The sequence below is a fragment of the Pseudoalteromonas sp. JC28 genome (genome assembly GCF_013319255.1).
Taxonomy (GTDB): domain Bacteria; phylum Pseudomonadota; class Gammaproteobacteria; order Enterobacterales; family Alteromonadaceae; genus Pseudoalteromonas.
Genome location: NZ_QOKX01000003.1, coordinates 346,029 through 403,699, shown reverse-complemented (window position 1 = coordinate 403,699; position 57,671 = coordinate 346,029). Strand labels below are relative to the sequence as shown.

54 protein-coding genes and 1 pseudogene (1 of these 55 only partly in view) are annotated in these 57,671 nt (G+C 43.6%); 37 read left to right on the top strand and 18 right to left on the bottom strand.

The window, feature by feature from the left end; all coding sequences use genetic code 11:
- The first annotated feature begins 204 nt into the window (after positions 1-204).
- From DS891_RS09495 to DS891_RS09485, 3 genes are all read left to right on the top strand, one after another.
- Positions 205-2,262: a winged helix-turn-helix domain-containing protein gene (locus tag DS891_RS09495; protein ID WP_254605785.1), complete on the top strand. Its 2,058-nt coding sequence runs from the start codon at positions 205-207 to the stop codon at positions 2,260-2,262.
- A gap of 68 nt (positions 2,263-2,330) precedes the next feature.
- Positions 2,331-2,804: a peroxiredoxin gene (locus DS891_RS09490; protein WP_174169646.1), complete on the top strand. Its 474-nt coding sequence runs from the start codon at positions 2,331-2,333 to the stop codon at positions 2,802-2,804.
- Positions 2,805-3,084: 280 nt separating this feature from the next.
- Positions 3,085-3,831 (top strand): phytanoyl-CoA dioxygenase family protein, encoded by a 747-nt coding sequence (locus DS891_RS09485; RefSeq protein WP_174169645.1) that lies wholly within the window; start codon positions 3,085-3,087, stop codon positions 3,829-3,831.
- Positions 3,832-3,890: 59 nt separating this feature from the next.
- Here the strand turns inward: DS891_RS09485 and DS891_RS09480 are convergent, their stop codons facing one another.
- The 4 genes from DS891_RS09480 to DS891_RS09465 all read right to left on the bottom strand — a co-directional run bounded on the left by DS891_RS09480 (position 3,891) and on the right by DS891_RS09465 (position 8,957).
- Positions 3,891-4,298, bottom strand: coding sequence for a hypothetical protein (locus tag DS891_RS09480; RefSeq protein ID WP_174169644.1), 408 nt, complete (start codon positions 4,296-4,298; stop codon positions 3,891-3,893).
- A 12-nt stretch (positions 4,299-4,310) separates the two neighbouring features.
- On the bottom strand, positions 4,311-4,727 hold the full coding sequence (locus tag DS891_RS09475) for a hypothetical protein (RefSeq protein WP_010603900.1): 417 nt from the start codon (positions 4,725-4,727) through the stop codon (positions 4,311-4,313).
- 880 nt (positions 4,728-5,607) lie between these two features.
- The gene (locus DS891_RS09470; RefSeq protein ID WP_217448622.1) at positions 5,608-6,048 is read right to left on the bottom strand and encodes a GNAT family N-acetyltransferase; all 441 of its coding nucleotides are present in this window, start codon (positions 6,046-6,048) and stop codon (positions 5,608-5,610) included.
- A gap of 164 nt (positions 6,049-6,212) precedes the next feature.
- Complete coding sequence (locus DS891_RS09465; protein WP_174169642.1) at positions 6,213-8,957, bottom strand: methyl-accepting chemotaxis protein; 2,745 nt, start codon at positions 8,955-8,957, stop codon at positions 6,213-6,215.
- Between the two features lie 197 nt (positions 8,958-9,154).
- Here DS891_RS09465 and DS891_RS09460 point away from each other — a divergent pair, with 197 nt between their 5' ends.
- Positions 9,155-9,880 (top strand): YebC/PmpR family DNA-binding transcriptional regulator, encoded by a 726-nt coding sequence (locus tag DS891_RS09460; protein ID WP_010375669.1) that lies wholly within the window; start codon positions 9,155-9,157, stop codon positions 9,878-9,880.
- A 70-nt stretch (positions 9,881-9,950) separates the two neighbouring features.
- Here the strand turns inward: DS891_RS09460 and DS891_RS09455 are convergent, their stop codons facing one another.
- Positions 9,951-10,769: a hypothetical protein gene (locus DS891_RS09455; RefSeq protein WP_217448612.1), complete on the bottom strand. Its 819-nt coding sequence runs from the start codon at positions 10,767-10,769 to the stop codon at positions 9,951-9,953.
- 171 nt (positions 10,770-10,940) lie between these two features.
- Between DS891_RS09455 and DS891_RS09450 the strand changes: the two genes are divergently transcribed.
- The 10 genes from DS891_RS09450 (at position 10,941) to DS891_RS09405 (ending at position 15,241) form a co-directional block, all read left to right on the top strand.
- A complete protein-coding gene (locus DS891_RS09450; RefSeq protein ID WP_102058280.1) occupies positions 10,941-11,867 on the top strand; it encodes a hypothetical protein in 927 nt (308 codons plus the stop codon).
- Between the two features lie 131 nt (positions 11,868-11,998).
- Positions 11,999-12,460: a GNAT family N-acetyltransferase gene (locus DS891_RS09445; RefSeq protein WP_010603894.1), complete on the top strand. Its 462-nt coding sequence runs from the start codon at positions 11,999-12,001 to the stop codon at positions 12,458-12,460.
- Entirely contained in the window at positions 12,450-12,821 is a 372-nt protein-coding gene (locus DS891_RS09440; protein WP_010603893.1) for an SH3 domain-containing protein, read from the top strand. The genes DS891_RS09445 and DS891_RS09440 overlap by 11 nt, the downstream gene beginning before the upstream one ends.
- A gap of 573 nt (positions 12,822-13,394) precedes the next feature.
- A complete protein-coding gene (locus DS891_RS09435) occupies positions 13,395-13,616 on the top strand; it encodes a calmodulin (protein ID WP_010375679.1) in 222 nt (73 codons plus the stop codon).
- Between the two features lie 59 nt (positions 13,617-13,675).
- On the top strand, positions 13,676-13,897 hold the full coding sequence (locus tag DS891_RS09430) for an EF-hand domain-containing protein (RefSeq protein ID WP_010603892.1): 222 nt from the start codon (positions 13,676-13,678) through the stop codon (positions 13,895-13,897).
- 73 nt (positions 13,898-13,970) lie between these two features.
- Positions 13,971-14,192: an EF-hand domain-containing protein gene (locus DS891_RS09425; RefSeq protein ID WP_010603891.1), complete on the top strand. Its 222-nt coding sequence runs from the start codon at positions 13,971-13,973 to the stop codon at positions 14,190-14,192.
- Between the two features lie 68 nt (positions 14,193-14,260).
- Positions 14,261-14,482, top strand: a complete 222-nt coding sequence (locus tag DS891_RS09420; protein WP_010603890.1) for a calmodulin — start codon at positions 14,261-14,263, stop codon at positions 14,480-14,482.
- 50 nt (positions 14,483-14,532) lie between these two features.
- Positions 14,533-14,754 (top strand): EF-hand domain-containing protein, encoded by a 222-nt coding sequence (locus DS891_RS09415; RefSeq protein ID WP_010375683.1) that lies wholly within the window; start codon positions 14,533-14,535, stop codon positions 14,752-14,754.
- 49 nt (positions 14,755-14,803) lie between these two features.
- A complete protein-coding gene (locus DS891_RS09410; RefSeq protein ID WP_010375684.1) occupies positions 14,804-15,025 on the top strand; it encodes a crotonobetainyl-CoA--carnitine CoA-transferase in 222 nt (73 codons plus the stop codon).
- Positions 15,026-15,034: 9 nt separating this feature from the next.
- Positions 15,035-15,241, top strand: coding sequence for an EF-hand domain-containing protein (locus DS891_RS09405; protein WP_010375685.1), 207 nt, complete (start codon positions 15,035-15,037; stop codon positions 15,239-15,241).
- A gap of 102 nt (positions 15,242-15,343) precedes the next feature.
- Here the strand turns inward: DS891_RS09405 and DS891_RS09400 are convergent, their stop codons facing one another.
- Both DS891_RS09400 and DS891_RS09395 read right to left on the bottom strand, forming a co-directional pair.
- Positions 15,344-15,859, bottom strand: coding sequence for a hypothetical protein (locus DS891_RS09400; RefSeq protein WP_174169640.1), 516 nt, complete (start codon positions 15,857-15,859; stop codon positions 15,344-15,346).
- Between the two features lie 87 nt (positions 15,860-15,946).
- Positions 15,947-16,390 (bottom strand): GNAT family N-acetyltransferase, encoded by a 444-nt coding sequence (locus DS891_RS09395; RefSeq protein ID WP_174169639.1) that lies wholly within the window; start codon positions 16,388-16,390, stop codon positions 15,947-15,949.
- A gap of 166 nt (positions 16,391-16,556) precedes the next feature.
- Here DS891_RS09395 and DS891_RS09390 point away from each other — a divergent pair, with 166 nt between their 5' ends.
- The 5 genes from DS891_RS09390 to DS891_RS09370 all read left to right on the top strand — a co-directional run bounded on the left by DS891_RS09390 (position 16,557) and on the right by DS891_RS09370 (position 21,280).
- Entirely contained in the window at positions 16,557-17,588 is a 1,032-nt protein-coding gene (locus DS891_RS09390) for a nitronate monooxygenase family protein (protein ID WP_174169638.1), read from the top strand.
- A 157-nt stretch (positions 17,589-17,745) separates the two neighbouring features.
- Positions 17,746-18,708: a phosphatidylinositol transfer protein gene (locus tag DS891_RS09385; RefSeq protein ID WP_010603886.1), complete on the top strand. Its 963-nt coding sequence runs from the start codon at positions 17,746-17,748 to the stop codon at positions 18,706-18,708.
- A 242-nt stretch (positions 18,709-18,950) separates the two neighbouring features.
- Positions 18,951-19,868 carry a triacylglycerol lipase gene (locus DS891_RS09380; RefSeq protein ID WP_174169637.1) on the top strand — a complete coding sequence of 306 codons (918 nt, stop codon included), beginning with the start codon at positions 18,951-18,953 and terminating at the stop codon, positions 19,866-19,868.
- Entirely contained in the window at positions 19,865-20,713 is an 849-nt protein-coding gene (locus DS891_RS09375; RefSeq protein WP_174169636.1) for a lipase secretion chaperone, read from the top strand. The genes DS891_RS09380 and DS891_RS09375 overlap by 4 nt, the downstream gene beginning before the upstream one ends.
- Before the next feature lie 111 nt (positions 20,714-20,824).
- Positions 20,825-21,280 carry a hypothetical protein gene (locus DS891_RS09370; RefSeq protein WP_174169635.1) on the top strand — a complete coding sequence of 152 codons (456 nt, stop codon included), beginning with the start codon at positions 20,825-20,827 and terminating at the stop codon, positions 21,278-21,280.
- 78 nt (positions 21,281-21,358) lie between these two features.
- On the opposite strand, the gene DS891_RS09365 is transcribed toward DS891_RS09370, so the two are convergent.
- Positions 21,359-22,291: a LysR family transcriptional regulator gene (locus DS891_RS09365; protein ID WP_174169634.1), complete on the bottom strand. Its 933-nt coding sequence runs from the start codon at positions 22,289-22,291 to the stop codon at positions 21,359-21,361.
- A 111-nt stretch (positions 22,292-22,402) separates the two neighbouring features.
- Here DS891_RS09365 and DS891_RS09360 point away from each other — a divergent pair, with 111 nt between their 5' ends.
- Positions 22,403-23,515, top strand: coding sequence for a VarG family subclass B1-like metallo-beta-lactamase (locus tag DS891_RS09360; protein WP_174169633.1), 1,113 nt, complete (start codon positions 22,403-22,405; stop codon positions 23,513-23,515).
- A 291-nt stretch (positions 23,516-23,806) separates the two neighbouring features.
- Here the strand turns inward: DS891_RS09360 and katG are convergent, their stop codons facing one another.
- The 3 genes from katG to DS891_RS09345 form a co-directional block, all read right to left on the bottom strand.
- On the bottom strand, positions 23,807-26,029 hold the full coding sequence (gene katG / locus DS891_RS09355; protein ID WP_174169632.1) for a catalase/peroxidase HPI: 2,223 nt from the start codon (positions 26,027-26,029) through the stop codon (positions 23,807-23,809).
- Between the two features lie 330 nt (positions 26,030-26,359).
- Positions 26,360-27,133, bottom strand: coding sequence for a class I SAM-dependent methyltransferase (locus DS891_RS09350; protein ID WP_174169631.1), 774 nt, complete (start codon positions 27,131-27,133; stop codon positions 26,360-26,362).
- 102 nt (positions 27,134-27,235) lie between these two features.
- Positions 27,236-29,254 (bottom strand): S9 family peptidase, encoded by a 2,019-nt coding sequence (locus tag DS891_RS09345; RefSeq protein ID WP_174169630.1) that lies wholly within the window; start codon positions 29,252-29,254, stop codon positions 27,236-27,238.
- Positions 29,255-29,420: 166 nt separating this feature from the next.
- Between DS891_RS09345 and DS891_RS09340 the strand changes: the two genes are divergently transcribed.
- The gene (locus DS891_RS09340) at positions 29,421-29,834 is read left to right on the top strand and encodes a VOC family protein (RefSeq protein WP_174169629.1); all 414 of its coding nucleotides are present in this window, start codon (positions 29,421-29,423) and stop codon (positions 29,832-29,834) included.
- Between the two features lie 119 nt (positions 29,835-29,953).
- Here the strand turns inward: DS891_RS09340 and DS891_RS09335 are convergent, their stop codons facing one another.
- The 4 genes from DS891_RS09335 to DS891_RS09320 all read right to left on the bottom strand — a co-directional run bounded on the left by DS891_RS09335 (position 29,954) and on the right by DS891_RS09320 (position 33,894).
- Positions 29,954-30,484, bottom strand: a complete 531-nt coding sequence (locus DS891_RS09335) for a GNAT family N-acetyltransferase (RefSeq protein ID WP_174169628.1) — start codon at positions 30,482-30,484, stop codon at positions 29,954-29,956.
- Between the two features lie 62 nt (positions 30,485-30,546).
- Positions 30,547-31,275: a 5-oxoprolinase subunit PxpA gene (locus tag DS891_RS09330; RefSeq protein WP_174169627.1), complete on the bottom strand. Its 729-nt coding sequence runs from the start codon at positions 31,273-31,275 to the stop codon at positions 30,547-30,549.
- A gap of 9 nt (positions 31,276-31,284) precedes the next feature.
- Complete coding sequence (locus tag DS891_RS09325) at positions 31,285-32,085, bottom strand: DUF1445 domain-containing protein (RefSeq protein ID WP_174169626.1); 801 nt, start codon at positions 32,083-32,085, stop codon at positions 31,285-31,287.
- Between the two features lie 12 nt (positions 32,086-32,097).
- Positions 32,098-33,894 (bottom strand): glycoside hydrolase family 3 protein, encoded by a 1,797-nt coding sequence (locus DS891_RS09320; protein ID WP_174169625.1) that lies wholly within the window; start codon positions 33,892-33,894, stop codon positions 32,098-32,100.
- 168 nt (positions 33,895-34,062) lie between these two features.
- Between DS891_RS09320 and DS891_RS09315 the strand changes: the two genes are divergently transcribed.
- The 13 genes and pseudogenes from DS891_RS09315 to DS891_RS09255 all read left to right on the top strand — a co-directional run bounded on the left by DS891_RS09315 (position 34,063) and on the right by DS891_RS09255 (position 54,125).
- Positions 34,063-34,407, top strand: a complete 345-nt coding sequence (locus tag DS891_RS09315; protein ID WP_010603872.1) for a VOC family protein — start codon at positions 34,063-34,065, stop codon at positions 34,405-34,407.
- A gap of 348 nt (positions 34,408-34,755) precedes the next feature.
- Positions 34,756-36,981, top strand: a complete 2,226-nt coding sequence (locus DS891_RS09310; protein WP_254605783.1) for an EAL domain-containing protein — start codon at positions 34,756-34,758, stop codon at positions 36,979-36,981.
- 190 nt (positions 36,982-37,171) lie between these two features.
- Positions 37,172-38,086 (top strand): alpha/beta hydrolase, encoded by a 915-nt coding sequence (locus DS891_RS09305; RefSeq protein WP_010603870.1) that lies wholly within the window; start codon positions 37,172-37,174, stop codon positions 38,084-38,086.
- Positions 38,087-38,138: 52 nt separating this feature from the next.
- On the top strand, positions 38,139-39,074 hold the full coding sequence (locus tag DS891_RS09300; RefSeq protein ID WP_174169624.1) for an alpha/beta hydrolase: 936 nt from the start codon (positions 38,139-38,141) through the stop codon (positions 39,072-39,074).
- 19 nt (positions 39,075-39,093) lie between these two features.
- The gene (locus DS891_RS09295) at positions 39,094-39,990 is read left to right on the top strand and encodes an AraC family transcriptional regulator (protein ID WP_174169623.1); all 897 of its coding nucleotides are present in this window, start codon (positions 39,094-39,096) and stop codon (positions 39,988-39,990) included.
- A 99-nt stretch (positions 39,991-40,089) separates the two neighbouring features.
- Positions 40,090-42,612 (top strand): annotated as a pseudogene (locus tag DS891_RS09290) (TonB-dependent receptor).
- A gap of 86 nt (positions 42,613-42,698) precedes the next feature.
- On the top strand, positions 42,699-44,984 hold the full coding sequence (locus tag DS891_RS09285; RefSeq protein ID WP_174169622.1) for a beta-N-acetylhexosaminidase: 2,286 nt from the start codon (positions 42,699-42,701) through the stop codon (positions 44,982-44,984).
- A 142-nt stretch (positions 44,985-45,126) separates the two neighbouring features.
- On the top strand, positions 45,127-47,871 hold the full coding sequence (locus DS891_RS09280) for a family 20 glycosylhydrolase (RefSeq protein WP_174169621.1): 2,745 nt from the start codon (positions 45,127-45,129) through the stop codon (positions 47,869-47,871).
- 87 nt (positions 47,872-47,958) lie between these two features.
- The gene (locus DS891_RS09275) at positions 47,959-48,534 is read left to right on the top strand and encodes an RNA polymerase sigma factor (protein WP_174169620.1); all 576 of its coding nucleotides are present in this window, start codon (positions 47,959-47,961) and stop codon (positions 48,532-48,534) included.
- 23 nt (positions 48,535-48,557) lie between these two features.
- Complete coding sequence (locus tag DS891_RS09270) at positions 48,558-49,601, top strand: FecR domain-containing protein (RefSeq protein ID WP_174169619.1); 1,044 nt, start codon at positions 48,558-48,560, stop codon at positions 49,599-49,601.
- A 74-nt stretch (positions 49,602-49,675) separates the two neighbouring features.
- Entirely contained in the window at positions 49,676-52,348 is a 2,673-nt protein-coding gene (locus tag DS891_RS09265) for a TonB-dependent receptor (RefSeq protein ID WP_174169618.1), read from the top strand.
- A 109-nt stretch (positions 52,349-52,457) separates the two neighbouring features.
- Positions 52,458-52,973, top strand: a complete 516-nt coding sequence (locus DS891_RS09260) for a hypothetical protein (RefSeq protein ID WP_088532828.1) — start codon at positions 52,458-52,460, stop codon at positions 52,971-52,973.
- Positions 52,974-53,543: 570 nt separating this feature from the next.
- Entirely contained in the window at positions 53,544-54,125 is a 582-nt protein-coding gene (locus DS891_RS09255) for an NAD(P)H-dependent oxidoreductase (protein WP_174169617.1), read from the top strand.
- A gap of 631 nt (positions 54,126-54,756) precedes the next feature.
- On the opposite strand, the gene DS891_RS09250 is transcribed toward DS891_RS09255, so the two are convergent.
- Genes DS891_RS09250 through DS891_RS09240 form a run of 3 tightly spaced genes read right to left on the bottom strand, consistent with a single transcriptional unit; the run spans position 54,757 to position 56,276 of the window.
- Positions 54,757-55,119 (bottom strand): cupin domain-containing protein, encoded by a 363-nt coding sequence (locus tag DS891_RS09250; protein ID WP_174169616.1) that lies wholly within the window; start codon positions 55,117-55,119, stop codon positions 54,757-54,759.
- Positions 55,120-55,127: 8 nt separating this feature from the next.
- Complete coding sequence (locus tag DS891_RS09245; protein WP_174169615.1) at positions 55,128-55,670, bottom strand: peroxiredoxin-like family protein; 543 nt, start codon at positions 55,668-55,670, stop codon at positions 55,128-55,130.
- A 9-nt stretch (positions 55,671-55,679) separates the two neighbouring features.
- A complete protein-coding gene (locus tag DS891_RS09240; RefSeq protein ID WP_017217774.1) occupies positions 55,680-56,276 on the bottom strand; it encodes an NAD(P)H-dependent oxidoreductase in 597 nt (198 codons plus the stop codon).
- Between the two features lie 143 nt (positions 56,277-56,419).
- On the opposite strand from DS891_RS09240, the gene DS891_RS09235 reads away from it, so the two are divergent.
- The 3 genes from DS891_RS09235 to DS891_RS09225 form a co-directional block, all read left to right on the top strand.
- Positions 56,420-56,776 (top strand): helix-turn-helix domain-containing protein, encoded by a 357-nt coding sequence (locus DS891_RS09235; RefSeq protein WP_017217773.1) that lies wholly within the window; start codon positions 56,420-56,422, stop codon positions 56,774-56,776.
- A gap of 192 nt (positions 56,777-56,968) precedes the next feature.
- The gene (locus DS891_RS24815) at positions 56,969-57,286 is read left to right on the top strand and encodes a type II toxin-antitoxin system MqsR family toxin (protein WP_174169614.1); all 318 of its coding nucleotides are present in this window, start codon (positions 56,969-56,971) and stop codon (positions 57,284-57,286) included.
- 18 nt (positions 57,287-57,304) lie between these two features.
- Positions 57,305-57,671, top strand: partial view of a type II toxin-antitoxin system MqsA family antitoxin gene (locus DS891_RS09225; protein ID WP_174169613.1) — the 5' portion only. 167 nt of this gene lie beyond the right edge of the window; the window shows 367 of its 534 coding nt (coding positions 1-367); its start codon is at positions 57,305-57,307; the stop codon falls past the right edge of the window.

Here is a 57,671-nt window from a genome sequence, read left to right as displayed (position 1 = left end):
TGTTCACGCAATAAATTCGACATCTATTCTTTGACGTTTTTATCTCTATTTAATATCTATTGAAAAATAAGTATTAAATTCAATTGTTTATATTGTTTTTTGAGGGTGGGAGTGAATTTCTATCATGATGTTTATCGCGTTAATTTTGTCTTTTGGTCGCTAATTTAGGTATGATTTACATCGTGTTTACTCATGGTTGGAAAAATGCAGCACAGCGCGACTTATCAGTTACTACATGTCAATATTGATCCGGTTGGGCATATACTATCCAGTAAAGGACAGGTATGTTGCGTGCAACCAAAATTTATTGAAGTGCTGACGGTACTAGCGCGTGCTTATCCGAACGTTGTTGCGAGAGAAGAAATAATAAAAGAGGTTTGGGGAGGGAATCTATTTGTTGGAGAGAAAGCACTTACCAATGCCATTTGGCATCTTCGCAAAACTTTCAAAGCACTGAGTAGCGCCAGCGAAGATGGGCGTGACAAGGAAGATTACGAAATAATAGAAACGATAAGAAAGTCTGGATATAGATTAAAGATTGAACCCATTTTTATAGAAGCCTGCGATACACCCACTAAGCAAAGCTCGACTTTATCGACGCAAGCAGTTGGTGTTGTGGCAATATTATTGATTGTATTTATTGCCTTTCTTTATTTTCAAGTTTTCCAGCCTAAGCAACAACTTGAAGAAGTAACAGACTTCCCAGGTCGTGAGTTATTTCCTAGCACCTCTCCGGATGAACGATACTTGGCATTTGCATGGCGTAAGTTTGGGAGCCATGCAGGGTTATATTTAAAGAACTTACTGAAACCAGAAGCCCCTCTCAAGGCGCTAACTGATGGTCCTGAAAATGCATCCGTGTCAGTATGGAGCCGAGATAATCAAACTTTATTTTATATAGAGAAACATGCAGGGAAATGTACCATCAAGTCGTTACATGTAGTGACGGGTAAAAAGTCAAAAATAGCAAGCTGTGTTGCAGACATAACAACCGTTTTAACTTATTCCGCAGAGAAAAACCTCCTTGGATTTATCGCCAAGCAGCCAGCTGGTAACCCAAAAGTAACCTTATTGAATTTAAATGATAAAACAGCAACTGAGTTGGGCTGTGAGTTAGATTGTCAGGGGAGTGAGCTTGAGAGCATAGCTCTTTCACCCGACGCCAAGCAAATAGTGATTAGTCGAAACCTACCCAATGGGCTTGAGAATTTATATTTAAAAAGTCTAGAGACTGGGAAGGAAGTTACTCTACTAAGCGGGCATGACGATTTACGGGGAATAAGCTGGCATCCAACTGATGATTATTTAGTTGTATCATCAATTGAACATGGTGCTCGTACGGCATATAAACTGGCGCTCGATGGTAAAGTGTTAGGGACGCTACCATTTGATGGCCTAAGTTACCCAAGCTTTAGTCGTTCTGGATATTTGTATTTTCATGATTGGAATATTAATACCTCCATTATGAAGCTTGACCTTAATGCGCAAGTTGCCAGTTCACCCTTTCCACTACTACAGTCACAAACTAGTTTTCGTTATCCCAGTTACTCATCGGTATCGGAGCGTTTACTTTTCGTGTCCAATCAATCAGGATTTGATGAAATCTGGGTTTCTAATTTGGAAGGTGATCAACGAAAACAGCTGACTGCGCTTGGGCTACAGGCAATGCATCCTGCTTGGTCCCCGGATGGTACTAAAGCGATTTTCACGACAAAGTCACATAAAGGAAGTCAACTTCAACTTTTGGACATGGTTACTCAACAAGTGACACGGTTAGAAACAGGGCTTAAATATCACGGTAAACCCAGTTGGTCTCAAGATGGCAGCTCAATTTATATTTCTGATGGTAATAATGTATTTCGCGTTTTTGTTGATTCAAAAAGCGAACCAGTGAAGTTAACGGCGGGCACCACCGTAGTTGAACATAATGGGGTGTTGTATGTATATAAAAGCGAACCGCAAGAAATGTGGCGTATGGAGATTACAACTGGAGACAAAACGCTTTTATTTAAAAATGCACATTTGGCCTCAAGTGCAAGTTGGTCTGTTTCTGATTCAGGGCTCTATTATTTGTATGTTCAGCGTGGTGATTTTCGTATTAGCTATTTTGACTTTGCCAATAATGCGCACAAAGATATTATCCGAGTTCCAGAGCGCAGCTTTAGCCGAAGTCGCGGTCTTACATACATAGCAGAAAAACAATGGCTGCTATTTACCGGTTATGAAATCCCGCAAGTGGATATAAAACGAATCCAAATGTAGCACTAATAGTGACTTTTGGTTAAGTAACAAAATATAGGCATTTAGCCCTAATTTTAAGGACGTAAACAATGATTGAAGTTGGAAAAAAATTACCACATGCAGAGCTGAGCGAGCTCACCTCTGACGGTATGATTTATCATGAAGTAACGACACTTTTTTCAGGTAAGAAAGTTGTACTTTTCGCAGTTCCTGGTGCCTTTACACCAACTTGCTCAGCATCTCATTTACCTGGTTTTGTCGTGAATGCAGATAAGTTTGTTGAAAAAGGTGTTGATATTATCGCATGTATATCAGTAAACGATGCCTTCGTAATGAAAGCTTGGGGTGATGCACAAAATGCAGAAGCAATTATGATGCTTGGAGACGGCGATGCAAGCTTTACCAAGGCGTTGGGGCTCGAAATGGATACCGTAGCATTTGGCGGTGTGCGTTCGCAGCGTTACGCTATGATTATTGAAGATGGTGTTGTGACAAAGCTCAATGTAGAACAACCTAAGCAATTTGAAGTAAGTAAGGCTGAAGTCATTTTAGACGCGCTGTGATTGCAAAATTTAAAAGCTAGAGTCAAACAGCGAAGCAATCAGCCTGCAATCCGTAAATGATGCTTTAAAACTAAATGTTCTAAGGTTGAAGCCAATTGTTTCATGACTCTTGCAGCAATATTACCTTGTTTATATCACCAGATAAACCCCATGATATATGATGTTGGTAATCCAAACCTCAGGTTAAGCACACTCCATAAATGGAAGAGTACGATATGAGGCAACATGAAATTGGTTTAGTTATCGGAGAGTTTTCTGCAATGTCAGAGGTCGATAAGTGATGGGAAAGTCGGTTCATAATTTTGATGAGTGTGGTTACGTTCTAAAACCCAAGTTTATATCCTCCACTGAGCTTAATAAGATAAAGCAGGTTGTTTTAGCATTCCATCGAGCCTGGCAGAATGATAATAGTGACTTTTATCAAAATAAGGCAGTCAATTCTGCTTATCTTACCGCACCAAAGTATCTAGACGAACAGCAAAGGCTTGTCCTTTTTAAATTTATTGCCTCTGCTTCACTCTTTAAGCTCGCGTCAACGATATTCACGCGTGAGTTTGGGTTTATGAATACTCAACTATTCTTTAATCCCGTGAATGCAAGCCAACTAAATTATTGGCATCGAGATCCTCAATATCATTTAACCATTGAGGAGCAAAAACAAGCATTGTTGTTGGGGCCTGAAGTTGTTCATTTTCGGTTAGCATTGGAAGATGAACCAGGAATAGAGCTGATCCCGGGTACTCATAAACGTTGGGACTTACCTCAAGAGCTAAATGTCAGGTTAGAACAGGCAGGGTATCGAAACCATAACAATCTACCTAACAGTGAGGTTATAGCGCTAAAGGCCGGAGATCTTCTTGTATTTTCAGCCAATATGATACATCGAGGTGTGTATGGAAAAAATCGTTTAGCATTGGATGTGTTGCTATGTGAGAAGCGCCCAGAACTAATGACTTTTATGAGAAATGATTGCCTGCCAAATAGTATGCAGCTTGCTGAAGTAGATTACCCCAATTTATTTTCTTAGTTTGGTAAATAAAAATGAAGCTTTATATGAATGCAAAGCTTCATTTTTATCCATTGACACTATCTAGAACGATTTCCAGTTCCATACAAAGCTTGTGCGCATTCGTTAGTGTCTTTCCAAGTTCCATCTTTGTATAAAACTCGGGTTACGCAAGCTCTAGCATCTCTGAAACTACTCGAGTCTCTACCGTTATCTTTAAACTGACAGTATTGTGTTGTACCACAATCCCAAACGCCTGTAGCGGACGCACTGTAGTTCCATCTAACCTGCTCAATCGGTTTTGTCGATTGAAAACGGAAGCTTACAGTAGGCTTTGGTGACATAACATCATGAGTTACACACATATCTTGCCACTCTTGTGGGGTACTCGTAGGGCTAATTACACATTGTACACTTTCTGAGCTTGAGGCGTGGCCTGAAAAGACAGAAGTCGTGAGAAATAACAAGGCTGATATTGAAAATTTCATACGCATAACCCCTTAGAATGGATTGCTTGACTGCTTTGAGTAATGCCCATTAGCGCAATGGTTTGTATTTTCCCACGTCCCATCTTTATAAAGTACTTTTGTTACACAGGCCGAAGCATTGTAGAACAAATCGTTATTTTGTCTGCCATTATCGCGGAAGCTACAGTATGTACTGCTACCACAGTTCCAGCTCCCTGTAGCGGATGCACTATATGACCAAACCACATCTGCAACATCTTTGTCTGCAATGAATCTAAATGCAACGGAGGGACGGTCTGTGTTAGCCATCGCTGAACAGAAGTCGGGTTCAAAAAACTGTTGTGTACTAGTTCCACCGATCAGGCACTCAACGTGTGCTGCTTCAGCTTGCTGTGAGTAGGTAGTTGTAGCGAGTAAAAGTAGTGTGCTTGAAATTATCGTTTTTTTCATTTTTATATTCCTTATAATTCAAATTATTATTGGTTTGTGATGAGCTCTAGAACCTAGAACCTAAGTTATAAATCGCAGTTGCGCATTCGTTCATACTTTTCCATGTGCCATCTTTGTAAAGTACTCTGGTGACACACGCTGTTGCATCTCTCAAAGGTGAGCTGTCGAGCCCATCATCATAAAAAACACACTCAGTGCTTGGACCACAGTCCCATCTACCAGATAATGGTGTGCTGAAACGCCACGTCACATGCTCTACAGGTTTGGATGGTTCAAATTGAAAGCTTACGTAGGGTCTCGAGGATGTTACTCTTTGGCTCCCACAAAAATCGGGTTTCATTTCCTGAGGGGTACTCGTAGGGCTTACAGCGCACAGCACTTGATCTGCTAGTGCATTAGTCGAACAAATTGCTAATCCGAATAGAGCGGAAGTAAGTAATAACTGTTTTATCATTTTTTCTCTCCTTGTTTTTGTTTTGTTACATTTATTTTATTTTGTGTGCGATTGTCAATTTAACTTTAATTACATAAATTTGATTGGGTTGGTTTTTGTACTGAAAAGCGGGACTTTAGATTGAAAAATAGCCAGTTTAAAGATGGAGATAAATTTTATTGTGCTTCTTATTTAAATAGTAAATGATTGTAAATGGTCAAAGTTTTTTAACGATCAAGAGATGGCCTTAATGAAAGTGATTAGCTCGGGTTACTAATACTTGCCAAGCAAACAGCTTTAGTGCGTTTACTTTCAACTGCTCGTTTACTGTATGTAATGTGATTGTATCGATTTCTCTGATTTAAATATCAGTATGCTAGGTGTTTTCTAAGTGCTCTGGCTAGACAAAGATAAATTATGGGCCCGTTGCGTAGGCCCATATTTGAATTAAGCTGACGTTAGAAGTCGCATTCGTAGGATTGGGTAAGGCTTTCCCATATCGTCAGTTGGTGAGCGCTCATACACTTCAAAACCTTTTGCTTCATAAAAGCCGACGGCTTCTGGGTTTTGCTCATTGACATCAACAAACTGCACATTTTGTGTTTCAAGCGCAAAGTGAAGCAGCTCAGTTCCGACACCTTGTCTTCTGCTCTTATCGAGTACAAATAACATTTCGATTTTTCGGTCATGTACACCGATAAAACCGACAATATTCGCGTCGCTATTTTTTACACAGTGCAGTGTAACGTTTGGAAACGCCTGTTCAATAATAATAGGTTTAAAATAAGCGATATCCGCCTCAGTGATAAAATCATGAGTGGCTCGCACAGAGTCTTCCCAAACAGCCAATAGTTCTTGGTGATCGCTTGGTGTAACTGGACTTATCATCATTTTTCCTTTTGTTTAATAAAACAGTCCAAATGGGTAAAGCGATAAACAAAAGGAAGATTGGCCAGCGGGACGAGCATAACATACCCGATGCATTAAGGGTACAACGGGTATATTCAGATAAATTACTTGTATGTGGTTGTATAGATAGTGCGCGCCCTTAACTATTCATCTAGTTGAAAAAATGCAACTTGATCGGTAAGTAGTTTGGCTTGATTTTCCATATTTCTACCTGAACGAGATGTTGTTTCAACCAGAGTAACGTTCTGCTGAGTAATATTATCCATTTGCGCGATGGTGGTGGAAACCGCAGCTATCCCTTCAGCTTGCTCTTTCCCAGCGTTATCTATGTCAGCCACCATTTTGCTCACCTCGGCAATTGATTGCATTAGCTCATCGAAAGTCGTGCCAGACTCGTATACAAGTTTGCTGCCTTGCGCCACAGCATCAACGCTATTTTTGATCAATGCTTTGATTTCACGTGCCGCTGATGCACTACGTTGAGCAAGGTTTCTTACCTCTCCGGCAACCACGGCAAATCCGCGTCCAGCCTCACCAGCCCGGGCTGCTTCAACGGAAGCATTGAGTGCTAAGAGGTTGGTTTGGAAAGCGATTTCGTCAATGACACTGATAATGTCAGAGATTTTCGTGCTGTAAGATTCGATTTTACCTACTGCGGAAATGGCATCATCAATCGATGCTTTACCTGAGTGTGCTTTTTCTCTAACAATAGTCGCTTTCTCTGCGGCATTACTTGCGCTACTCGCATTCTTTTTAACCGTAGCGGTAAGCTCTTCCATAGTGGCGGCGGTTTCTTCTAAGCTAGCCGCTTGATTTTCAATGCGGCTATTGAGTTCTTCGTTGTTATTCGCGATTTGTTTAGCCACATCAAACACTTGCTCTGCACCATTGTTTATGGTGTTAACTAAGTCGCTTAATTTATCGAATAAGCCGTTCATCGCTTGTTGCAGCACCGAGAACTCGCCACCTAAGTGGTGGGTGATCCTATGTCTTAAATCACCTTGTTCCATTGCCAAGATAGCATTTTTAATATGTTCAACCGCTTGTTTTTGTTCTGTGATATCCGTTGCATATTTAACGACTTTAAAGGGACGGCCTTGTTGATCGAGGATAGGGTTATAAGACGCTTGGATCCATACCTCTCGACCTTGTTTTGCCAATCTTAAGTATTGTCCTGAGTCGAACTCACCTCGGTTGAGCTTTTGCCAAAATTGCTGGTATTCAGAGCTAGTGGCCTGTTCGTGTGTAGCAAAAATACGGTGATGTTTACCTTTGATTTCGTCAAGTGAGTACCCCATCGTATCTAGGAATGACTCATTGGCCCATAAAATAGTACCATCCATTGCAAACTCAATGACGGCTTGTGACTTACGAATGGCTTGAAGCTGACCATCAAAATCAGCAGCAGTGGCCTTTTGCTCGGTAATGTCCGTTGCGAACTTAACGACTTTTATCGGCTTGCCTTGCTCGTCTAAAATTGGGTTGTAGGTGGCACTAATCCAGATTGCTTTGCCACCTTTGCCGAAACGGTGAAACTCTCCGGCTTCAAATTGGCCCTGTTTTAAACGCTGCCAGAATGCTTTGTATTCACTGCTTTGCGCGTAAAAGCTGTCGACGAACATGCTGTGATGCTTGCCAATGATTTCTTCTTTCTTGTAGCCCATAACAGACAGGAAATTTTCATTTGCTTTTAAAATATTACCTTGCAAATCAAACTCGATAACAGCTTGCGAGCGATTGATGGCTTTGAGTTGTCCGGCAAAGTCGAAAGACGCCAGTTTTGCTTGAGTAATATCGGAGGCATATTTGACGATTTTGTCCAACTGGCCATTTTCGTCATAGATGGGGGTATACGTTGCTTGGATCCACAGAATGTTTCCTGATTTGGTTAGGCGTTTAAACTCACCTGATTGATGTTTACCTTGTCGTAAAGCGTGCCAAAAGTCTTGATATTCGCTGCTCTCAGCTTCTTCTTGTGCCACAAAGAGTCGATGGTGTTGACCTTGTATTTCACTTAATGTGTAACCAACCGCATTTAAAAATAGCCTGTTTGCAGTCTTTACGTTGCCGTAAGGGTCAAACTCAATAACGGCTTGAGTTTGTTTGATGGCATCAACTTGCCCTTGAAAGTCAGCGGCTTTTGATTTTTGTGCGGTGATATCTGAGGCATATTTTACGACTTTGATAGGTCTATTGTGTTCATCAAAAATTGGATTATAAGTGGCTTGGATCCATATCGTTTTACCTGATTTTGTTTGCCTTGCGAATTCACCTTCAAAAAATTCGCCATTATTTAAGCGTTGCCAAAATGCTTGATATTCCTCACTGGCTGCGTAGTCATCCTTAACAAACAGACTGTGATGCTTGTCTTGTATTTCTTCTAAGCTGTATCCCATAACGGACAAAAAGTTGTCATTCGCGCTCAGCACTTTACCGTGCATGTCGAACTCAATAATCGCAAAGGACGCTGATAAAGCTTGTAAATTTGCACTCATGTTGGCAATGTTGGTGAGGTAATGACCGATGTCAGTCGCAATAACTAAAATTCTGCCTTCTTGAGTACGTGATAGCTCCAGTAACAACTTCTTTGGTTTGTTGTCATTCGCTGTATTGAAAGAGAGCTCAACCTTTGCATGTGCTTGGTGCTCAAGTTTAGCTAGTCCACGCTTAAGTACGGCGGCATCTTCTGAGGTGTGACATATAAAAGCGAGTGACTTCAGCTCGTGGGTAACTGGGTATTCGAGTAAACGGTTAAAGGCTGGACTAACCTGAAAAATATCTGTTTGATAATCCACTTCTAAGTAAGGGGTTGTTGCCTTAAAGTGTTGAAATAGCGCTGTATCTTGTCCATCTTGCTTTTTTGCTTTTCCCAAGCCAAACGTAATCATATATAAGCCACCCGTAGCGGTAAATTTTAACAATATTAACTATAGTAAAGTTGCTTAGGTCCGCCACAAAATAGCCGCAAAACAAGCATATAATCGTGCGACTTAAAGCAAATTACCATCACGGATAATAAGGGTATAGCCGTAACTCAAATGTCTTGGTAAAATCTTCGCCAATTTTTATAAAAACGAGCATTAAGATGGGCAGAGCATTTGAAGTCCGCAAAAACGCCATGGCAAAAACGGCGGCGGCAAAAACAAAAGTAAACTCAAAATACGGAAAAGAGATTTACGTTGTTGCTAAAAATGGCGGCGCAGATCCTGAAACGAACTTGTCACTACGTCGTTTAATCGACAAGGCAAAGAAAGATCAAGTTCCTGCACACGTTATTGATAAAGCAATCGAAAAAGCGGCAGGCGGTGCAGGTGAAGATTACACGCCAGCGCGTTACGAGGGTTACGGTCCAGGCAACAGCATGATCATCGTTGACTGTTTAACAGACAACATGAACCGTACTATCAAAGATGTTCGCTTACCGTTTACCAAAACTGGTTCAAACTTAGGTAACCCAGGTTGTGTGGCGCATATGTTTGACCACTTTGCAATCTTAGGATTTGCAGGTGATGACGACGAGTCAGTTTTGGAAGCGCTAATGATGGCTGATGTTGATGTTACTGACGTAGAAGTTGAAGACGGCCAAGTTTCTGTTTTCGCACCTCACACTGAATACTTCAAGGCGAAAACTGCACTGACAGAAGCGTTTGAGGGGATCACGTTTGAGGTAGACGAAATCACTTGGGTGCCGCAAACTCACGTAGAAATTGAAGATCCAGAAGCAATCGAGACATTCGAAAAGCTAATCAATATGCTTGAAGATGTGGATGACGTACAAAACGTTTACCACAATGCGATTGTCAAAAGATAAGCCGCTTATCGATATAGCGCGGCATATTGCGCAAATAGTTAAGGCCGACATCGTTCGGCCTTTTTATTGCCTATGCTTTACACCTCGCGACATTAGTTTTTATCATGGCAACAGGAAACAATAATAGTAGCGTTTGCGAACCAATATAGATGACCCAATTAACGTGCCTTGCAATAGGAAAGTAGCCATCCCCTTGGTTTGCGAACAGCCAAAATTGACCGATAACAGCATCCGCTAGCATTGCTAGGATAAAGCCGCTTGCAACTGCGTAGTTGGCTTTTTCGTTGAATTTAACGTTTTGAATAATAAGACAAAAACCAAATACACCGAGCAAGGTCACTAATAAGCTATAACTTGCGCTCAACAGCAGGGAGTATTGGCTTATCGTGGGTAGGTACATCATTTGATAGCTAAGCGACGATAACGTAATAGACACCACAACCAATACGGTCGCGGTTGCTAATGTTAATGCAAATTCCCGCCTTAAAAACCGAATAAGCAGTCCAAGTAAAAGCCCATAGCCAAGGGCAAAAAACCAAATGGAGTCGATCAAGTAGTCATGCCTTATGGTTTGATCTTGACGATGATAAAGCTCAAAGAAATTGAAGTTGACGATATCTCCGCAAGTACATAAGAGCAGGGCTATCCAACAGAGTTTTATGTCTTTGTGCAAACTGCTGGGGCTAGTAGCCAAGCTTGTTTTACGAACATGCCACCCTAATCGCAGCACAAGAAGTAGTACGGCTGATGGTAAAATCCATTGAAATAAGGCTTGGTGACTTTGCCAAAGTGGGCTGCTGCCAAGCAATGACGTAACCGTTGCAATGCCAAGTAAAAGCAATGTGATAGGTTTATAGTGGACGGTTTGCAGTATATTATTCACAGTCATTCCTTGTTGGCAATTATGACAAGCTGTTTAGAGGCTCGTTTTTCACCTTATGCAAAGTGTAATAATTATCTGCGTAATTGCCTCTTGCTGTATCAATTTACAGTACAATCATTTACAGTATTTGTCTTGCAGATCTATTACATTGCTACTTTTTATAAGGGTAACTCGTTCATGTCTAATCTTAAACTCAATATAGCGCTTTCATGCTCAGTTCTTGCATTGGCTTTTTCTGGGTTTAATGTCATTCAAACCAAATTAGCAACCTCTCCTGTGGCAACGCACGTGTATCAGAGTCCTACTCAACAGCCTCACTATAATGCAACTCAGTATACGCAGGGCACTCAGATTTCAACTGACGAGTCTGAACAAATTGCTCAGTTAATGGCTCGGATCAATAAACTTGAAACGAGGTTACAGGCGTTGTCGATGGAAAAATCAGATTTACTCTCTGAGCAGGCGCCGGATGAGTTTGAGTCTTTAATCTTCTCTTTGATAGAAAAGCGTGAACAGCAGAAAATCGACGAGATGAAAGCAGAAAACCCCATTTATGGCTTTTATGAAGACTTACCCGAAGACTACGAAATGCGGATAAAAACTGATCCTGAGTACGCAAGTCAAATCAGCAACGACTTAAAACAGAAAATTCTAAATAACAGTTTACCGGCGGCAGAACGTTTAGCGGCAATGAGTCAGCTGCAAATGAACATGTTTATGCTAAATCGCAATGAATTAGAGCAATATGATTATCAAGCAGTAGAATCTATCCTCAATATGACGCATAACATGAGTGATGAAAAGTTGAGGCTACAAGCGCTTGAGCTCGTGTCGCGTACACCTATCGTTGATGAGCGTTTATCACAGTCATTCGTGAAAATGCTAGAGCAAGAGCCTAATGATTACGTGAAAAGTCTCGCAGCAGAAGGATTGATGTCACAGTACTTCCAGTCCGGCGCCGATCCAAAGCAGCAGCAAAGGATCGCACAAGATTTGCTGTCTCTCTACGAAAATGCATCGGATCCTAAGGTTAAAGCCATCCTCAAAAACTTGATGGGCGATGAGCGTATGCTAGAAGAGCTAAAGCGCCAGTCTAATGGCTGACGTACATTAAGGCTAACTGAGTGAGAAGCTGAGCTTTACCAAACTTTAGTACTTTTAGTAATAGTTGCACTTGGGTGTTCAGCTTAATCCTCGACTCTAGTTAATTAATACCGAAAATCAAGGAATGATAAATGCAAATCGTTGCACTTGATGCGAGTTTTCCATCGCTTGATACATTAATAGCAGAAATCGATGCGCTGATGAATTCGCTATACCCTGCTGAAAGCAACCAGCTATCGGCATTGCAAGAGTTATGCTCACCTACTGCGCATTTTATTGGCATTATCCAGCATGACGAGATCATTGCTTGCGGCGCAATCGTCGAAAAGCATCATGATTGTCTCTATGGTGAGTTGAAAAGACTGTATGTAAAGCCAAATCATCGCGGTCTTGGTTTATCAAAAGCAATCTTGTCCGAGTTAATCGCTTTTGCAGATAATCGTCAATATCCAATGATACGGTTAGAAACCGGAGTTAAGCAACCAGAAGCCCTCAGGTTATATGCGCAGTTTGGTTTTATCGAAAGAAAAGAATTCGGTGATCACAAATCGGATCCGCTGTCTGTCTATATGGAGTTAAAACTTGGAAAATAAGCAGTTAGATATCGAATACGAAGTAATCAAGGAACATATCAATGAGTTTCCGACCCCCATCACGTTTAAACAAGGTGCGAGATTGATCGTTGGTGAAGAATATGAAGGCGAAGAGGGGTGGGACAATTGGTTTTTCTGTGAAACTGAGGAGCAAGTGTCTGGTTGGGTACCTGCTCAAGTGTTTCGCTTAGTCAACCCCAAACAAGGTGTTGCATTAATGGACTATACCGCTCAGGAACTATCGGTAGTTCAAGGTGAACACCTGTTGGGGCATAACCAACTCAATGGTTGGGTGTGGTGCTCAAGCAAACAGTCTGAACTGCAAGGTTGGGTGCCACTTCGTAATCTAACACCAATCTAGCGGATGTTGCTTTTTAGCAACACCTCTCTTTTTTCTCTGCTACTTTTTTAAAATACTTCTGTTTTTCGTCAGTTTCCTGCTCACTCCGTCACTTTTATAGCAATTGCTTTGGGATGAAAACCTATTTTAATGTGTTGATTTTTAATTATTTTTATTTGTTTTCTGATTTTTTAGGAAAGATAAGGAAAAATTTTCGATATTTTTATAAAAATTTTTTCTGGCGGTTCTGCTCAATACCGAATGTGAATGATTGACGCATGAAACTTAACCGCTTTGGGCTGCACTTACATCCTAATTTTTTAAGGTGTTGCTTTTATGCGACAGTTTAACTTATTGAAAATAAATAAGTTTTAATTTTATCTCGACATCTCCTGTTGCTAAATGGCAACAATCTCACTGAATCCATCCTTAATGAAAATTCATCTTTGTTTTTAACTTGTTGATTTTTATATTCTTTTAAACTTTGGCATCAAAGTTGGAATAGTTATCTCGAAAGCAAAAAACATTCGCTTCAACACAAACCAACGTAGAGAAGCAGAAACGACAAGTTTAGAAATATGAGAGGAACTGATTATGAAAACTTTAGCAATCGCACTATCAGCAGCTGTACTTTCTTTCGCATCAGTAGGTGCTCACGCAAACTCTGAGTTTGATAAATACGATGTTGATGGAGATGGTTACATCTCACTAGGCGAATCAAAAGCAAATCCAAATTTGATGGCGCAGTTTAAAGACCTTGACGCCGACCAAGACGGCCAATTAAGCCAGTCTGAGTTTGATAACTTTGAAGGCTAGTCACAAGCCGACGACATAATAGCAGAGTTTAAAATATACCCCAATTTAAGGAAAAGATTATGAAAAACGTATTAGCAGCACTATCTATCGCAGGTTTATCAATGGTTTCAGCATCAGCACTAGCTGGTGGCGATTTTGAAAAATTGGATACTGATGGCAACGGTTCAATCAGTGTAGCAGAAGCAAGTGTGAGCGCTTCATTAACTGAGCAGTTTGCAGATCTAGACACTAACGCAGATGGTGAGCTAAGTAAGTCTGAATACGCAAATTACGAAGGCTAATTTAGCACTGAGTTTAACAATGGGTTAGGCCACGTGCCTGACTCAAAAAATAATACAATTGAAGGATTAGATTATGAAAAACGTACTAGCAGCACTATCTATCGCAGGTCTATCAATGGTTTCAGCATCAGCACTCGCTGGTGGCGATTTTGAAAAACTAGATACTGATGGCAACGGTTCAATCAGTGTAACTGAAGCAAGCGTAAGCACTTCGTTAACTGAGCAGTTTGCAGACTTAGACACTAATGCCGATGGCGAGCTAAGCAAATCTGAGTACGCGAACTACGAAGGTTAATCGCTAGGTGGGCGTAGCGCCCACTGCCTTTAACACCATTACGAAAACGACAGAAGGATTGGACTATCATGAAAAACGTATTAGCAGCACTTTCAATTGCAGGTTTAACATTCGCTTCAGCTTCTGCATTAGCTGGTGAAGATTTCACTACATATGATACTGACGGTAACGGCACTATCAGCATGACTGAGGCAAAAGTAAATCAGTCCCTTGCAGAGCAATTTACGCAACTAGACAGTAATGCCGACGGTGAGTTAAGCGAGTCTGAATTCGCAAATTACCAAGGCTAATCAAGCCGTCCAAAAGCAAATCATATTTAGGAAATTTTAGGAGCAGAACGATGAAAAATGTACTTATCGCACTATCAATCACAGGTCTAACATTGGCTTCAGCAAATACTATTGCTGGTGAAGATTTCGCAAGCTATGACACAGATGGCAACGGTGCTATTAGCATGAGCGAAGCAAAAGTAAATACAGCGCTTATCGAACAGTTTAAAGACTTAGATGTAAACGCTGACGGAGAACTAAACGAAACTGAGTTCTCTAACTTTAAAGGTTAATTTGCGACTAGAGCCGCAATGAGAGACGGGCATAGTGAGGAGAATGGCTATGAAACTTAGAACGGTATGTGCAACGACCATAGGTGTATTGGTGAGCACGATGGCACTGGCAGCAACCTTGTCATTTCAAGATGTAGACAAGGATAAAGACGGGCAGATCAGCCAGCAAGAAGCATCAGTATCATCAACACTACTTGGTCAGTTCGAGAAGCTAGATGCAGACAAAAATGGTCAGCTAAGTGCTTCTGAATTCTCTAACTTTAAAGGCTAGGAGGTCACAATGAAAAAGTTAGCAACAGCAATTACAGCCGCCACAGTACTTTTTGCCGGCTCAGCAATGGCAGCAGAATTTAACGATTTTGACTTAGACAAAGATGGTTTTATTTCTAAAAGTGAAGCGTCACTGTCAGAATCTCTTGCTTCAATCTTTGATAAGCTCGACAGCGACGGAGATGGCAAACTGTCTGAGAAAGAATTTAATCAGTAAGCAAGTGGCAATCCAAAGCGCCACGCCTCCCCAAGCTCGACTTTGTGGTCGGGCTTTTTTATTTCGACTACTAGACAGCTTAAGGTGTAGATAGGGAATAGATTAACTTAATTCATTGATCCAACGAAGCTCGCGGATCCATTTCTGCATTTTAGGAAAGCCTTGCTTTGGGCAAGTCATATCCCACGCACTGAGTAATGGGTAGCCGAATCCGTTTCCTTCCCTAAAAGCAATTACGAAGCTAGCGCTAGCGCCTTTATAGCCATCCTTATGTAATACGACCTCTAGAGGCAATCCAATATATTGGATGGCGGCAACCGACCAAGCAATGGCGGCCATTTCTTCGCCTTGCATGGCTTGTTTCTCTCGGCCATTTTTTAAGCCATTTTTATACACATCTTCATGAAGTTGGCCGCGGAATATTGGCTCGCATACGGCGATATGGCCAGCTTCGTGCAATATATCACCTGGATATCGCAATTTCTCATTATCAATATAGAGCGTGCCCATTACCGTTTTTAGACCCGGTAAAAACGTATTTTCCTCGACTTCATGAAATCGAAAAGGTAGCTGGATTTCGGTGAGAAAATCACAAATGCGTTTAGTATGCTCGTGCATGGTAATTCCTTTAATTGGCCAACTTACATTTTTAAGTGAGTTTAACCTAATGTTTCATTTGCGCAAATTACCATAAATTACAACTTATTATAGAGGTAGCTTGATCACCGCTAGCATTTCACCATCCTCTTCATTGATTCCAATTTCTTCAAAGCCAAAGCTCGCGTAAAACGCTTTTGCAACGGGGTTGCTCGGTACATAACAGATTTCTATGGTGGTAAGGTTTGGTGTCTGCTTGATTTCTTCGAGTGCGAGGGTGAGCGCTTTACGCCCAATCCCTTGTTGCTGAAATTGCTGATCAACCATAAAGCGCCAAATGGAGATGCGCTCTATACTCTCTTGTACCCACATTAGCATCCCAACAGTTTCATCATCTTGATAAATTGCGCGTGTGGTATAGCCATCATTAAATTTTGATTCCACGATGGAAAACATGTTGCAGGCTACCAAATCTTGCTGCTCAGGGCTGACATCTAAATCGCAAATGGCTTCGTAGTTTTGTTTATCAATGGCTCTTAGAGAGATATTCATCACGGCGTCCTTGTATTGTTATAGAAACACTATTTCAAATATGGTTGTTTTGGCAAGAGAAAGTTTGCTTTATTAGCCGCACAATCATTGACCGTTAAGCGCTTCTTCCCCACACTGGAAAGCACCTTCGGCTTTATGTCGTTTTGCCTAAAACAAGGACCTTGTGATGCAGCTTACCAGATTACTTAATATCTCCATTCCTATGATCCAAGCGCCAATGGCAGGTGTGCAAAATTGGCGCTTAGCGGTCGCAGCGACCAATGCCGGAATACTCGGTTCAATCCCTTGTGGGATGCTGAGTAAAGAGCAGGTCGTTGTAGAAATTGAGCATTTTAAAGCATATGCTTCAGGCCCATATAACCTTAACTTTTTTTGCCATGAGATGCCGGAGCCTGACCCTTATCAGCAAGATAAGTGGAAGAAAAAGCTGGCTTCATATTACGATGAGCTTGAGTTAACACCTACTGATGAAATGGGGATCTTAAGACGCCCATTTGATAGGGAAATGGCTGAGGTCATTGCGCCTTATAAACCTCCCGTGATCAGTTTTCATTTTGGGCTTCCTGATACTGAACTGGTCGAGCTCGTAAAATCGTGGGGGACGACTATTTTGTCTTCCGCAACGACCTTGGAAGAGGGAATATGGTTAGCTGAAAATGGTGCAGACATTGTGATAGCGCAAGGGATTGAAGCGGGTGGGCATAGGGCAACCTTCACCGAGACAAAACTTGAGTCTCAACTGCATACTCGACAATTGGTAACTATCCTTAGTGATGCGCTATCTGTGCCTGTAGTGGCTGCCGGGGGGATTGCTTCTCATCATGATGTCACTATGATGCACGAATTGGGTGCCTGTGGAACACAAATCGGCACCTGCTTCTTACTGTGTGATGAAGCAAGCACCTCTTTGGTACATCGTGATGCACTTAAATCACTGGCTGAGCCGTCTGCCGTGACCAATGTGTTTTCTGGTCGCCCTGCCCGTGGGATTGAAAATCGGCTAATGATAGATCTTAACTTCATTAACGAAGACGTACCGACTTTTCCATATGCATCAGCTGCTTTGACGCCATTGCGCGCTGCTGCTGAAAAGCAAGGATGCGGCGATTTTAGCCCCCTTTGGGCAGGCGTTAACCGCCAAGGTTGCATGGAAGTCAGTACACAAGAGATGGTAGAACATCTATGGAATGTTAAATAAAACATTTAAGTTAACAAATTTGACACATTTCGAGTTTATGCTCTAGCGTTTTATGACAAGGCCAACTCTGTTGTGCCTTGCTCTTTGTTACCTACGTAAGTCGATTATTTGCTTGGGTGACGTATTCGTTATGACAATAATAAACACGGAGTCGTGCATGAGACATTCTATTTTAACCGCAGCGTTATTTGCCTCTTTTTCATCACTGGCAACCCCTACTTGCCCAAGTATTACCGCATTAGAAACCCATTATGCTGCACCTAATATGGTCAAGCGTAGCTTTTCTAGCTCGTTTAACAAATACTTATCTTGGTTGCCGAGTTACCATATGGTGCACGATCAAGTAACCGCTGCCGGTGCTTCAACTCAGATCACTGCTAAATTTGACTACGGTAGCATCACTCATAAAGACTTGGAATTCGAGTCGGTGGAGTTTTACTACCGTGCTGAGTCGGACACAAATTGGCAGTATCTTGGTGAGCAAACCACCAATGGCGATGGCAAGGCGTTTATCACCTTGCCCGAGTTATCGGCAGGTCAGTATCGTATATACGCTGGCGTACCAGCTGATGGCACCGGTGCACAAGGTTATGTCACGGTTGTTGAGCCAGGCACTCAAGCGGTCCTTTTTGACATCGATGGCACATTGACCGAATCCGATGCCGAGCAAATTGGCGACTATACCGGAATAGATCATGCTGACCCCAAAGATGGCGCTTATGATTTAGTTCGCCACTATCTTGATTTGGGCTATCAACCCGTATTTTTGACAGCCAGAGTGTATTGGTATGCTAAAGGGACGCGCGGTTGGTTAAATTGGATGGGCTTACCGCAAGGCTTTCTACGCACATCACTCAGTAATGAAACCAGTTTGTTTAAAACAGCAGAATATAAAACTGCGGAGATTAATCGCTTAAAGGCGCAGGGCATTGATGTCGTTCGTGCTTATGGTAATGCCAAAACAGATGCTGAAGCCTTTATCAAAGCGGGGATCCCAGCTTCAGAGGCGTTTACTATTGGCTCTGATGCCGGGTATTACGGTACCACAGCTATTACCGGCAATAGTTACCAAGTGCATTTAGGTGAGCTCACAACTTATCCTCATGCTGACTGCTTGTAGACCTTACCCTCGATTGAATCTAATTTTTAGAAATTCGCGAAAGGAGCCGTATTTTGGCTTCTTTTGGGGGTACCCTGTGCGTGCTAACCTCTGGGCCTAGGTACTAACTTACACTGCCATTATTTACTTTTGTTTACGTAACATTCATCAAAATTTCATTTTTCACACTATTCTGGCTTGACCTCTGACCATTGTAATCTAAAGTTTATTTGTTACTAAATTGTAATAATTGGAGCAAGTACATGAAAAGGTTAATTCTCAGCGCCCTGCTTGGGTTGCTATCGATCGTTACCTCTCCCGCCCACAGCGGTGAGGAATTAGAGTATCCAGTGGTATTAGTTCACGGTCTGTTTGGTTTTGATAATCTGCTCGGAGTAGATTATTTTTATCGCGTACCACAAGTGATCCATGATGAAGGTGGGCAGGTTTATGTTGCAGAAGTATCATCAGCCCATAATTCAGAATTGCGTGGTGAGCAACTACTAGAGCAAGTTGCGTTGGTTCGAGCATTAACGGGTAAAGACAAAGTTAATTTAATTGGTCACAGCCAAGGCGCGCAAACTATTCGCTACGTTGCCTCAGTTAAACCTGAGTGGGTGGCCTCAGCGACTAGTATTGGTGGCGTAAACTGGGGTAGCCGTTTTGCTGATGTTGTTCGCGGTGGAGTAGACAATGGTTCATTTTCGGAGCAGTTTTTAGCGTCGCTTGCTAACGGCCTTGCGGGGTTAATTGATTTGCTATCTGGTAAAGCCACCGCACCAAAAGATGCACTCGAAGCACTAGGTGCTTTGACCACGGCTGGCACATTAGCATTCAACCAAAAATACCCAGAGGGTGTGCCAAGTCATTATTGTGGCGAAACGCAAAGTCTAGCGAGCAATGGCGTGCATTATTTTTCATGGAGTGGCAGCAAAGCATGGACCAACGTATTTGACCCCGCTGACAACGCACTTGCACTGTTCTCTCAAGTTTTTGATGAGGCCAACGACGGCCTAGTATCAGCTTGTTCTAGTAATTTAGGTCAGGTGATCAATAACCAATTCAAAATGAACCATTTAGATCAGGTAAACCACACCATTGGTATTCATCACTTGTTCGAAACAGACCCATTAACCGTTTATCGCCAGCATATTCGCCGCCTAAAAGGTTTGGCGCTATGAAAAAGTGGGGCCTTTTGCTAATCATTTTGACTATGCTGTCGCTGGTTTATATCGAGAGTGAACAGCAAGAGACGCCGCGTCATGTTCCCCAGTTCGCGGAGTTATCTGAGCTGAAAAATGATGCGCATAAGGTCCCACAACCCACAAGGAGTGCATCTGTAAGCGTACATTGTGAGACCATTAATAAACAGCATAAGCATCAAATCGACGATTGGCTTTTTGAGCTACAAAACCATAACCAAGCCGAGCAGTGGGAAGCTTATCTGGAATTATTACCACAATGCCTTCACGAAGTTGCAGGTCTCTACGTGCAATTTAAGCAGGCCTTAATTGATGTGGATACGCATCTTAATCTACTAGAACGTGTTGAGCTGCTACACGCACTGCAGCGGCAATTTTTTACGGATGAAGTGATAGCAGTTTGGTTTGAAGATGCTAATGCGTGGGATACGCAAGCTTTGAGTCGCTGGCAAATTTTGTCAGACGCATCTATATCTGAATCGCAAAAGCAGCAATTAATTGAGACGCATATCAGTGGGCTTCCAAAGCGTGAACAAGTGTTATTTCAAACCTCAGCCCAGTTACACACCCTAAACGCAAACTGGCAGCAAAAACACTATAATGAACTAAGTGCTGAGTACGGCGATGAAGCCGCAACGCGTATACTTGAAGTCCAGAAGCAACAACAGCATTGGCAGCAAAAACTACAAAGCTTTATGCTGCAAAAGCAAAATATTTTAGCCGAGCTTGGTGATAGCCAAATCGCAAAAGAAAGAGTCGAGTTACTACTCAAACAAACCTTCACGGAGAACCAGCAAAAGCGAGTTGCTGTATTGGTTAAGTGATAATTTTTTAGTTATTGATAAGATGTATAGGCCGGTTACATGGAGCAGCCGAACCAGCAGCCATGAGCCCATCTTGATAACTGGTCAATACAATCAAACAAGCAGTAAAACATGAAAATTGAACCAAACCTGTGGCAGCTTTATTTACAAGTATATTTTCAACCGTTACGGCTAACCCGCTTTGATACACGGGGCGCTATCTTGAGCCTTTGGAATCCACATGGAAAGGTACTTTGTGAAGATAAAAATCAGCGCTTATCACGATTTTGGCAAGGGGCTTTACAACGCGCAAATGTGCCTTATCAGTTGCTGTGGGGCGGTGATCAGCAAATGCAATATCGAGAGTTAAGTGTTTATATAAAGTGTGATTTAGCATCGGGGTTTCGGTGGGCGGCACGATTAAACCAATTGGGATTTTATTTTGTCGAAAATAATCACTTGCACCTCTATAACAGTAGCGATAAAGCACAAAGCGATGTGGTGACGGATAAGTTCGCATCTCGGCTTTGCTTTGTAGCATTGCCTAAAAATAACTCTGGATGTCTAGCTGCGCGAGGCGCTGTTTAGCCGTTTAATAACAGGGCTATCGATAAAGATAATGCTCAGTTGAGAGATCGAGTGAAGAGGCGATTCAATCAAGTCGCCTCACGCCGTTTCACCGATTTCTTCATCCACCAAGCTTTTTATTTCCTGCCTCACCCACTGGTGGATTGGGCTATTGTGATGAATGAGATGCCAAAATTGTTCAACTTGAAAATCGGCAGTGTGGAACGGTAAATCGGCTACCGTGATGTCATAACGTCTACTTAAATGAGTGACCAGCCGTTTTGGTAAAGTGGCTATCAGATCCGTGTTAATCAATAACTCCGGCACCATAGAAAAATGTGGCAAAGATGCCACTACTTCTCGCTGAGCACCCAACCTTTTCAGCTCATGATCCATATCCGTTTTGCACAAGCCATTACCAGAAACGATTAGATGTCGGCTCTGGCAATAGCGCGCTAACGTCATGGGCTGATGAGCCCATTGATGCTGACAACACATTACTATGGCATAATTATCATTAAATAAACGCTGTTTAAATACGTTGGTGGGTGTCTCATCTGTGGAGTACAGTAATAAATCCGCCACCTTTTCCAAGTAGTCATGAAGCGGTATAAACGAGTTGTAAGACACAATTTGTAATTTCAAATTTGGAGCACGCTGTTGAAAACGCGCCAACAATTTCGGCACAATCATCATCATTTCGAAATCCAGCGCCCCTATAGTGAACACGCCCGAGTATTGCAGGGGGTCAAACTCATCATCCACCAACATATGACGAATAGTAGTGAGCGATAGCTCCAGTTCGCTACGAAGGCGCTCGCCTTTTACAGTTAAACGGTACTCATTTTTCACCTTTACCAACAATGGATCAGCAAATTGCTTTCGCAAGCGCATCAGGGCTCGGCTCACTGCTGGCTGGCTCATGTTTAATGCATGAGCGGCTTGACTAATATGCTTGTGGATCAACACCTTCTCTAAGATCGTTAACAGATTTAAGTCAATACTGCGTAGATTCAACTCAGGTACACCCATGCCATCACCGTATAAAATTATGCGTAAATGATCTACATACTATAACAAACATGCATTTTTGATATGTTTGTTTTTGTTTTATCTTTTTTTCATCTTATTGAGGAGAGAAAAATGAAACTACCCACCCTAGCTTTAACCCCTATTGCTGCTGCAGTGTTTACTTTTAATGTCAGTGCGTTAGGCCATTACCATAATCATCAACACGCGATTTTATTCCCTGGTGAAACGGCTCAAATCGAAGTTGAACCATCAGCAAAGCACTCGCTGAAAATCGGCCAAAAAATCAATAACCTTTATGAACGCCAGTTTGATGACAGTAAATTCACTGTACAAAAATTGGGTAAAAACACCTACTGGATCGGAGTAAATTACTACAACGCTACCGTTGTGGTGTCCAAAGACTCGGTGTTACTGATTGACCCTCTTGGTGATGGTCGTATTGATGCGCTGTTTCGAGGTATTCAATCCATCACCAATAAGCCGATCACTGCTATTATGTACTCTCATTATCACCTAGATCATGTAGGTGGAGGTAATCAACTTATTGACTTAATTAAGAAAAATCACCCAAGGGTGGGGCGTGTCCGTGTTATCGCGAGTCAAACCGTTGCTGACAAGATCAACCTTCACGCTGAATTGAACGAAAACGGTGTGAGAACCCCTAAAGTTCCTGCACCAAATGAAGTGTACGATTTGAAAAGAGCTAGAACGGTCAAATTTGGCTCAATAAGGCTGAAGATGATGGCACCAGAAGGTTCTGGTCACACACCGGATAACACGATGATTCTAATTCCAAGCGATCGCGTGCTGCATTTCGCTGACATGATTAATCCTGATCAGCTGCCGTTTTACAATTTTGCGGGAGCGGAAGATTTCCATGGTTACGAAGTGGATCTACAAAATCTTCTGAGGAAACCGCTCAGTAAGCACTGGAACTTTATTAATGGCGGTCATGGCAATATAGGCTCAAAAAAGGACGTAAAAGACCTGCTGGAATACATTGCTGATGTTAGAACTGAAGTAGGTAAACAATTAGAAGTTGCGCCCTACACCCCAATTTTTAGTGACGGCAACCACTTCATTTGGTTCAAACGCTGGCAAGAAGAGATCATCAATAATGTGCATTCCGAGCTAGCGAACAAATATGGGCACATGTATGGTTTCGATTCAGGTGCGGTGGAAACCCACGCAGCCATCATTTTGGCTGATATGATTGATCATTAAGTTCACTCGGCGCGCTAAGCGCCGATTTTTTGTGCATCAACTAAATTGAAGAACTGGCTCTCAACCTGTTGCATAAAGCCAACTACCCATGGCCAGTAAGATAAATTATCAACCATATTTGTCTACCCGATGGTCTCTAGTATCTGAAACTAATTTACAAATTGTCTGGTGAAAACACTGCGGGCAAGTGGCGCGAAAACCCATATTGGCAATATTTTGACCTTGTTAGGTGTGCAGCACGAATAAAAAAACAGGGCCTGAATTAGGCCCTGTTTGCGCTACTTAATTGGTTTATTTTAAGTCAAAGCGGTCTAGTTGCATTACCTTCACCCAAGCGGCGATAAAATCGTCTACAAACTTCTGTTTGGCATCGTCCGATGCATAGACTTCAGTAATTGCGCGAAGTTCAGAGTTAGAACCAAAGATTAAATCAACCGGTGTTGCCGTCCATTTTATCTCTCCAGTTTTACGGTCACGACCTTCGTATAAGCCTTCTTGCCCCTCTACCTTTGACCATTTAGTCGACATATCTAGCAGGTTAACAAAGAAGTCGTTGCTCAACTGACCTGGTTTGTCAGTAAATACACCGTGCTCTGCGCCTTTGTAGTTTGCGTCTAAGCTACGTAGGCCGCCTAATAGTACCGTCATTTCAGGTACAGATAAGTCCAGCATATTGGCTTTGTCTACTAACATTTCAGTTGGAGACATAAATGCCTCATCACTGTAATAGTTACGGAACGCGTCTGCCTTTGGCTCCAGATAGCTAAATGATAAGACGTCCGTTTGTGCTTGTGAGGCATCGGTACGGCCCGGTTTAAACGCTACATTTACTTTGTAGCCTGCGTCGTTTGCGGCTTTTTCAACTGCTGCAGAACCACCTAACACAATCAAGTCGGCAATAGAGACCGCTTTTTTACCAGCGCGCTTATTAAAGCGGGTTTGAATATCCGTCAATGTAGCTAGTACTTTGTTTACCTCGTCAGGATTGTTTATCTCCCAACTTACCTGAGGCTCAAGGCGTAAACGGCCACCGTTTGCACCACCACGCATATCAGTAACACGGTGGCTAGATGCTGCCGACCATGCCGTTCTGATCAGTTCTTGCTTTGTTAGACCTGAGTTCAAGATTGATTTTTTCAGGGCGCTTATGTCCTTATTATCAATCATCTTGTAATCCGCTTTTGGAATTGGATCTTGCCAAGTCAGCACTTCGCTTGGTACTTCTGAACCCACATAACGGGCTCTTGGACCCATATCACGGTGGGTCAATTTGAACCAAGCCTTCGCGAACGCCAACTCATATTGCTTTGGATCTTTGCGGAAGCGTTCAATGACCTTACGATATTCAGGGTCGAATTTTAATGCCAAATCCGTTGTGAACATTATTGGTGCGTGGCGTTTACCTTCAATGTGGGCGTCTGGCACTAGGTTTGCCGCAGCTTTGTTGTCAGGGATCCATTGGGTCGCGCCTGCTGGGCTTTTTGTCATTACCCAGTTGAAGTTCATTAGGTTGTCGAGATAATTGGTTGACCATTGAGTTGGTGTGACCGTCCAAGCCCCTTCTAAACCGCTTGTTGTGGTGTCTGCACCTATACCCGTGCCGCATTTATTTTTCCAACCTAGGCCTTGTGCTTCAATCTCTGCTGCGGCTGGTTCTTTACCCACACAATCAGACGGCTTTTTCGCGCCATGTGCTTTACCAAAGGTGTGACCACCCGCGATAAGTGCGACCACTTCTTCGTCGTTCATGGCCATGCGACCAAATGACATGCGAATATCTTTTGCGGCAAGTAATGGGTCTGGTTTACCGTGTGGGCCTTCAGGGTTGACATAAATAAGTCCCATTTCAACTGCTGCCAATGGGCCCTTTAGTTTACCTTTTTTGTCACGACGCTCGTCTTTTAAGAAAGCATCTTCTGGCCCCCAATAAACTAAATCAGGTTCCCAATCGTCTTGACGGCCACCGGCGAAACCAAAGGTCTTAAAGCCCATTGACTCAAGCGCAACGTTGCCTGCTAAGACCATTAAGTCTGCCCACGATAGGCTACGGCCGTATTTTTGTTTAATCGGCCACAATAATCGTCTTGCTTTGTCTAAGTTCGCGTTATCAGGCCAGCTGTTTAACGGATCGAAACGTTGTTGGCCACCTGCCGAGCCACCACGGCCATCGTGTACACGATAGACCCCAGCGCTATGCCATGCCATACGGATCATAAAGGGACCATAATGACCCCAGTCGGCAGGCCACCAGTCTTGCGAATCAGTGAGTGTTTGCTCAATGTCTTTTTTGACTTGCTTAAGATCTAGTTTGCTAAATTCAGCGGCATAGTCAAAGCTTGCGCCATAAGGGTTGGATTCTGGGCTGTGTTGTCTTAATGGGCTTAGGTTTAGTTGTTCTGGCCACCAAAATTGGTTGGTTTTCGCTTCGCTCATTGCAGCAAAGCTCGGGGCTGATAGCGTTGTTGTTACTGCGAGCGCTACGGCAGACAACATCGTTCTAGATTTTCTATTCATGGGGTTTTCCCTCGTAATTAAAGTGTGTCTCAAACTGCGTGTTAAACTTTAGTTCACAAATTAAAAAGAGAAAATCCAGAAAAACAAATTGGTATGTTCGGAAAAATAAATCGATAAAAAATCTAACTTATCAAAGTGTTATATTTATTTTCTATAGCAAGAATATTTTTGAAGTAAAACTTTAATTTAGTCTTTTGCAATAATTGGCTTAAAACAGAAAGCTTGTAAGATCATATTGAATTTTGGTAGCTAGCTAGGTGCACAAAGATAGTGCTTAATAGTCTCGTAATTGTATTGGGTATGAAAAAATATACGGCGGAGTAATGAGTCCTACTCCGCTTTATTCGCCAATATTGAAAATAGCAATGGAACTTGATGCCCTTTACTCAATAACTGAAAGCCTTGTCCAGACACTGCCTCTAAACCTTCAAAGCAGTTATATGGACTAAAAGGGTGCTCATCGAAGTGGGTAATTGTAAGACCAGCTTGCATTAAGGACTGCATCACTTCGGCGATTGAGTGTGGCCAAGTCGCAATGGTTTGTTTGCTATCTTGGTGGTTTTCGGTATAGGTTGATTCTTCGCTAATATCAGGCTGAGTTTGTGGGAAATAAGGGTAACCCAAATGAAGGTCAATGCTTGGGTGAAACTCCACGAAACAAAACTGACCGCCGGGCTTCAATGCACGGGCAATAGTGGCAGCCCACTGAGATAAATCTTGCAACCAGCAGATGGTGCCATAGGATGCAAAGACAATGTCGAATTGTGTGGTATTCTCAAGCCCAAATTGCGCGATATCCTGACAGATAAAACTGGCATCAAGCCCAGTTTGCTGAGCCAATGTATTTGCTCGGGTAATGGCTTCTGTCGAAAAGTCGACACCTGTTACCTTAGCCCCCAGCCTTGCGAATGACAGGCTATCTAAGCCGAAGTGACATTGTAGGTGAAGCAGACTCTTGCCTGATACATTACCAAGTAGCTCACATTCTATGGGATTGAGTGAAGAGGTACCTTGTAAAAAGCGATTGACGTCATAAAACTCAGAATCAAAATGTGCCTTGGCTCGTTCTTCCCATGCCGCACGATTGAGAGAGACATAATCCATATTGAATTCCCTATTTTTGTGGATTTTCTTTAACAATAAACAAGTTAGATAAATTAGTAAAGAAACCGAGGCAAGGCTGCCCCGGCTTGGTTGGGATCCCGTTTATTTCTTCGGATCGTGCTTGTCGAACCACCACTGAATATAAGCCACTTTGTTTAGCAGGTTGGATGGCCTTTTGGTGATTCCGTGTGAGGCATCTGGAATTCTGACCATAGCTGTTTCTACACCTTGTAGCTTAAGCGCCTGATAATACTGCTCGGTTTCTGAAATTGGTGTACGATAATCCGCTTCACCTGTCAGTAGCATGGTTGGGGTTTTTACATTACCCACATAGCTAATAGGCGAGCGTTTCATATAATGTTCCATGTGCTCCCATGGTTTTCCTGGGAACCAGTAGTCCGCAAAAAATGGATAGAAATCTGCAGTTAATACAAAGCTATACCAGTTAATCACCGGCTTTGCCACGACCGCTGCTGCGAATCTATCCGTGTGACCGACAGTCCACGCAGTGAGTACGCCGCCACCTGAACCGCCCGTAACAAACAAGCGGTCTTTGTCTATATAGCCTTCGCCAATCAGGTGATCGACACCTGTCATTAGGTCGTCAAAGTCATGGCTTGGGTAGTTATGGTGGATAGTTTGAGCAAACTCTTTGCCGTAGGAGTCGCTGCCTCGTGGATTCATGTAAAGCACGACGCTGCCTTGGGCGGCAAAAAGTTGTACTTCGGCGCTAAAATGTGGGCCATAGTTCGCAACTGGGCCACCGTGGATCTCAAGTACGAGCGGATACTTTTTAGATTTATCGAACCCAGGAGGGTAGGCGACCCAAGCTTGAATTGGCAGTTGATCATGTGTCGACTTTAGCCAAATTTCTTCAACTTTTGCCAGTGTTTTATCGCCAAGGGCATCTTCGTTAAGCTTTGTAATTGGTCTTGGCTCGCCGCGTTTTACAATTGCGACATCGGCAGGGCGCTGGGTATCTGCAAGTGTAAAAGCCACTAGTCCACGATCACTGATGGCATAGTCACCACCTGAATAGGGGCGACCAAAACTAACACTACCAATGGCATCCGTTATCTGCTCAAAACGCCCTTTTAGCGGCTGGTAGCCAAGTGTGGTTTTCCCTTCACTGTCGTAACTTACATAGACGCCACGGCTGTTGGCGGCCCAAGTGATAGAGGCAAGGCTTCTATCTAAATCGGCTGCATAGGTTTTGGTTTCGCCTGATTTGAGATCTTTGACATAGAGTAGGCTATTCTCGTAATTGGTTTTTTTATCATCATAACCAAGGTAAGCCAGATAGCGGCCATTAGGTGACACCTCTGGGTGATTATCTGGGCCAACTCGGTCAGTTACAGCTGTGATTTCAAGCGAGTTTAGGTCTAGCTTATAGACTTCGCTGTTGGTTGGGTTTAATTGGTTATCCTTGTGGCGATTAGCCGAAAAATACAGTGCCTTTGCGTCATCAGCAAAACTCAGTTCGCCGCCATGATCAAAGTTGCCTGAGGTTAACTGTTTTGCGTTGCCACCGTTGGCGTCAATTTTGAAAATATGATTAAAGCCCGGTTCGGTATAACCAGCACCGTCGGCGCGATAATATACCTCATCGATAAATACGGGTGGTTTTGCCCATTCTGCCCCCTTGGGTTTTCCTGTAACAGATACCGGTGGTGCCTTTTGGCTGGGAACAAACTGGCTAAAGTATAAGCTTTTACCATCTGGTGACCAATATAGTCCTGATGGTCCATGAGCTAAATTGCTGATCTTGGCAATGGCACCGGTTGCTAACCATTTCACATAAATTTGGCTGCTACCGTCGCGAGTAGAAACAAAAGCGATGCGATCATTACTGGGCGACAGCACAGGAGAATAATCCATGTGCAATCCAGAGGTAACTGGCTGCATTGCATTGGTAGCAAGGTCTACAGACCAAATATTACCGACTTTTCTATCACTTTTGATATCCATGCGGTTTCGCACGAAGAAGACTTTGTCACCGTCATTGGTGATGTCAATTTGATTAGCATATTCAAGATTAAATATATCGGTTGGCTCAAGCGATGCGGCTTGCACAGCGCAAGCTGAGCTCGCAATCGCGACGCCTGCTAGAAAGTATTTCATGACTCATCCTGTTTCTAATTATCATTTCCACTATGCGCCATATTGCAGCTTAATCAACTCTTTGCGGTGAACAAATTAAAAGTCTATAAAAAAGTGCTTTACCTCAACTTAGCTTGCGGTTTTATCGTTGCCAGCAGTTAGCGAAATTTATAATGAAGAGGATGATATGTACTTAGAACACGTAAATTTGGTAGTTAGCGACCTAGAAGAGGTGCTTCACTTTTATCGCGCCGCATTTCCTCACTGGAAAGTTAGAAGCAAAGGGCAAGGCGAGTGGTACGGCAAAGCACGAACATGGCTGCATTTTGGTGATGACTATCATTATATAGCGTTTAGCGATCACGGTGAGGGTCACAACAGAGCACTCGAAGGTCACCAAGTCGGCTTGGCACATTTTGCCTATGTGGTTCAAAGTATCGAGCGTGTCGTTAATAGGCTAACCGAAGCGGGTTATGCGGTCGATAAAGTCGGAGCGCAGCATCCACACCGAAAAAACGTTTACTTTATTGATCCAGCTGGATATGAAATTGAGTTTGTGGAATATATGAGTGATCTGCCTTCTGAGCGTAATAGTGATTAACTTGCTAAGAAGCATGAGTGTTACCCATGTTATAGCTATAGCGGGTGGTTAGAATGAGGGAGATCTAGCGTTTTTAAAAACAAATGATCCGCCCTCATTTGGTGAGTACCGCTCTGTTATTACTTAAGCAATCCAAACTTCTCGTCATTTACCCACTCGCCGTTAATTTGGAAGTTATGTTTTAGCGTGCCTTCAAGCTCAAATCCTAGTTTTTTGAGTAAATGGTGAGAGGCTTGATTTCCTTGCGTAACGGTGGCGATGAGCTTGTGGTAATTACATTCGTGCAAGGCAAAATCAATGACGGCTCTAGAAGCTTCAAAGGCGTAACCTTTTCCTTGAAACTCGGGGGAAAGCATAAAACCTAACTCGGCCTGTTGAAACGGTGTCCACATACTTAAAAATCCGTGTAGCCCGATTGGGGTCGCTGTGGCCGTTTCTTCAATCACTAAGGTGAGCCAGGTGTTATCTTCTTTGTGCCACTGCCCAAGTCCGGCGCTTAAACCACGGTTAAACTTTTCACGCAGCGTAGCTTCATCGGTAATCTCACCGATGAAACGCATGACATCTGGTTGTTGATGAAGTTCTAACCATAGCGGCCAATCTGTATTAAGTATAGGTCTTAAGGTAAGTCTTTCTGTTGTGAGCTGCATGTAAAGTCCTTTCGCTTAGTTAACTTTCACTTATTAAACATGTACGGCCAGACTATCACAAATTATTGATTTATCACGTTTCTTATTTCTTCAATTAAGGCAATGCTCGCCTCGTTGTCACCGTGAACGCATAAGGTGTCGGCACGTAAGGAAAGTGACTTCCCACTTGCAGTTGTAACACTGCCTTGCTGGTGTAATTGCCTAACTTGTGCAAGTAGCGCTGATTTGTCATGCACTGCGCCCGCTTCAGAGCGGGGAGTCAGTAAGCCTTCATCGGTGTAAAGCCTATCGGCAAAGGCTTCAAAAATCAGTGATACGTTATAGTCGTCGGCGAGTTGTTGGTGACTTGCTTGTTGCGCAGTGGCTAGCACCATCAACTTAAGCTCACTTGGATAGTGTGAAATGGCCCTGATAACACAGCTTAATATCCTTTGTGACTTCATCATATCGTTATAAAGTGCGCCGTGTGGTTTTACATAACTTAGCGTCAAGTCTTGCACCTTTGCCATCCCTTCAATTGCGGCAATTTGGTAATGTAAGGTGTTGATGATCTCTTGCTCAGAGAGCTGCATTGAGCGGCGGCCAAACCCTTGGCGGTCTGGATAGCTTGGATGTGCGCCAAGCGTCACTTGATGCGTGTTGACCAGCTTTAGTGTTTGCGCGAGTACATCAGGATCTCCTGCGTGAAAACCGCAAGCGACATTGGCCATGTCGATATGTGGCATTACGTGTTCGTCTAACCCCATTTTCCAAGCGCCAAAGCTTTCACCCAAGTCGCAATTTAATAACATGCTTATTTCCTACTTCGTTACTGCAAGCTCTAAATCTTGTCTATCTGTCACCAATAAATGGTGTGGACTATTCATAATACAAAACTCAGGTGCCGCTTTTGCTATGGCTAACTGAGCTGTTAGGCTGGAACCCCAAAAAACCGGAAGCTGCCCCTCTTTACAAATCAATGGCTCGCCAAAATTAGGCTTGCTCAGATCTTTGATCCCGACCTCATTAGGTTCACCAAAATGAAGTGGCAACGCATAGGGAAGTCGGCTCAGCGTTGCCGCTTGAATGGTACTAATAAGATTTTGCTTGGTTAATGGGCGCATCGCCAATATTTGATTCGCCTCGTACTTATCTACTGAGTTGCAAGGCAGATTACTGATGTAGAGTGGTAAAGGCGTGGTTGGATTCGCCGATGGCGGGTTTATTCCATACTGCGCGAGTAAGTTATCAAAAGAAAGATAACTGGCAAAAGCAAAGGTAACTAAATCGTCGCGCCAGTGCTCTTCTATATTATGGCATTCTTGGGCGAGCTGGCCATGCTTTAAAATCTGATACTTGGGGAGGTGGTAGCGAATGTCTATATCTTTCCCCAAAGTGTCAAAGTTAAAATTACCCGGCTCGCTGGGCGGAATAATTAGCTTGCAAACAGATTGATTACTCTCACAAAAGCGAAAGAATGAATATGCTTCGCTTTGTGGCAAAATAATCACATTACATTGTGTGAACCCAGGCACGAACCCTTTAGTAGGGCCCGTATAATCACCATCCTTGATCAATTTTCTTATTGCATGTGGTGCACTTAAAGAAGCACTGGGATCCATAGATTCCTCCAATTAGTGGTTTACTGTAACAGGCAGTGAACCTTCCGCATTCGCTATTCCTAAAATCACTTTGGCCAGCGCCGTGTAGGCAGGCCCAGCTACTTTTTTATCATGATTTACGTCTACATTATAAGCATAACTTGCTAATACTGCGTTACTAAGAGGGCCAAAGGTACTAATTTCGTATGGTGCTCTTAGGCTGATAAATAGCTGCTTTTTACCCAGTTCCTGACCGTATTGCAGTAATGCTTTCAGCGCCTCAGGTTGTACATTACGCGCCACCCCATGCTCTCGTAACTTTTTTACATCGTCCATGCCGCCAATTTCTACCGCACTTTGCGGTGGTGATGCATGTGCGGCGATTATCACGTCGGCCTGTTTAATTGCATCATGTGCAATGTTTGGGTCGTAGGCTTGTAGGCTTGTACAAGAAAGTGTGAGCGAGTTTTTGCTGTATGTTTGTAACGCTTGCTCCAGTGCAAAACATTTTTGTCTGTCAGGCATGATAAGGTGAACAACTTGTGCGTTATCTCTGAGCGGCAATACACCATCATTTTTTACTTCGGTGATAGCCGCTAGTGCAAGCTCTGCTTCTAAGCGACGATGGCTTGGATTACCCAGTGTTGAATTGGCAATGGCCAAAGAAGCGCTCGATTGCGGCAGCTTTGTCTTGAGCTTAGCGATACGGGCCATAGAACTGCTAAGTTGTGCTTGGTTTAGTTTATTGGTATCCAGTGCTTCGGCTAGCTGAGCCATATATTGCTCAAAGCGTTTGATGTCTGCACGATTGCGAATAGCAATAGGCATTAGCGCGATATCCACGCCGGCATTAAACGTTTCAATTGTAGCATCGACTGGGTTAAAAAAGTCGCTGATCCCAGCCATATCTAGCGCATCGGTGACGGTCACGCCTTGGTATCCCAACTCGTGTCTCAGTAGTTGTGTCATGATCTGATAAGACATAGTCGCAGGCCTTATCATGCTCTCACCTTGAGAGTTGACGACTTTACTGTTGTCGAGCGCCGGATATTGAATATGGGCAGTCATTATCATGCCAGGAGGCGATGCTTTGATTATCTCGGCAAAGGGCAATAAATCTTGCTGGTTAATTTTGTCGCGGTCGTGATCAACACGAGGTAGTCCCGTGTGGCTATCAACATGTGTATCACCGTGGCCAGGAAAATGCTTTAGCGCAGAGAGAACGCCTGCGGCCTCAAATGCTTTTACCTGAGCAAGACCTAATTTGGCGACCACTTTTGGATTTTCCGAGAATGAACGCACATTGATAACCGGATTGTTCGGGTTGCTGTTCACATCTACCGTTGGGGCGAAGTTTACGTTGATCCCTAAGCTATTTAGCTCCTTTCCAATTGCGCTTGCCACTTTGGTTGCGTAAGTATCACCCCGTTTTGGATAGGTTGCCCCAATACTCATATTGCCGGTAAACGACGTTGCTTGTTCACGATTTATTCGCGCAACACGGCCACCTTCTTGATCTATGGCAATAAATAAAGGAAGTTGACTTTTACTTTGTTGTGCCGCACTTTGCAAAGCATTGGTTAGACTGACGATTTGCGCGGTGTTTTGCACATTTTCGGCGAACAAAATAGCGCCACCGATGTCATATTTACTAATTAATTCGGACAGCTCAGGCGGTAAAGTTGTCATCGCTGCTCTACAATCTCCACTTGGCCTTTTGCTTTCACTGCAGTAATAGCGGAAATCGAGCATAAGCTTTTGTCCAAGCATTTGCGAAGTGGTCAGTGGCACTTGTGCTGCTGTTGCGTGAGCTGAAGTGATGAAACTCATGAATGTGATAGTTCCTAAAGTAGTGAGCAGAGATAATAATCGCACAATCAATAATAAACGCTGAATAAAATTGCCTACACTTTAACATTGATTTAGAAGCGACTACAAAATGCTTTCTATTAGGCAATAACAGCATAAATGAAGCACAGATTTTAAAAGGAATAAAAAATGAACAACCATATAAACTATGTAGAATTAGCAGCAAAAGACTTAGTAGCAACACAAGCTTTCTTCGAGCAGGTGTTTGATTGGCAATTTGAATCTTACGGGCCAGATTATATTGCGTTTGCAAATTCAGGCCTTGATGGCGGCTTTTTCCGAGCCGATGTGTCTTCTAAACAAGCGCAAGGTGGAGCGCTCGTAGTGTTGTACAGCGATGAATTGGAAGCCGTACAAAGCAAAGTAGAGCAAGCGGGCGGAGAGATAAGCAAGGCTATATTTGAATTTCCTGGCGGTCGTCGCTTTCACTTTATTGAGCCGAGCGGCAATGAATTTGCGGTGTGGTCTAAATAACTTGAGTTTAAAAATAATTAGTTGACATATTCCTTATTCAAACCTCAGCTTAAATAACCAGGCGATGTGCTGTAAAGCCCCTTTACAGCACACGTAAATACTGAAGTTTTACTGCAATAATCTTTCGTTTTCAGAACAGATAAAAACTTGAATTCGTTGCTATTGTGAACAATAGTTATTAAACACTGATGCAAACATCTCTTTGTGTTTGATACCTGCTTACTGCGTAATCAGCCGATAGACTTATCTAACGAGTTTAGATTCAGCGTAGAAGTGCCGATAGCAAGGGCAATCATTTTACAAAACACCGCTAAATGCATCTTCACCATACTTAGGTTTGATTAGGCAATGAGACGGATATTCTTAGTTGTTGGTATTTTACTCTCCTTAACCATGCTTATGGCCGATAAATTGGGCTTATTCTTACTGTCACCAGTGACTTTTATCATCATCATCGCTTTAGTTTTTTTGTTTGTAGCACTGCTTTGGTGGCAAGCTCAAGATACTAAAAAGATTATGGTTGATGATGACTCTACCGTGCCACAAGCGGTGTTAGACAGCGATGGCGTTATTCTACAAGCCAATGACCAAATGCAATCCATACTGGGTGTTGGCAGTACAGTAATAGGGTTAAAACTTGAAAATTTAATCGCTGTGAGCGGTAACATCCATAGCGAGGGGAAGAGTGGTGCAACAAGCATGTTCGAAGCGCTTGTTATGCAAAGTTATGGTAATTGCACGACTAAACACAGTGGCAAAGTTATTAGTCCTGTTACTTTACCAATTAAAGTCGCGGATACCGTTACAGGGTATCTCTGTTATTTTAATACTAGCAACAGAGAAAACCGCCTCGCTCAAGCACTAGAAGAAGAAAAGGAATTGCTCGAAGTGACGCTGAGCTCTATTGGTGATGGCGTGATCTGTACAGACGTAAATGGCGTGATCACTTATATTAATCCAGTCACAGAAGCCATTCTCGCGATGTTAAATGAAGAAGTGGTCGGGCGGCGATTTGATGATGTGATGTCTATGTATCACGAAGAAACCAAAGCTTCGGTGAATCAATTCCCTGAACTTTGCCTAAAGCAAGGCCATACCATTTGTTTACCTGAACTCACTTCCATCACCAATCATCTTGGTCTTACCTTTGCTATCCAAGATTCCTTCTCTCCTATTATAGCTAAAGATGGCAGCTACCTTGGCACTGTAATGGTCTTTCAAGATGTGACAGAGTCGAGATTGATGGCGAAAAAAATGAATCACCTAGCTCATCACGATGCATTAACTGGGTTACCCAATCGCTTATTGCTGCATGACCGTTTAGTGCAGGCTTGTAAACGAGCCAAGCGCATGAGTCACCAGTTTGCTTTGGTATTTATTGACGTCAACAAATTCAAAAAAATCAACGACTCACTGGGACACGATTATGGCGACTTATTACTCAAAGAAATTGCGAGTCGATTAACTCAGCAAATTCGAGGATGCGACACCGTTGCCAGAATGGGGGGCGATGAATTTGTGTTACTCATTGACGGGATCCAAGATAAAAAATATGTACGTAAGGTGGTGAGTAAAGTATTGAGTAGCGTTAATGGACAATATTGTTTGCGCCAAGTTAGTCTAAAAGCCACGGTGAGTGCTGGCGTTGCAATTTACCCTGATGATGGTGACAACACGGAAGCTTTGTTAAAGCATGCTGATACCGCAATGTATCGAGCTAAAAAAGCCACACAAACGGAGTTTCAATTTTATAACGCACGCCTAGATCACGAATCGGAGCAGCGTTTAGTGCAAGAAAGTCGGATCATTCAGGGGTTAGATAATCGAGAGTTTATTCCTTATTACCAGCCTATTGTCGATGCGCATACCCGCAAGATTAAAAAACTTGAAGTGCTCGCAAGGTGGCAGCAAGATGAACAATTGTTGGTACCTGAAGACTTTTTTGAAGCGGCATGTGATGGCGATCTGATGGTAGAAATTGGGCAACAGCTCAGAGCACTGGCCTTTCAGGCGATGAAAACATGGTTTTACGAGTACGATAATCTCGTGGTTAGCTTTAATTTTTCGCTTGCTGAACTTACCAATAAAACAGTAATAAAGAACTTTATGGAGCAGGCTGCGCAACATCAGTTGCCATCTCGGCAAATTGAAATAGAAATCAAAGAAGTTGACCTGATAGAGCTACTTGATAAAGCACCGGAAGTGATGGCGGAATTAGAGCAAACTGGTATGCGGATCTCAATTGATCATTTTGGTGTTGGGCATACCAGCATGCTGTACTTGCAAAAACTTACGTTTGAAACCATTAAAATTCCACCAGCTTTCCTTGCTACCCCTCAGTCGGTTGCCTCACAAAATGATATTGCAAAACTGATTGTACAGATGGCAAAGAGCTTGGATGTAGAATGTGTAGCGGTAGGTGTTGAGACCGCGTTGCAAGCTAAGTCTCTTAATCTCAATGGCTGTCACCTTATCCAAGGCAACCACCTTTTTGCTCCGGCTACAGAGTCCGAGATCACCCCGATTCTCAGTACCCATATGAGCATAGAACGGCGCAGATTAGGTCAAAACTAGGTACATTCTAGTAACTCAAATCTTTATCGTTTATGCGGTATGTAAGTACTTTTCGTTGAAATAGACAAACACCTCATCATTTTAGGCAAACATTCATAATTACGCTTACCTATACTAGATAGCAACAAAGCGCAGTGTTCTTGACAATGTATATCAGCGCATTAGTCACATTTATTTTTGAGGGTTTCACATGAACAAAGTTACTTTTCCAAACACAAATGGCTTAGCTATCACGCTTTCAGGTTTACTCAATTTACCTACAGAGTTTGACGAGTTGAAGACTTATCCTGCCATTGTTGTTTCTCATCCCGGTGGTGGCGTAAAGGAACAAACTGCTGGCACCTATGCATCTAGATTGGCGGAGCAAGGGTTCGTTACCATCGCCTACGATGCTTCATATCAAGGGGAAAGTACGGGTGAGCCTCGTCAATTAGAAAACCCACATGTGCGTACCGAAGATATCAGTGCTGTGATTGATTACCTTACGACCCTGCCATTTGTTGATAACGATCGAGTTGGTGTCATGGGGATTTGTGCTGGCGCTGGCTATTCGGCGAATGCAGCAATCAATGACCAAAGAATTAAAGCGGTTGGTATGGTCAGTATGGTAAATATTGGACAAATGTTTAGAAATGGTTGGGATAATAGCGTAGCTGATGCACTTGCTATGCCTTATATTCAGGCGGGGTCTGACGCTCGCTCTGCTGATGCAAATAGCGATGAAACAGCAACAATCCCTTTAGCACCCCTTAGAGAAGAGGATGCCCCTAACGAAGAACTTCGCCAAGCGTGGGAATACTATCATACAGCGCGAGCCGCACACCCTACTGCGCCAGGTTTTGCAACTGCGCGAAGCCTGACTCAAATCATTACATACGATGCTTTTTTTAAGTCTGAAGCCTTCCTTACCCAACCTCTACTTGCGGTAGTTGGCAGTGTTGCAGGTAGCAAATGGATGAGCGATGACCTGATAGCAAGAGCGGCTTCAACGGACAAAACCATGCATGTTGTTAACGGAGCAAACCACATGGAATTGTACGATGGCGAAGCGCAAGTCAATGAAGCCGTAAGCGTGTTAACAGCGTTTTTCAAACGTACGCTTTAGGTTTGGCTGTAAATGGGTAATTACCACTCGTTACTTGGAGTTGGAGATAACAATGGTTCAGCAAGAAATTACGTTTAGAAATAAAGACATGGCTTGGGATATCGCCGCACTGATGCTAACCCCAGATGACTTTAATCCCTTGAACAAATACCCAGCGGTAGTGTCAGTACATCCGTTTGGTAGCTGTAAAGAGCAAACGTCGAGTGCTATCTACGGACGAGCACTGGCCGATGCTGGCTATGTGGTTATTGCTTACGATGCCAGCTTTCAGGGTCGTTCGGGAGGGCTACCGCGATACAAGGAAGATCCGCATCAGCGAGTTGAAGATATTAGCCATGCAATAGATTATCTTGTTACCTTAGATTTCGTGGATGCAAACCGTATTGCTTCACTTGGGATCTGTGGCGGCGGTGGTTATGTATTTAATTCAGCGCTTACAGAGAAAAGGATAAAAGCCACGATCGGCGTGACGCCCGTTAACCTTGGTCGTTTATTCCGTGAAGATTTCTCTGAATTTAATCCTTTAGGTACGCTTGAGGCGATATCACAGCAGCGTACCGCGGAAGCATTGGGGGCTGAAGGGCAAGTAAATGAGCTGCTACCGCCAAGCCTAGAATTTGCTAAACAAAACGGCTTAACGGAGCGTGATGTTTTTGAAGCGACCGAGTATTACAAAACAAAACGAGGCCAAGCTGAGGGCGGTGCAACGCGGATGTTGTTTTCGCACGCGAACAAAATTTTAAGTTGGGACGCGTTCGCATATGCTGAAACGTTGATGACACAGCCTATGATGGCCATTGTTGGCCAAAAGGTAGGTGCGTTTGGCGCTTACCGTGATGGTAAGGCAATATACGGGAAGTCATTTGCTTCGGCAGACAGGCAATTGGTTGAATTATCAGAGTGGTCTCATTACGATCTTTATGATCATCCAGAAGCCGTTGCGTTAGCCGTGGAGCAAATTATTCCATTTTTAGCTAAGCATGTGTAAGCACTAAGGGGGAGGTTAAATGGTTGAGGATTATCGTGAACTCGTGAAGCCACTGGCACAGTGTGTACTGCTGTGTTGTAAAAAGTCCGGAGATCATGAGAGCCAAGTACAAAAGCTCTCCATGCATATTCGCAGTGCCCCAACAGAGCCATTACATTGTATTTATACGTTGAGTTTGGCGGTGGTGCTTCAAGGTACAAAGCAAATCTCGATAGATAACGAAATTTTGTTTTGCTCCGCAGGCCAAGCTATGCTGACGACGTTTGATTTACCGCTCATTTCTCATGTGACCGAAGCCTCTCGCCATCACCCCTTTGTTGGTATGCTTGTTAAACTCGATTACAACCTTATTTTGCAAACTGCGGCGGAGCTCAACTTAAGTAAGCCCGCAAAGCAGTCAGTCTCCAAATCTATCTCAATACATCATATTGATGCAGGCTTAACCGATGCATTGTCTCGATTATTTTCTCTTGAGTACGACGCAAATTTAAGAGATAGCTTAGCGCCGCTTATTGAAAAGGAAATCGTCATTAGATTGCTACAGGGGCCGCATGCTGAGATCTTAACTCGGTTGGCTTTTGAGGGGTCTGCAAGCAGTCAAATTGTAAAAGCTGTGAGCTGGCTTAAAACCAACTTTATGCGACCAATTGAAATCAATGAACTGGCAGAGCGAGTGCACATGAGTGCGTCTTCTTTTCGGCAGCATTTCAAAAGTACCACAGGCACAAGCCCATTACAGTATCTTAAGACCCTGCGTTTACAAGAAGCGCGAGAGCAAATGTTGATTAATGGTTTAGATGCCAACCAAGCTAGTGGTGTGGTGGGTTATGAGAGCCCGTCGCAGTTCAGCCGTGAGTACAGTCGATTATTTGGATTACCACCGCAAAAAGACATTCAAAGACTTAAATTGAGCTAAGTTTAATAAAAATATTCCTAAAACTTTCCCTTCGTTCGTTTATAGATTTACAGAGCTTCACTCACTTGCTCTGCCAACAACAAGAATGAAGGGAATACCATGAGCAATAATACATCTCGTTATAACAAACATCTTATTGCGCTTGCTATCAGTGGCGCGTTATTGGGTTCGCACACTGCGGTTGCACAAGCGAAAGAGACGCAAGAAACTACAGAAAAAAAGAAACTACTCGACCTTGAGCGAATTGTCGTGACTGGCAGCGGTGGGCGCGGCCAGACTAAATTGGAATCATCGGTCTCAGTGACCACATTAAACGCTGAGCAGTTGGCGCGAGAAGCACCGCTAGGTACGGCGGATCTACTGGAAAGCGTGCCAGGCTTTTGGGTTGAAGATTCAGGTGGTGAAACCAACAATAATGTTGCGCCTAGAGGACTACGTGGCGGTGAAGGTTTCCGTTACATCGGCGTTGAAGAAGACGGGCTACCTGTGGTGTACGACGGCGTTTGGGTTGATTTTTATCAGCGTCAAGATATTACGATTGAACATATGGAAGCGGTTCGTGGGGGCACCTCAGGTCTACTTACTACCAATGGCCCTGCGGCGTTAGTAAACTTTATTACCCGTAAACCGGATGACATTGAAGAAGCAACGATCCGCTTAACCGCTGCCGATTACGGCATGTATCGCGGCGAGTTTTTTTATGGCACGCCCATTAGTGACAACTGGAAAATGTCGATCGGTGGCTCTTATCGTCGTTCTGATGGCGTAAGAGACACAGAGTTTACCGCAGATCACGGCGGCCAACTTCGACTCAATTTAGTGCGTGAGTTCGACAAAGGCCAACTCACGCTGTCTGCCAAACACCTCAATGACCATACCACTTTCTTTGTGCCTATTCCGCTTAGAGATCAAAGCGACCCTAAAGGCATTGCTGGTGTTGACCCACAGCATGGCACCTTGATTGGTAATGGTCAGCGCTTTTTACACTATTTACAGCCTGATGGCAGCTATAAAACACGAGACCTTAAAGATGGGCAGCATACCAAGTTTAGTACGCTGGGCTATCACTTAGATTGGGAGTTAAGCGACCGTTGGCTGCTAAATACCGCTGGCCGTTACTCACAGTTTGAAAACGACATGTATATTTTGCTTAACTTCGATAACTCGACACTCGTCAATGCCAATACCCGACTTGGACAGCAAGATGTGCAAAATATGCTGGACCAGTTTGCCAGTGATGGCGCCGTTGCCGCACGGTATCGATACGTCGATAGTGGTGAAATACTGACAGATGTTAGCAATTTAAACGGAAACGGCTTAGTCACCACAAGCTACCCGCTTTACTCGCGCTACGATGCTGAGCAATTTGTTAATAAGCTCAATTTTACCTATGAAGGTGATCAGCACACGCTGACCATCGGGTGGTTATTTGCCTATGTAGATGCGGATTCCTTGCCAGTTGATAAATGGGAATCGCAGTTTTTAACGGAAGTAAAAGACAATGCTCGATTACTCGATATTGTTGCAGTTAACAGTAATCAGCAAGTGGTTGGTCAACTAACCGAGCACGGCTCAACAGGTTATGCTCCTGGCTGGGGTCAGGCAACCGCTTTTGGTACCAGTACTTCCAACTCTTTATTTATTAATGAACAATATCAAGCAACCGATAACCTTCGTATTGACGGTGGTGTACGGATTGAGTGGTTGGAGCTAGATAGCACCGCCTCCGCAACCACATTTGCACAGCCTGTTGCGGGCGCTTTTGACAGCGCTGGTAATGACATAGATAACAATCTTGCCAACAATTACGTCGATATGCCGTCACACAAATTCCTGTCAAAAACTCGTAGCGAAACCGAAACCGCATGGACGGTGGGATTCAATTATACCTTCTCGGATGATGTGTCAGTATTTGGTCGTTATGCCGACGCCTTCGAAATGCCAAGGTTAATGAGCTTCGGTCAGAATATTCACTCAGGGGTTGATGCCGACTTTAATGACAGCGTTAATCTAACCTTTAGCGAGTTGGGTGTTCGCTATGCTGGTGATTCAATTGGCGCATCACTGACCTTGTTTAGAACTAAATTTAATGACTTAGTGGAACGTAATTTTACCGGCAGCGATGGTGAAGTGGCGAATTAAACGATAGACACTGTCACCGATGGTCTTGAGTTTGAAACAGTGTGGCAGGCGCATGACAATTTACAGCTTGAGCTGACTGGCGTGTTGCAAGACCCAAAAATGGAAGGATTTACCGGAGCATTTGCACATTGGGAAGGCAAGCAAGTGAAGCGCACACCCAAAGTGCAGCTTAGGTTAACGCCAACCTACTACTTTGACGATGGTGATATCTATTTAACTATTCACCATTTAGGGGAGCGTTACTCAGATGGGGAGAATAAGTTTGAGCTCCCTGCCTACACCACAATCGATATGGGGGTGAATTATCGCTTTACCGACGCGGTTGCGCTGCATGTGAAAGCGACAAATATTAGTGATGAGCTCGGGTTAACCGAAGGAAACCCGCGGGCCATTAACGATGTTCAAGCAGGATACGACTATTACTATGCTCGGCCGATCTTAGGGCGCACCATCAGCGCCTCGCTGACGCTTAATTTCTAGTATTTCCCTTGCTAATTTGCACACTGCCCAGTGCTCATTAGTTCACTCAAGCCCGCTAAAAGCGGGCTTTTCTCAGGAAGTTATTTATGAACCAGAGTGTCTTTTATACATTTTTGCAAAGCAGTTTATTACTGTTTTCTTTGTTGCTCACACCACTTTGTGCAGCGCTACAGATCACCCCAAAACCACTGAGTGCTAGTGTTGGTAATGGTCACTTTAACCTTACCCATGACAGTAAAATTACCTTTAACCAGCAGCAAGCTCAAAGCGTTGCGCAGCAATTAGCGACCTTTTTACGCTCGCCTACGGGCTATCAGTTGCCAGTGTCTCAGGCTGATAGCACAACTAAAAATAGTATTGCCTTTAAGATTGTCGATATACCGCTATCTCAAGAGGGATATGCGCTGAGCGTGACGCCTGAAGGGGTTGAAATACAAGCGAATACTGCGACCGGATTATTTTGGGGGATGCAGTCACTGCGACAATTACTCCCTTCTGAGATAGAGTCGCGTATGCCCGTCAATCAGGCGAATTGGGCAATACCTGCGGTAGAAATAAAAGATCAGCCCCGATTCTCATACCGTGGCATGCATTTAGATGTAAGTCGGCACTTTTTCGATGTGGCGTTCGTGAAGCGTTATATCGATTGGCTGGCGATGCATAAATTCAATGTCTTTCAGTGGCACCTAACCGATGATCAAGGCTGGCGAATCGCCATTGATGCGTACCCTAAACTAACCGAGATTGGGGCAACACGGCCTCATACCGTGGTTGGCCATACCTATGATTATCAACCATTGTTTGATAATAAAACGGTATCGGGCTTTTATACCAAGGCGCAAATTAAGGAAGTGATTGAGTACGCGCAGGCGCGACATATTGAAGTGATCCCTGAAATCGATATTCCGGGGCATAGCAGTGCGATGCTTGCCGCATATCCCGAGTTATCTTGCCACCAGCGCGCAGTAAAGGTGCAGCCGCAGTTTGGGATTTTTGAAGATGTGCTTTGTCCCCGTGAAGACGTGTTTGCGTTTCTTGGTGTTGTATACAAAGAGGTTGCCGAGCTATTTCCGAGCCAATATATCCACATTGGTGGCGATGAGGTGATAAAAAAGCAGTGGTTAGAAAGCCCCGAGGTGAAAAAGTTGATGCAACAGCATCAGTTAACCACACCTGAGCAAGTGCAAAGCTATTTTATTAAACGGGTCGCTAAAATCGTCCAAAATCTTGGCAAAACGGTAATTGGTTGGGATGAAATATTAGAAGGAGGGGTGGCGGATGACGCCGTGATCATGTCTTGGCGGGGCACGGAAGGAGGCATCCAAGCTGCAAAAATGGGCCATCAGGTGATCATGAGTCCTTATCAATATATTTATTTTGATGCCTATCAATCGCGCAATCTTGACGAGCCCAAAGCCATCCACGGGCTTTCAAGTCTAAAAAACGTTTATCAATATGAGCCACAGCCCAGCCACTTAGGCGCTGAGCAACAAGCCTTTATTATTGGTGCGCAAGGTGCACTTTGGACTGAATATATAAAAACCCCTCGTCATGCTGAGTATATGCTTTTTCCGCGCTTGAGTGCGCTGGCCGAAACATTGTGGTCGGATAAAGCACAAAAGTCGTGGTCTGATTACAGCCAATATCGTTTACCCGCGCTTTTAAAACGCTACCAGCAGATGCACCTCAATACCGCTTATAGTAGCCATAAGCCTATTATTTCAAGCGAGGTTAACGGGCAGCGGCTCGTCGCCACCATCACCTCTGAAATTGCCGACACGGCTATTTACTATACCTTAGACGGCAGCGAGCCAACGCTACAATCGCAGCAATATCAAAAGCCACTAGTGATAACTGACGAAACGCAGCTTCGTGCCCGCAGTTATGTAAGCGATTTGGGGCAATTGGTAGGCGATGCGCGTTTAACCCTTTCACCTCATTTAGCGCTTGGAAAAGAAATAACGCTTGCCTCGCTAGCCGCCGAAGGCTCTGCGACTAAGCTGCAGGATGGTCAATTTGCTTATGATCAATTTTACAGCGTTGATGATTATGCGATTTTTTACGATACCGATCTTGAGGCGGTTATTGACTTAGATGCGTCAACGCAAGTGCAGCAGGTTAAGCTGGGCTTTGACAGCGGGCGACACAGACAACTGCACCCGCCAACACATATTCAAGTGCTGGGTTCAAGTGATAAACAGCAGTGGCAAACGTTAGCTGAGGTTAATAATCCGCGTGGGCCCATGTCGGTGTTGTCGTTTGCTCCTGTAAGTGTGCGCTTTTTAAAGGTGGTGGCCATTAATAGTAAGCAATCTGACGATATTCAAATCCCCAAACTTCCCCTGTATATCGATGAAATAGCGGTATATTAATCACACCAGCCCTAATACTAAATACGTAATTAGGGCATTATTTATGATTCCATTCCCAACTTCCTCGGCTCAAACGTTTACATAGATAGAGTGGCAGCAGTACGCGCTCTATCCGAACAATAACAATATTTTAGGAGCCAACATGTTTGCAAAAAAACAGATAATTACTGCCTCACTGTCAGGCTTAGCCTTGTTGACTGCGAGCCACTATAGCGTCGCACATCCTCACCCAGATAACTTAGCATTACGCTGGCAAGTCGTGGATCATGGCATTGGAGAGAATATCTTTCTTGGCAGTCTGACGATTACTAATAATGGTCTTGAGCCATTGGGTGAGTCTGGCTGGGCGCTTTATTTTAGCTCGGTAAGGCCGCCTGCAAGCGTACTACCAGGCTCAGATCCAAATGGTCAGTATGCGCGCCAGCATATCGCCGCACAGAATCTAAGTTTAGAAAATGCCGATGACGCAAAAAGTGGTGATTACTTTGTGCTTAAGCCCACAGCGGGTTTTGCCCCCATTCAACCGGGTGAATCTCGTACTATTGAAATCGTTGCACAGTATTGGCAAATGCTGAAAAACGACTCACCGTCGGGTTTTCACATTAGCTACAATAATCAAGCGCCTCAAGCTGTGCTGGTGGATGTGATGATGGACCCTAGCGATCCAAAACAAACAAAGCAAGCGGTTAACGATAATATGCCGGTGCAAACGTCCGCCATCCGATTCGCCGAAAACAGCGTGACGCACATGGCATTGCCGCTGAAAAATCGCTTGGTTCCGCAGCCCCATTCAGTGGTCACACCGAATGATGAATTCTTAACTTTGATGAGCCAATTAACCAGTATTTCAGCGCCAGCTTCACTGGCTAAAGAAGCCACCTTCTTACAAACGGCACTGCGCGATATTCTGAGTGGCACATTTGCGATTAATAGCACCGTGCAAAATGGCCCGAACCTTATCAAGTTGCAGCTAGACCCAAATCTCGATACCAATCAAGACAATCAGCCGGACGCAAGTGGTTATAAGCTTGAGGTCGATGCATTTTCGGGGATCACCATTACTGGAAGTGACGCCCAAGGGGTGTTTTATGGTATTCAAACACTTCGTCAAATGATCCCCACCGCTGTGTATAAAACGGCTAAAAACTCAGCCACTTTGTCCGACAATGCCGTACTACCCGCTAGCACTATTTTGGATGCACCACGGTTTGAATATCGAGGCATGATGCTGGATGTGTCGCGTAATTTCCAAAGCAAAGAAACGGTATTTAAGTTGTTGGACTTGATGGCATTTTACAAGTTAAACAAATTTGAAATTAACCTTGCCAACGATGAAGGTTGGCGACTAGAAATACCGGGTATTCCTGAACTCACCGAGTTTGGGGCAAAGCGGGGATATGACCTGAGCGAAAGCACGATGCTGCATACGTTTATGGGAGCTGCCAATGGTTTTGCACCAGGAGATGGGATTGAAAATAAGCCCACGGATGAAACCGCAGCAAACTTAGGCACCGCGCCTAGTTATCAGGGCTTTGAAATTGCTCAGCAAAACTTTCTCGGTAAAGGCTGGGGCTACTACACGGTGAATGATTTTAAAGAAATTCTTCAGTATGCCGCTGACCGTCATATTGATGTGATCATCGAATATGATTTTCCAGCCCATGCGCGCGCAGCAATCAAAGCGATGGAGTATCGCTACAACAAATACAAAGATAGCGACCCAGCTGAAGCAAATCGTTTTAGGTTGATTGATCCGCTCGACCAGTCGCAGTATTACACCCCACAATTTTATACCGACAACTTTATTAACCCAGCGCTTGAGAGCACCTTTACTTTCCTCAACCATGTGGTGAAAGAAACACGCGCCATTTATGATGCCGTGCCCGATGCAACATTGACTCGGCTGCATGGCGGTGGTGACGAGCTGCCGCATTTAGGCCCGAATGAATGGTGGGCGCAATCTCCAGCGGTCGATCAAAACCCAGCTACGGCGGGCAAAACCGATGCAGAGTTGTTTGACTACTTCTTTTTACGCTGGAAACAGATAGTCAATCAGCATGGTTTTGATATGGCAACTTGGGGCGATGTGTTATCGCACAATGGTACGGGTAATGTAAGTTACGGTGAGATATTCCCCGTGTTTTGGAATAACGTGTGGGGTTGGGGCAATGAGCATCAGGCCTACAAGTTTGCGAACCAAGGTCATAAAGTCGTGCTGGCCCATGCGACAAACTTGTATCTTGACCTTGCGTATAACAAACATCCTGATGAAATTGGCTATCACTGGGCAGGTTACACAGATACCAAAAAGGCGTTTGAATATCGTCCGTTTAATATCTACGCTAACGCCGAGCATGACAAGCTGGGCAACCCAGTACCGTGGGACCCGAAATGGGTGTTACTGAGCGAAGCGGGTAAACAAAATGTTCAAGGTATTCAGGCGCAACTTTTTGGCGAAAACCAAAAGTCACCAGAAATTCTTGATTATATGACTTTCCCGAAATTACTGGGGGCCGCTGAGCGTGCATGGGTGCAAGATATGCCAGCGCAAGGCGCAGCGACTACCGAGGCTTGGCACACCTTTACCAACACTTTAGGACAATACGCTCTACCACTATTGGACTATTACCAAGTGGTCGATATTAATGCTCAAATACCACAGCAGGTCGGGGTAAATTATCGTATTCCATTACCTGGAGGCGCGATTGAAGGTGGTAAGTTAATCGTCAATACCCGGTTTGTTGGCATGGCTACGGAGTATTCGATTGACCAAGGCGTAACATGGCATCGCTATGAAGGGCCTGTGACATTGACCGCGTCATCTAAAGTACAACTCAGAACGGTGAGTGATTCGGGCAAGGTAAGCCGAGTCGCAACGGTTAATTAAGCAAATTGGTTTAAGCAACGCCAGCGAACCTATTAATTTATGGGTTCGCTGCACGCTAACACAAATGGAAGAGTAGGATGCGTATTCATGCCACCGTTATTATCTTTTAAGCGTAAAGCAGTCGATACCACTAAGGTAGCTGCAAACGACGACCTTGCACGTCGTCAACAGGTAGAGGAGTTGTTTTTAAAACAACAGCAAAAGCTGATCCGCCACATTATGGGCAAAGGGTTAGACAAACGTGAGGCGGAAGACGTTGCCCAAGAGGCGTTTGTGAAATTGCTTGGACTTGAGCAGGATAATGTCAGCAACTATATCGCCGCGTACTTGTATAAAATTGCAACCAATTTGGCCATTGATAAGCTGCGGCGTAAAGCGCGTAGCCCGTTTGATGACCGTGAGCACGATAGCGATCAAATGCCACAACCTTACGCAAGTGCTAACCCTGAACAAAACCACCACAACCAAGAGCTACTTAAAGAAATGGAAAAGTCTCTCGCAAGCTTACCCGACAAATGTAGGCTGGCTTTTTTATTGTATAAAATACGAGGTCAAAGCTATGAGGAGATAGCTTTGACCTTACAGATATCCCCAAGTATGGTAAGAAAATATGTATTACGTGCAGTTCGTCATTGCTACCAGCAGTTACAGCATGAGCTTTGATCATGAGTGTTAAGGATATAAACATGACTCCATTATTTGACGATTTAGCAATAATTGAAGAACAAGCCGCTGATTGGTTATTAGTCTTAGACGAGCAGCAGATCTCACCTCATGACAGCACTCAATATCCACAGCCGCTAAACGCTTGGCTAGCTGAAGATCCGCTACACAGTGATGTGTTCAACAAAATGTTGGAGCTTTGGACGCTTTCAGCCCAACTTGACGATGACTATGTTACTCAGCAGTTTGCACAGCAGGATGCACAAAACGCCACGGCTGCAACAGTCATTAAACCACAATCCAAACGCCGCGCTCAGTCTTGGTATCTTGCGATTGCCGCGACTTTGCTGCTGGTTGGTTTGGTGACTTTTATGGCACCAGAGCAGCCACTACAGCAAGCACCTGTTGCCATTGCTAAGCCAGCCCCTGTCGATACAGTGTACAGCGAGTTCTTTCAAACCAAGGTCAATGAGCATCGCACCATTACGCTTGATGATAATAGTCAGGTTGATTTAGGGGCCAATAGCCAATTGGCTGTTCGCTACAGCAACACTTCAAGAGAACTACTGTTGTACCAAGGTGAGGCGCTGTTTAGCGTGAGTAAAGACAAGCAGCGCCCGTTTATCGTGCGCTACCAAAACAGCCAAGTTGAGGCGCTAGGCACAGTATTTAATGTTCGCGCCAATCCGGCTTCAATTAGAGTCGATGTGCTTGAGGGCCGTGTGGCTGTGACTCAGCAACAAGCAATCAAATTGACCCAAGGGCAAGCGGTAGAAGTCACGCAGCAAGGCGAAGTTACCCGTAGTAAAGCCCAAGGTGAAGCGTTGACCATGGCGTGGCAAAAAGGCTACTTAGTGTATCAAAACGCAGAACTAGGCAATGTGCTTAATGATGTGTCGCGATATAGCGAAATCAAAGTGAAGTTAAGCGATCAACGCCTAGCAAAACTGACCTACAACGGCACCTTTTTAACCACTGAAATAGGCGATTGGCTCAATAGTTTAGAAAAAATTTATCCGATCACTGTGATGCAAAAAGGCGAGGAATACACCCTAATCGCAAATTAGCTAAAAGTGTCATAGCAAAGTCACAATATAAGTGGTACAAAGTTTATACAATAATAAATACATTGATTTAAACTATGTTATTCAAGCTATTAATCCCGCTGTTAGCGTGGTTAATATGGTTTGGTGGCGTTGCATTTGCTACCACGGATCATCAATTTAACTTGCCTAAAGCGACTTTGCAGCAGCGTTTACTCGATATTGCTGCGCAAAGTGGCTGGCAGTTAAGTGCAGCCGAAATTCCAGATAACATTAGCGTTGAGCAGATAACTGGCCGCTACACCCTCGAACAAGTCTTGCTTACCAGCTTTCAACAAGCCGCCTACAACTTTTCCCTAGACCCAGAGCAGCAGCGTATTTTTGTGACTCCTAAAAAACTTGATTCTGCACAACACTTTGAGCGCATTATCGTAACGGGTGTAAGCGGCAAAAACCGTAGCATTTTAAACTCGTCTATTTCAATCACTCAGCTTGCAAGCCTACAACTTGAAAAACAAACACCATATTCCAGTGCAGAAGCGCTTAAAAATATCACCGGTTTTTGGGTTGAAGACTCGGGTGGTGAAACTAACAATAACGTTGCGCCAAGGGGGCTTAGAGGCGGCGAGGGGTTTAGATTTATCAGCCTGATGGAAGATGGGTTGCCCGTGACCTATGACGGTATTTGGGGGGACTTTTTTTTACGTCCAGACTTAACCCATCAAGCCATTGAAGCGGTGCGTGGCGGCAGTAGCGGTATTTTTACGGTGAACGGGCCTGCGGCAATGGTGAACTATATCGGCAGGCGAGGCTCAGAAAATCCTTTTAATTTAGTGAAAGTGAGTCAGGGATTGAGCTATGACTACACCCGCTTTGATGGCGTATTTAGCGGAGCGTTGAATGATGAATGGTTTTATACGGTAGGCGGGTTTTATCGTACTTCCGACGGTATTCGGGAGCCGGGCTATCAAAGCGATTTAGGGGGACAGTTGAGTGCGCGCCTGAGCTGGTTAACCGATGCATTTGAGCTTGATTTTAGCTATAAACATTTAAACGATAAAACCAGCTTTTACGCGCCTTTAGTGATGCAAAATAGCGGCGAAATTCGAGAGCTGGCGAGCCTGCCTTATGACGATGGAACCCTACTGAGCGACGATCTCAGGTCGCTCACCTTCTTCACTCCAGAAGGACGCGTGCCGCGTGACCTAGAAGACGCTCAGCAAACACGCCTAAATAGCTACACTTTACTATTTAATACGCCGCTTTTTGAACACGTTAACCTGAGCAATCGTACGCGATTTTCAAGCCTAAACAATGATTTGTATACCTTAATGAATTTGGGCAACCAAACCATAGTCGACGCCACAAGCCGATTACAACACGCTGATATCACCGAATTTAAACGCCACTTTGCAAATAGCGCATTGCGCCCTCGATACTTACGTTATTCAGATAACACCTTAGTTGCCAACCCTGCAACCCTTAATGGTAATGGTCTCGTGACCGCTAGTTATCCTTTATATTCACGTTACAGGCAACAGCAGCTGGTAAATCATTTTAGTGTGGACTATCTCGACGCGCAGTGGTCACTGACCCTCGGCCATATTTACGCTCGAAGTGATTTCGACGAGTTACCACTAGATAAATGGCTTGGCGCGTTACTAACGGATGTAAAGCATCAACCAGAACGGCTGGACATCGTACTGGTTGATGGGCAAGAAAATGTGATTGCCAATTTTACCGAGCAAGGTTTTTTATCTTACGCCGGTCCCGTTTATTTAAGCGGTAGCGGCTTGTCTCAATCACATTCGCTGTATGCCAATATTGACTGGCAGCTCACTGAAAACCTTAGAGTTGATTTGGCACTTCGTAATGAACATCTGAATCTCACCAGCACGCTACTTGAAGGGGGAAAGTCGTACACGAACTCATCAAAAGCCGCTTATTATCACTATCTCCCGGCTGCCACTTTACGTGATTCATTTACGCAAAATGCGCTCAGTATTGGCGCAAATTACCAAATTGGCGACGCTATGGCGATATTTGCACGTTATTCCGACGCCTTTGAAATGCCACGGCTCATTAATTACGGCAATGGCCGCGGGTGGGCCAAAAGTGAAGAGGAGCGCGTACAACAAGACTTTGGCCAACCTATTCGCTTGGCGTTAGGTGAAGTTGGACTGCGTTATCAAACCGCTGATTGGCAGTTTAGTGGCGCGTTATTTGAGACCAAATTTGATCCGCTCCCGCTCACGGTGTATCGCGGTGCGGCTACGACTCAACAAGCCGTTTCAATCAATACCCAAACACGAGGGTTGGAGTTCGAATTTGACTATCAATATAGTCCGGCCTTGCAGTTTAGAGCGATAGGTGTGTGGCAAGACGCTGGGTTTTACGGCATTCCTAAGCAATTGCCACAAAGCGAATTTAATGGCAATCAAATAACGCGAACGCCGGAGTTACAACTACGACTGACGCCGGAATACAAAGCAGGACCTATTACCGCGGCTATCACCTGGTCGTATGTTGGTAAGCGCTATTCGGATATCGCCAATCGGTTTGCCTTACCAGCCTATCAAACATGGGACTTATTTACCGAGTTGGCAATTAATGAACAGATCAGCGCACAGCTTGAGGTTAAAAACCTCACCAATGCTTTGGGGCTAACAGAAGGCAATCCTAGGGATGATTTAAGCCACCAAGAGGCCATCTTTTACGCTAGACCCATTTTTGGTCGCACCATCAAACTTTCGTTAAGTTATCAGTTTTAAACAAAACCGTTATTATTCGAGCAATTCTATTCCTTGACTTAAAGTGAACTTGAAGTTGTATGCTCCTCTTAACCGAATGACAGTGAACAAACGATAAGAGGCAGAGGCAATGCAAAATAGCTTAGATAAAATCGTCAATGACATAAAAGCCAACTGGAGCGGGCTAAATTCAAGCACCACAGTAACTGTACGTGAATTGTTAAGCGAACTTACTCAGTCTCCACCGCACGAGCCTTGGCTTGCGAGCATTATGCGTGAAAGACTAGCATCAAAAACACTCTACCAAGACCCTGACCATGGTTTTATGCTGCTAGTCCATGCCGAAGAAAAGGGCACGTACCGCCCGCCCCATGATCATGGCGCCGGTTGGGTATTTTATGCCGTGCAATCCGGCGAAATGGAAATGACAACTTACAAACCCGTCACCACAGCAAGCGGCGAAACTCACCTTGTATCCCGAGGAACAGACACGCTCAAAGCCGGCGATTGCCGAGTGTTTCTACCCGGCGATATCCACGACACCCGCTGCTTAACAGACAACTTCGTTCAATATCGTTTAACCAGTTGTGACTTTAAAGAAGAGAAACGCTCAGGACGGATGATCCAGTATTTGAGTGAGGTGTAGTGGTTTGCAATAACTCAAGGCGATAGTGGGTTTAATAGTCGTTGCTGATATTTAATCATGCCGTTTTGAAGGGACTATGGCTGCTGAAAGCGAGGAACAGACGGTCGGCTCTGTGCCAAACTTGGATCTTCAAGGCGTGAACATGAAACTTTGTAGGGTGACGCCATCCGACAAAAATGATGAATTTACTTAGACACAGCCCGATTTACCACCTTGAAAGTCATCGGCGGACGTTAGTGGCGTCAAAATTTAATGGTGCAGCGTACTTTCTAAATTTACCTTGTCAAGCTATGCGTTGGCTTATTAGCGAGCATCTCTTTGTTGTAGGAAAAAATAAGTGACACCCTTCACTATTAGCAATGACCTATATTTTGGCGGGCTTAGAGCTGATTTAAATGATCGTGCAGACCTAAAAATGGTGTGTTTAAGCAAAGCTTTGAAAGCTAAAAACGCTTCGAGAGGGATAGCAAACGCGTAGCATTTTTATCATGCGTTGGTTTTTTGTGAAGCGGAAAGTAAGTAGTAGCGTTGTCTGCCTTTTAAGCAGGCGTGAATTAAAGGAGGAGTTTCATGAAATGTTTGGTTGTAGTGGCACATCCAGTTAGAGATAGTTTGTGTCATTACTTATGTTCTCAGGTTGTTGAACACCTCGAATCAAAAGAGTACGACATAACTATATTAGACCTATATCACCGTGAATTTGAGCCTGCTCTAACACACAAAGAGCGGCAGAGTTACTATGATAATTCATTTGATAGCAGTTTAGTTCAACAGGATATTGCACTTCTTACAGAAGCAGAGTCTTTGGTGTTGGTTTTTCCAACATGGTGGTTCGGTTTCCCTGCTATTTTAAAAGGTTGGTTTGACAGAGTTTGGGCTCCCGGACATGCATATGACCACGACAAAGACTTGGGGGCGATTAAGCCACGACTGAGTAAACTAACAGAAGTTAAAGTCGTGACGACGCTAGGCTCCCCTTGGTGGGTGGACACTTTTGTACTTTGGAAGCCTGTTAAGCGTGTACTCAAAATAGCTTTGCTTGGAGCGTGTGTTCCCAAGTGTAGTTTTAAGTATTTATCTTTGTATAAAAGTGAAAATGTATCAAAACAAAAAGTGGAACAGTTTGTACAAAAGATAAAAGCAAGTTTCTGAACACACAGCTTTAACAAGGTGCTACGGAACAGCTCTAAGAGAAGCCAAGTGACACCCATTACTATAATAATTAGTGGTAGGTGTCAGCGATTTGCAGCCCTAATCAAGCATACCCTCCTTGGCTAATATCAAAGCGCATCCATGCGCTTCTCGTTCATTCTTTTTAAACGACGAAAAAGAACGAACCAAGAAAACGTCGCCCCAGCATCACACTCAATCCTCAAATCCTAAGCCGATATAGTGCAACCGTCTTGTAAGGCACGTCCATGATGCCAGACAAGACTTGGCCGACATCCTGTCGGCACATTGCATATCAGCTTATGCTTTTCGGGTGTGATGGAGGGGGGGAATAAGTTGCTTGTGAGATCTTATACGCTTTTTACGATGAAGCTATTTGCAAGGGTTTCAAAAACTATCAGCATAGCCTCCTAATTAGCTGTGCGGATAGCTTTGTGGGAGATGTATGGACTCCTCCCCCTTATCGGGAGCAAGAGAAAATAAGTGACCCCCATCACTATAGTAATTAGTGGTGGGTGTCAGCGATTTGCTTTTAAGCGACCATAGTAAATTACACGCTAAGGACAAACCACATCAGAAACGATATCAATGTTGATTTGTGTCTTTGACATGATTATTTCTTCTCCACGATAATTGCAGTGATTGTTGTATCACCAACATTTTTAACTTGATGTTCCCATTGGTCATGCCACATCACGTAGCCATCCGGGATCTCCAAGGTTATGTCTTTTTCATTCGTTGTTATCGTCGCCTTGCCACCTTTTTCGAAGTAAACAGTCTCAGCCTTGTGTTTATGCCAGTTATCCTGTTCCCCTGGTTTGAGTGTCATTTTAAGTACGGTAACCTCTTCGTTCTCTAGCAGTAGTTGATATTGGTTTGGAGATGCAATGTGTGCAGCCTCGACCTTCGTGTCTTGTGCAAACGCATTTCCAAACAATAGGACTGAAGTAACAGCAGTAAATACAACCTTTTTCATAGGAATTCCTATTTATGCATACCACGAATAGGGTAGTTGTTTGCAGGATTTCGTATCCAACCTAAGCCACTAATCAATGACTGAAGTTCAGGTCTTACAAACGGGTTGTTTGAAATATCTACTACGTGAACTTTTCCTTCATTATTGACAACAAATAGCCCCGGCTCAGCAAATGGATGATCAGTTTCTTCAGGCGATCTTGGAGCTGATATAAACAACCCAAGTTCTTGCATTTGTTCAACAGTAAGACCGTATGCGATAGGGAAAGTCACATTAAGTCTTTCCATATGACTTTCGAGTTGTTCTTTACTGTCACCAGAAACGGCTATCAAATCTACGCCTGTTTGAGCGAGTTGGTCTTTCGCACTTTCTAACTGGTTTAAGTAGCGAGTACAAAGTGGGCAATGCTGCCCTCGGTAAACAACAACCATCTTCCAATCCAAACCATTTTCAAGCGTAGACAACTTTTTAATATCACCATTTAGAAGTGTGGTTTCAATTGCAGGAAAGTCTGAACCTGCATGAAGCTTATTGGTATAATCAATGCTCATGACTGTTCCTTAAAAATGCTTGTTAATGTGCGTTTCGAAACGTTTGAAGTCGTTTTCAACATCTGCGTTTTTCATCACATCAAAGCACGCAAATGTCTCCATTGGCTTCATTCCAAAGAACTTGAAGTTCATGTGCATAGGGAACATTAAATCGTCGATTGATTTCCCATCGAAGAATTCTTCTGGATCATTAAAGGCTTCTTCCGGCGCATTAAAGGTGAGAGACATCATGTATTTGGTGTTGGTTAACGTGCCGCCCTTACCATAGTTTTTCTTTGGTGATTCTGCTGTGCGACCGTCGCCAACACATAAAGCTCCTCCCATGCCTGCTGTGTATACTTCATCCATATACTTTTTGAATGACCAAGACACGCCCATCCAATTGCTTGGTGTTTGCAAAAATACAATGTCTGCCCATTGATGAAGTGCTAATTGCTCCTCCACATCATACCCGTCACTCATTGTTACTACGCGCGTGTTATAACCTTTATCTTCCAGCATGGTTATTGCCTTATCAATCAAGGCTGCATTTAGCTTACCTTCAGAGAATGGGTAATATTGGTGGGCATTAATAATTAATACGTTTTTAAGATCAGTAGTGCTCATAAAACAACTCCAAACTAAATTTCAGCAAAAATAAGTAAGAGAGACACTCTCCTACTCAATCAATATGTGGTATATTTTAGTAACCTGATTTAAGTTATCAATTAGTATACTTTTAGTAACCTAGTTGTTTTTTAGGAAAACTGATGGAAAGTGTCGTAAAAACAGACAGTAAAGGTAGAAAAAAAGTTTTAAATGCATGCACTGAACCCTGTGCTATCGAAAAAGGCATGCGTTTAATTGGCGGAAAGTGGAAAGGTTCCATTATTTATCACCTTAAAGATGAACCTGTAAGGTTTAATGACTTAACCCGTATGCTTGGCGGTGCCAGCAAAAAAATGGTCGACCAACGCCTAAAGGAACTAGAAAGTGAAGGGATGGTTCGTAGAAAAGTGATAAGTGACAGACCTGTCGCTGTAACTTATGAATTAACCGATTTTGGCAAAACCGCACTGAGTATTTTAGATGAACTCAGGATCTGGTCAGAGTCCCATCAAATTTAACAGTAGCTACTTTGAATTATTTAGCACAGCCCAATGCAGATTCTTATTTTGGAAATCTGCTTGGCGATTATGCAACACAAACAGCGGGTCGCATAAATACTAAAGTGTTAGGTATCGAACTTGACTTTATTTACTTTAATCACAATTATGATACTATCGGTAAACTAACCATTATGGTTACATGGAGACTGCGTGGCTGAATATGACTTAGGACTAGTAAGGGCAGCTGCTCAAAATCTGGATGTCGAATACAGAGGAAGAAAAGTAAGTCGAGATATTTCCAACTTAGGCTACAGCTTGTCCGACATTTGTAAATGTCTAAGTACTTTAACTCCTAGCGACTTTCATAAGACACACACCTATAGTGACAGGCCTCCAGATGATGAGTATATATGCCAATACCAAAGGGACCCAGAAGAAGAATTGATCGATGAACTTTATATAAAGTTTTGTCTTATTGATAATTACCTAGTAATCGATATAGCTTCTTTCCATTTGCCTCAATTTTGATTTTGAGGGGAGTAAAAAATGACAAATTGTAAATTATGTAAATCTGAGCAAGTTAATCAGTTTTCTGAATTAGAAACTATTATTTACAAAGAGAGTGAACTCTCCGTTGAGATGGAGTATTCGGTCTGTGAAAATTGCGGAAGAGAGTTTGTTTCTAAGCAACAAATTTTAAATAATGATGCGCGGATTAGAGATGCTAAGAAAGTCGTTGATGGGCTATTAACATCCACAGAGATCCTTGAAGCTAGAGAAAGTTTAGGCTTAACTCAAGAGCAGGCCTCTTTGGTTTTTGGTGGTGGTAGAAATGCTTTTTCAAAATATGAAAGAGCAGAGGTTTCACAAAGCGCTTCGATGGATAAATTAATTCGAATGTGCTTAAAACATT

Excerpts from the sequence above, each read along its gene's own strand:
- DS891_RS09495 (WP_254605785.1), top strand. The coding sequence starts at position 205 with ATGCAGCACAGCGCGACTTATCAGTTACTACATGTCAATATTGATCCG.
- DS891_RS09490 (WP_174169646.1), top strand. The coding sequence starts at position 2,331 with ATGATTGAAGTTGGAAAAAAATTACCACATGCAGAGCTGAGCGAGCTC.
- DS891_RS09485 (WP_174169645.1), top strand. The coding sequence starts at position 3,085 with ATGGGAAAGTCGGTTCATAATTTTGATGAGTGTGGTTACGTTCTAAAA.
- DS891_RS09480 (WP_174169644.1), bottom strand. The coding sequence starts at position 4,298 with ATGAAATTTTCAATATCAGCCTTGTTATTTCTCACGACTTCTGTCTTT.
- DS891_RS09475 (WP_010603900.1), bottom strand. The coding sequence starts at position 4,727 with ATGAAAAAAACGATAATTTCAAGCACACTACTTTTACTCGCTACAACT.
- DS891_RS09470 (WP_217448622.1), bottom strand. The coding sequence starts at position 6,048 with ATGATAAGTCCAGTTACACCAAGCGATCACCAAGAACTATTGGCTGTT.
- DS891_RS09465 (WP_174169642.1), bottom strand. The coding sequence starts at position 8,957 with ATGATTACGTTTGGCTTGGGAAAAGCAAAAAAGCAAGATGGACAAGAT.
- DS891_RS09460 (WP_010375669.1), top strand. The coding sequence starts at position 9,155 with ATGGGCAGAGCATTTGAAGTCCGCAAAAACGCCATGGCAAAAACGGCG.
- DS891_RS09455 (WP_217448612.1), bottom strand. The coding sequence starts at position 10,769 with ATGACTGTGAATAATATACTGCAAACCGTCCACTATAAACCTATCACA.
- DS891_RS09450 (WP_102058280.1), top strand. The coding sequence starts at position 10,941 with ATGTCTAATCTTAAACTCAATATAGCGCTTTCATGCTCAGTTCTTGCA.
- DS891_RS09445 (WP_010603894.1), top strand. The coding sequence starts at position 11,999 with ATGCAAATCGTTGCACTTGATGCGAGTTTTCCATCGCTTGATACATTA.
- DS891_RS09435 (WP_010375679.1), top strand. The coding sequence starts at position 13,395 with ATGAAAACTTTAGCAATCGCACTATCAGCAGCTGTACTTTCTTTCGCA.
- DS891_RS09430 (WP_010603892.1), top strand. The coding sequence starts at position 13,676 with ATGAAAAACGTATTAGCAGCACTATCTATCGCAGGTTTATCAATGGTT.
- DS891_RS09425 (WP_010603891.1), top strand. The coding sequence starts at position 13,971 with ATGAAAAACGTACTAGCAGCACTATCTATCGCAGGTCTATCAATGGTT.
- DS891_RS09420 (WP_010603890.1), top strand. The coding sequence starts at position 14,261 with ATGAAAAACGTATTAGCAGCACTTTCAATTGCAGGTTTAACATTCGCT.
- DS891_RS09415 (WP_010375683.1), top strand. The coding sequence starts at position 14,533 with ATGAAAAATGTACTTATCGCACTATCAATCACAGGTCTAACATTGGCT.
- DS891_RS09410 (WP_010375684.1), top strand. The coding sequence starts at position 14,804 with ATGAAACTTAGAACGGTATGTGCAACGACCATAGGTGTATTGGTGAGC.
- DS891_RS09405 (WP_010375685.1), top strand. The coding sequence starts at position 15,035 with ATGAAAAAGTTAGCAACAGCAATTACAGCCGCCACAGTACTTTTTGCC.
- DS891_RS09400 (WP_174169640.1), bottom strand. The coding sequence starts at position 15,859 with ATGCACGAGCATACTAAACGCATTTGTGATTTTCTCACCGAAATCCAG.
- DS891_RS09395 (WP_174169639.1), bottom strand. The coding sequence starts at position 16,390 with ATGAATATCTCTCTAAGAGCCATTGATAAACAAAACTACGAAGCCATT.
- DS891_RS09390 (WP_174169638.1), top strand. The coding sequence starts at position 16,557 with ATGCAGCTTACCAGATTACTTAATATCTCCATTCCTATGATCCAAGCG.
- DS891_RS09385 (WP_010603886.1), top strand. The coding sequence starts at position 17,746 with ATGAGACATTCTATTTTAACCGCAGCGTTATTTGCCTCTTTTTCATCA.
- DS891_RS09380 (WP_174169637.1), top strand. The coding sequence starts at position 18,951 with ATGAAAAGGTTAATTCTCAGCGCCCTGCTTGGGTTGCTATCGATCGTT.
- DS891_RS09375 (WP_174169636.1), top strand. The coding sequence starts at position 19,865 with ATGAAAAAGTGGGGCCTTTTGCTAATCATTTTGACTATGCTGTCGCTG.
- DS891_RS09370 (WP_174169635.1), top strand. The coding sequence starts at position 20,825 with ATGAAAATTGAACCAAACCTGTGGCAGCTTTATTTACAAGTATATTTT.
- DS891_RS09365 (WP_174169634.1), bottom strand. The coding sequence starts at position 22,291 with ATGGGTGTACCTGAGTTGAATCTACGCAGTATTGACTTAAATCTGTTA.
- DS891_RS09360 (WP_174169633.1), top strand. The coding sequence starts at position 22,403 with ATGAAACTACCCACCCTAGCTTTAACCCCTATTGCTGCTGCAGTGTTT.
- katG (WP_174169632.1), bottom strand. The coding sequence starts at position 26,029 with ATGAATAGAAAATCTAGAACGATGTTGTCTGCCGTAGCGCTCGCAGTA.
- DS891_RS09350 (WP_174169631.1), bottom strand. The coding sequence starts at position 27,133 with ATGGATTATGTCTCTCTCAATCGTGCGGCATGGGAAGAACGAGCCAAG.
- DS891_RS09345 (WP_174169630.1), bottom strand. The coding sequence starts at position 29,254 with ATGAAATACTTTCTAGCAGGCGTCGCGATTGCGAGCTCAGCTTGCGCT.
- DS891_RS09340 (WP_174169629.1), top strand. The coding sequence starts at position 29,421 with ATGTACTTAGAACACGTAAATTTGGTAGTTAGCGACCTAGAAGAGGTG.
- DS891_RS09335 (WP_174169628.1), bottom strand. The coding sequence starts at position 30,484 with ATGCAGCTCACAACAGAAAGACTTACCTTAAGACCTATACTTAATACA.
- DS891_RS09330 (WP_174169627.1), bottom strand. The coding sequence starts at position 31,275 with ATGTTATTAAATTGCGACTTGGGTGAAAGCTTTGGCGCTTGGAAAATG.
- DS891_RS09325 (WP_174169626.1), bottom strand. The coding sequence starts at position 32,085 with ATGGATCCCAGTGCTTCTTTAAGTGCACCACATGCAATAAGAAAATTG.
- DS891_RS09320 (WP_174169625.1), bottom strand. The coding sequence starts at position 33,894 with ATGAGTTTCATCACTTCAGCTCACGCAACAGCAGCACAAGTGCCACTG.
- DS891_RS09315 (WP_010603872.1), top strand. The coding sequence starts at position 34,063 with ATGAACAACCATATAAACTATGTAGAATTAGCAGCAAAAGACTTAGTA.
- DS891_RS09310 (WP_254605783.1), top strand. The coding sequence starts at position 34,756 with ATGAGACGGATATTCTTAGTTGTTGGTATTTTACTCTCCTTAACCATG.
- DS891_RS09305 (WP_010603870.1), top strand. The coding sequence starts at position 37,172 with ATGAACAAAGTTACTTTTCCAAACACAAATGGCTTAGCTATCACGCTT.
- DS891_RS09300 (WP_174169624.1), top strand. The coding sequence starts at position 38,139 with ATGGTTCAGCAAGAAATTACGTTTAGAAATAAAGACATGGCTTGGGAT.
- DS891_RS09295 (WP_174169623.1), top strand. The coding sequence starts at position 39,094 with ATGGTTGAGGATTATCGTGAACTCGTGAAGCCACTGGCACAGTGTGTA.
- DS891_RS09285 (WP_174169622.1), top strand. The coding sequence starts at position 42,699 with ATGAACCAGAGTGTCTTTTATACATTTTTGCAAAGCAGTTTATTACTG.
- DS891_RS09280 (WP_174169621.1), top strand. The coding sequence starts at position 45,127 with ATGTTTGCAAAAAAACAGATAATTACTGCCTCACTGTCAGGCTTAGCC.
- DS891_RS09275 (WP_174169620.1), top strand. The coding sequence starts at position 47,959 with ATGCCACCGTTATTATCTTTTAAGCGTAAAGCAGTCGATACCACTAAG.
- DS891_RS09270 (WP_174169619.1), top strand. The coding sequence starts at position 48,558 with ATGACTCCATTATTTGACGATTTAGCAATAATTGAAGAACAAGCCGCT.
- DS891_RS09265 (WP_174169618.1), top strand. The coding sequence starts at position 49,676 with ATGTTATTCAAGCTATTAATCCCGCTGTTAGCGTGGTTAATATGGTTT.
- DS891_RS09260 (WP_088532828.1), top strand. The coding sequence starts at position 52,458 with ATGCAAAATAGCTTAGATAAAATCGTCAATGACATAAAAGCCAACTGG.
- DS891_RS09255 (WP_174169617.1), top strand. The coding sequence starts at position 53,544 with ATGAAATGTTTGGTTGTAGTGGCACATCCAGTTAGAGATAGTTTGTGT.
- DS891_RS09250 (WP_174169616.1), bottom strand. The coding sequence starts at position 55,119 with ATGAAAAAGGTTGTATTTACTGCTGTTACTTCAGTCCTATTGTTTGGA.
- DS891_RS09245 (WP_174169615.1), bottom strand. The coding sequence starts at position 55,670 with ATGAGCATTGATTATACCAATAAGCTTCATGCAGGTTCAGACTTTCCT.
- DS891_RS09240 (WP_017217774.1), bottom strand. The coding sequence starts at position 56,276 with ATGAGCACTACTGATCTTAAAAACGTATTAATTATTAATGCCCACCAA.
- DS891_RS09235 (WP_017217773.1), top strand. The coding sequence starts at position 56,420 with ATGGAAAGTGTCGTAAAAACAGACAGTAAAGGTAGAAAAAAAGTTTTA.